Below are 55,733 nucleotides of genomic sequence, written 5' to 3'. Positions count from 1 at the left end.
ATCGACCCGGACGACCCCCCGGGCGAGCCGGTGATCTCCACGTACCACGCCTTCGCCGGCCGTCTGCTCACCGACCACGGGCTGCGCATCGGCCTCGAACCGACCTCCCGGCTGCTCGCCGACGCCACCCGCTACCAGCTCGCCGCACGCGTGCTGCGCGAGGCGCCCGGCCTCTACCCGGCCCTCACCCGCTCCTTCCCCGACCTGGTGGGCGACCTCCTCGCCCTCGACGCGGAGCTCTCCGAGCACCTGGTGCGCCCCGAGGACCTGCGCGCCCACGACGCCGGACTGCTGCGCGCCCTGGAGAACGCCAAGCTCAGCAACGCCGACCTGCGCAAGGTCCCCGAGGCCGCCGCCGCCCGCCGGGAACTGGCCGAGCTGGTGCTGCGCTACCGGGCCGCCAAGCGCGAGCGCGACCTGCTCGACTTCGGCGACCAGATCGCGCTGTCCGCCCGGCTCGCCACCCTGCCCGAAGTGGGCCGCCTGCTGCGCGACGAGTTCCGGGTGGTCCTCCTCGACGAGTACCAGGACACCTCCGTCGCCCAGCGCGTCCTCCTGGCCGGCCTCTTCGGCGGCGGCACCGGCCACCCGGTGACCGCCGTCGGCGACCCCTGCCAGGCCATCTACGGCTGGCGCGGCGCCTCCGTCGCCAACCTCGACGACTTCCCCGAGCACTTCCCGCACGCCGACGGCCGCCCCGCCACCCGCCAGTCGCTCAGCGAGAACCGCCGCAGCGGCGGCCGGCTGCTCGACCTCGCCAACGGCCTCGCCGAGCCGCTGCGCGCCATGCACGCGGGCGTGGAGGCCCTCCGCCCGGCCCCGGGCGCCGAGCGTGACGGCCTCGTCCGCTGTGCCCTGCTGCGCACCCACACCGAGGAGATCGACTGGATCGCCGACTCGATCGCGCACCTGGTGAACACCGGGAAGGCCCCGGGCGAGATCGCCGTCCTGTGCCGCACGGCCACGGACTTCGCCGAGATCCAGGCCGCCCTGGTCGCCCGTGACGTGCCCGTCGAGGTCGTCGGCCTGTCCGGGCTGCTGCACCTGCCGGAGATCGCCGACCTCGTCGCCGTCTGCGAAGTCCTCCAGGACCCCGGCGCCAACGCCTCCCTCGTCCGGCTGCTGACCGGCCCGCGCTGGCGGATCGGCCCCCGCGACCTCGCCCTGCTCGGCCGCCGCGCGCGCCTGCTGGTGTCCCACGCGCGCGTGGACGGCGACGACGACCCCGACCGGCGGCTCGCCGAGGCCGTCGAGGGCGTCGACCCGGCCGAGGTCGTCTCGCTCGCCGACGCCCTCGACACATTCCTGGAGACCCCGCTGGAGGGCGGCGGGGACGACGACGGGCTGCCCTTCTCGCCGGACGCGCGCGTGCGCTTCGCCCGCCTCGCCGCCGAACTGCGCGACCTGCGCCGCTCCCTCGCCGACCCGCTGATGGACGTACTGCACCGGGTGCTCGCCGTCACCGGACTCGAGGTCGAGCTGTCCGCGTCCCCGCACGCGCTGGCCGCCCGGCGCCGGGAGACCCTGTCCAACTTCCTCGACATCGCCGCGTCCTTCGCCGCCGGCGACAACGAGGCCACCCTGCTCGCCTTCCTCGGCTTCCTGCGCACCGCCGCCCAGTACGAGAAGGGCCTGGACAACGCGCTCCCGGGAGGCGAGAACACCGTCAAGGTGCTCACCGCCCACAAGTCCAAGGGCCTGGAGTGGGACGTCGTCGCCGTCCCCGGCCTGGTCACCGGCGCCTTCCCCAGCGACCGGGGCCGCGACAAGTGGACGGCCCAGGGCAAGGTGCTGCCGCACCGGCTGCGCGGCGACGCCGACACCCTCCCCGACGTGCCGTCCTGGGACTCCCGTGGCCTGAAGGCCTTCCACGAGGCCATGAAGGAGCACCAGCACACCGAGGAGCTGCGCCTCGGCTACGTCACCTTCACCCGGCCCCGCTCCCTGCTGCTCGGCTCCGGCCACTGGTGGGGGCCGAGCCAGAAGAAGCCGCGCGGTCCCTCCGCGTTCCTGCTCGCTCTCCACGACCACTGCGCCGCCGGACACGGCGAGACCGAGGTGTGGGCGGACGAGCCCGCCGAGGACGAGGAGAACCCGGCGCTGCGGCAGGCCGGCGACGTCCAGGCGTGGCCGCTGCCCCTGGACGACGCCGCCCTCGCCCGGCGCCGCGCCGCCGCCGCGATCGTCCTCGCCCACCTCGACCGCCTCGCCGCCCACCCGCACGGCACGGCGGCCGTCCACGACCCGGACGCCCACGACGACCCGGAGTGGCCGCCCCCGCCGGACGACGAGGAGCCGTTCCCGGAGGACCTCCTCGACGACCCGTACCCGGAGGAGCCGTATCCCGACGAGCCCGGCGCGGTGGACGCCGGCCCCGGCGACTGGGACTCCTGGGCCACCGAACGCCCGGTCGTCCCGCACCAGGCGACCGCCCCGGACGCGCCCCGCGCGCAGCTGCCGCGCGTGCCCGGCGGCGGCCCGGACCTGCCGGCGCCCGCCCCCGCCCCTGCTTTCGCGCCCGCGGAGTCCCGCCTCGCCCCTGAGGAGGCACGTACCGTCGCCTCCTGGGACCGCGACCTGGACGCCCTCACCGGGGAGCTGCTGCGCGCCCGCGAGACCGTCACCGAGGTCCGGCTGCCCGCCTCCCTCACCGCGTCCCAGCTGCTCCGGCTCGCCGCCGACCCCGACGGCTTCGCCCGGGAGCTGGTCCGCCCCATGCCGCGCCCGCCGCAGCCCGCCGCGTGCCGGGGCACCCGCTTCCACGCGTGGGTCGAGGCGCGCTTCGAAGAGCTGACCCTGCCCATGCTCGACCCCGACGAGCTGCCCGGCGGCGATGCCGAGATCGCCGACGAGCGTGACCTGGAAGAGCTCAAGGAGGCTTTCGAGCGCACCAAGTACGCCCACCGCACGCCCTACCGCGTGGAGGCGCCCTTCCAGCTGTCGATCGCCGGCCGTGTCGTCCGGGGCCGCATCGACGCCGTGTACCGGCACGAGGACGGCGACGTGGCCACGTACGAGATCGTCGACTGGAAGACCGGCCGGGGGCGCACCGCCGACCCGCTGCAGCTCGCCGTCTACCGGCTCGCCTGGGCCGAGCAGCAGGGCGTCCCGCCGGAATCCGTCACCGCCGCGTTCCTGTACGTGCGCACCGGCGAGGTGGTCCGCCCCGAGCGCCTCCCCGGCCGCGCCGAACTGGAGCGACTGCTGCTCGACGAGCCGCACGGTGAGATACCGCACTCCGAGGACACCTCCGCGGGCCGATAGGCTCATAGGCATGAGCCAGCCCGTTGACAGTGCCGTCGACGCCGTCCGTACGTACATCGCAGACCACCGCACGGCGTTCCTCGACGACCTCACCGCGTGGCTGCGCATCCCGTCCGTCTCGGCCCAGCCCGATCACGCCCCCGACGTGCGCCGCAGCGCCGACTGGCTCGTCGCCGCCCTGAAGGACACCGGTTTCCCCACCGCCGAGGTCTGGGACACCCCCGGCGCCCCGGCGGTCTACGCCGAGTGGCCCAGCGACGACCCCGGAGCGCCGGCCGTCCTGGTGTACGGCCACCACGACGTGCAGCCCGCCGCGCGCGAGGACGGCTGGACCAGCGACCCGTTCGAGCCCGTCGTCCGCGGCGACCGCCTCTACGCGCGCGGTGCGGCCGACGACAAGGGCCAGGTCTTCTTCCACACCCTGGGCGTGCGCGCCCATCTCGCCGCCACCGGCCGCACCAGCCCCGCCGTCCACCTCAAGCTGCTGATCGAGGGAGAGGAGGAGTCCGGCTCCCCGCACTTCCGGGCACTCGTCGAACAGCACGCGGACCGGCTCGCCGCCGACGCCGTGATCGTCTCCGACACCGGCATGTGGTCCGAGGACACCCCGACCGTGTGCACCGGCATGCGCGGCCTCGCCGAGTGCGAGATCCGCCTGTACGGACCCGACCAGGACATCCACTCCGGCTCCTTCGGCGGCGCCGTGCCCAACCCGGCCACCGCCGCCGCCCGGCTGGTCGCCGCCCTGCACGACGAGCAGGGCCGGGTGGCGATCCCCGGCTTCTACGACGGCGTCGTCGCGCTCACCGACCGTGAGCGCGACCTCTTCGCCCGGCTGCCCTTCGACGAGGAGCGGTGGCTGCGCACCGCCAAGTCGCACGGCACGGGTGGCGAGGCCGGCTACAGCACCCTGGAGCGCGTCTGGGCGCGCCCCACCGCCGAGGTCAACGGCATCGGCGGCGGCTACCAGGGCCCCGGCAGCAAGACGATCATCCCCTCCTCCGCGATGGTGAAGCTTTCCTTCCGGCTGGTCGCCGGCCAGGACCCCGCACACATCCGGGACGCGGTCGGCGCCTGGGTGCCCACCCGGCTGCCCGAGGGCGTCCGGCACGAGATCACCTTCAGCCCCGCCACCCGCCCCTGCCTCACCCCGCTCGACCACCCCGCCCTGCAGTCGGTGGTCCGCGCCATGGGCCGCGCCTTCGACAAGCCCGTGCTGTTCACGCGCGAGGGCGGATCCGGCCCGGCCGCCGACCTCCAGGACGTCCTCGGCGCGCCGGTGCTCTTCCTCGGCATCTCCGTCCCGTCCGACGGCTGGCACGCCCCCGACGAGAAGGTCGAGCTGGACCTGCTGCTCAAAGGCGCCGAGACCAGCGCCCACCTCTGGGGCGACCTCGCCGAGCACTGGCGGCACGCCCCCTGACCACCCACGCCGTCCGAAGCGGGCGCCCGCGCGCGGCACACTGGAAGAGCCGCGCCGTCGCCGCGTCCGCGGACCCGGTCCCTCCCGTTCTCGTCCGCCAGACCGCCCGCGACCCGATCCCCCGGGGGAGTTGGAAGCACCCGTGACCACCAGGACCGACCACACCGCCGACCGGCCCATCTCGCTCACCGCCCCGAGCGGCATCGACCGCGCCGCCCACCACCGGCTCGACGAGGCATGGCTCGCGGCGGCGTGGAGCCACCCCTCGACCCGCTGCTTCGTGGTCTCCGGCGGCCAGGTCCTCATCGACGAGACCCCCGACGGGCGCACCGAACTCGTCATGACCCCGTCCTTCGAGGCCCCGCTCACCGAGGCCCACCGCTACTTCCTCGGCATCGACGAGGACGGCGTCAGCTACTTCGCGCTGCAGAAGGACTCCCTGCCCGGCCGCATGGACGACTCCGCCCGCCCCGCGGGCCTGCGCGAGGCCGGGCTGCTGCTGTCACCCCGCGAGGCGGGCCTGATGGTGCACGCCGTCGCCCTGGAGAACTGGCAGCGGCTGCACCGCTTCTGCTCCCGCTGCGGCGAGCGCACCGTCATCGCCGCCGCCGGCCACATCCGCCGCTGCCCCGCCTGCGGAGCCGAGCATTACCCGCGCACCGACCCCGCGGTGATCATGGCGGTGATCGACGACCGGGACCGCATCCTCCTCGGCCGCCAGGTCCACTGGCCCGAGGGCCGCTTCTCCACCCTCGCCGGGTTCGTCGAGCCGGGAGAGGCCATCGAGCAGTCGGTGCGCCGCGAGGTGCACGAGGAGGCCGGCATCACCATCGGCGAGGTCGAGTACGTCGCCAGCCAGCCCTGGCCGTTCCCCTCCAGCCTCATGCTCGGCTTCTTCGCCCGCGCCACCTCCTCCGAGATCACCGTGGACGGCGACGAGATCCACGAGGCCCGCTGGTTCTCCCGCGACGAACTCCGCGCCGCCTTCGAGTCCGGCGAGGTGCTCCCGCCCTACGGCATCTCGATCGCGGCCCGGCTGATCGAGCGCTGGTACGGCGAGGACCTGCCGACCCGCAGCGCCTTCTGACCCGGGGCATCACACGACGAAGCGGGGCGGCCGGTCCCGTGAGGGACGGCCGCCCCGCCTCGTGACGCGCGGGCCGCTCAGGCGCCGATCTTCTGCTTCACCTGCGCGAGCGAGGGGTTGGTGAGCGTCGAACCGTCGGGGAACAGCACGGTGGGCACCGTCTGGTTGCCGCCGTTCGCCTTCTCCACGAAGGCCGCCGACTCGGGGTCCTGCTCGATGTTGATCTCGGTGTACGCGATGCCCTCGCGGTCCATCTGGCTCTTCAGCCGACGGCAGTAGCCGCACCACGTGGTGCTGTACATCGTCACAGTGCCCTGCATGCCTCTCGCGCTCCTTCGGCGGCTCGGGGAAGTTCTCGGTCTCGGGGGAAACGTACGGGAAAGCGCAGGCATTCCCGCCGCCCCGCCCCGCAGCCGGTGACGTGACGCCTGTCGCATTCGTACGACTGCGAGGCCTCCCCTGTGGACAACCGGCTCACCTGTCCCGGGCGACCTGGCAGCATGGCGGTGTGACAGCAGCAACGCACTCCACCCTCTTCCCGCGGGTACCGGACTCGGCCGACGCGGTGCTCGAAGGTCTCGACCCCGAGCAGCGCGCCGTGGCGACCGCGCTGCACGGGCCGGTGTGCGTGCTGGCGGGCGCCGGCACCGGCAAGACCAGGGCGATCACCCACCGCATCGCCTACGGGGTGCGCGCCGGGATCCTCCAGCCCTCCAGCGTCCTCGCCGTCACCTTCACCAACCGCGCGGCGGGGGAGATGCGCGGACGGCTGCGCCAGCTCGGCGCCGTGGGCGTCCAGGCGCGCACGTTCCACTCCGCGGCCCTGCGCCAGCTCCAGTACTTCTGGCCGAAGGCGGTCGGCGGACCCCTGCCCCGGCTCGTCGACCGCAAGATCCAGCTGGTCGCCGACGCGGCCGCCGCCTGCCGGATCCGCCTCGACCGGGGCGAGCTGCGGGACGTCACCGCCGAGATCGAGTGGTCCAAGGTCACCCAGACCGTCCCCGCCGACTACACGGCCGCGGCCGACAAGGCCGGCCGGGACGCGCCCCGCGACCCCGCCGAGATCGCCCAGCTCTACGCCGCCTACGAGGACCTCAAGCGCGAGCGCTCCGTCATCGACTTCGAGGACGTGCTCCTGCTGACCGTCGCCGTCCTCCAGGACCGGCACGACATCGCCGAGCAGGTGAGGGCCCAGTACCAGCACTTCGTCGTCGACGAGTACCAGGACGTCAGCCCTCTCCAGCAGCGCCTGCTGGAGCTGTGGCTCGGCGACCGGGAGAACCTGTGCGTGGTCGGCGACGCCAGCCAGACCATCTACTCCTTCACGGGCGCGACCCCGGACCACCTGCTCGACTTCCGCGCCCGCCACCCGGGCGCCACCGTCGTCAAGCTCGTCCGCGACTACCGCTCGACCCCCCAGGTGGTCCGCCTGGCCAACGGGCTGCTCGCCCAGGCGAAGGGCCGCGCCGCCGACCACCGGCTGGAGCTGGTCTCCCAGCGCCCCGCGGGACCCGACCCGGTCTTCACCGAGTACACCGACGAGCCCGCCGAGGCCGAGGGCGCCGCCCGGCGTATCCGCGAACTGATCGACTCGGGCGTCCCGGCGAGCGAGATCGCCGTCCTGTTCCGCACGAACTCCCAGTCCGAGACCTACGAGCAGGCCCTCGCCGACGCGGGCGTGCCCTACCAGCTGCGTGGGGCCGAGCGGTTCTTCGACCGTCCCGAGGTGCGCAACGCGATCACCGCCCTGCGCGCCGCGGCCCGCTTCGGCGGCAACGACGCGCTGCTCGACGACGCCCCCGACCTGCCCTCCCAGGTGCGTGCCGTGCTCTCGGGCAAGGGCTGGACGCCCCAGCCGCCCGCCGGGTCGGGTGCGGTCCGGGAGAGCTGGGAGTCCCTGGCCGCCCTGGTCCACCTCGCCCAGGACTTCGCCGCCGCCCGGGCCGGCGCCACGCTCGCCGACCTCGTCGTCGAACTGGACGAACGGGCCGGCGCCCAGCACGCCCCCACGGTCCAGGGCGTCACCCTCGCCTCGCTGCACGCGGCCAAGGGCCTGGAGTGGGACGTCGTCTTCCTGGTCGGCGTCGCCGAGGGCATGATGCCGATCACCTACGCGAAGACCGACGAACAGATCGAGGAGGAGCGCCGCCTCCTCTATGTGGGCGTCACCCGCGCCCGCGAGCATCTCCACCTCTCCTGGGCGCTCTCCCGCTCGCCGGGCGGCCGCCCGAACCGGCGACCCAGCCGATTCCTCACCGGACTGCGCCCCGGCTCGCACGCCGTCGCGGGCCGTGCGGGCGCGGCAGGCGCGGGAGGAGTGGAGCGCGGCTCCTACACGGCCGCCACCCTCCCCGAGCAGGCCCCGCGCCGCCGGCAGCGCACCCCCGCCCGCTGCCGGGTCTGCGGCCGCACGCTGACCGACGGCGGTGAGATGAAACTGATGCGCTGCGAGGACTGCCCCTCCGACATGGACGAGGGCCTGTACGAGCGGCTGCGCGAATGGCGCGGCGAGCAGGCGCGGCGCAGCGGCCAGCCGGCCTTCTGCGTCTTCACCGACAAGACGCTGATCGCCATCGCGGAAGCGGTCCCCGAGGACGAGCACGGACTGGCCCGCATCCCCGGGGTGGGCATGCGTAAGCTGCGCCGTTACGGCGCCGACGTGCTGGCCCTCTGCGCGGGCCGGGACCCCGCCGAGAGGCAAGATCAGGACTGACGCGAACTCGTCGGAAAAATAGTTTGCGCATGCCCCGGGAATCCCCATAGGTTCTTAGCCACGGGGACAGCGGCCTTCTCGGAGGCCCTGATTCCGTGTTGTACTTGCATATCCGCGGACCGGTTCGCCCGGTCCCTGAGACGCCGAGAGGAGGCGAGTCCAGTGATCAGCATCAACATCAGCACCAGCGTCAAACTGACCGATCGCTCGGCCGTCTCCCTGTGCATGCTCGGCGCCTCGAACCAGGGCACCGGTCTGTCCGGCATCCGTGCCGTGCGTCCGGCGTCCTCCGTCGCTCCCGCGGGCCTTGTCGTCCGTGAGCGCGATGAGCGACCGACCGAGGCACTGGAAGCAGCAGTAGTGGCACAGGCGCAGGCCTATGCCTTTGCGGCGACCGGTGCCGGATTCCGGAAGCAGACGACGCAGCACCACCTGATGTGGGCCTTCCGTGGGCCAGAACCCTGGAGTGATCCAGCCTGATTCGCTCAGGCCGGCGCCTTCAGGGCCGCGGAACCCCATCCGGGATCCGCGGCCCTTCTGTTTGCCCGAACGGGAAAACAGGACAAGGCGCCTCGGGACAAGAAAAGAACCCGGTACCAGCCGCACATCCGGCCGACCGGCCGGAAACGACCAGACGAGGAAGACCAGCCGTGCAACTCGAAGCGCACGCCCCGTCCGTACCGCCTTCCGACACGATCCCCAAGCCCGGCTCCACGGAGGACCCGACCTTGACTCCGCTCACCGCGCTCACCGCGCTCGACGACGCCATCGAGAACCTCGGCGTACCCGTCCCGTGCCGCTCCTACGACCCGGAGGTCTTCTTCGCCGAGTCGCCCGCGGACGTCGAGTACGCCAAGTCCCTCTGCCGCACCTGCCCGCTGGTCGAGGCCTGCCTCGCCGGTGCCAAGGAGCGGCGTGAGCCCTGGGGCGTCTGGGGTGGCGAGCTGTTCGTCCAGGGAGTTGTCGTCGCCCGGAAGCGGCCGCGCGGCCGCCCGCGCAAGAACCCGGTCTCGGCATGAACACCCCCGGAACGATCGACCGCCCCCTCACGCACGACCCCCAGAAGCAGGCCCCGATGACGCCGTCCACCCACGAGCCCGCAGGCTCCGCGACCGAAGACTTCACCACCAGCGGTGCGAACGACTCGCGCCAGAACAGGACCCGAGAGATGCAACTCATCCCAGAAGCCCTGGCTCGTGCGCATATGCACGACCGACTGCAGGAGGCGCACCGGGAGCGGCAGGCCAACGGTCTGATCACCGCGCGCCGGATGCAGCGCCGGGCCGAGCGCGCCTCGCGGCGCGCCCGCCGGGCGCTCGCCATGGCGGTCATGCAGTAGGGCACGCCGCCTGAGGCGACGGCCTCCCCAGCCGGAGGCCCCGATCTCCCCGCGGGGGCCGGTCCGTGTGAACGGACCGGCCCCCGCGGTGCGTTGCGGGAGCGGCGCGCTCGGCGCGGGGTCGTCGTCACCGCGTGACCAGTCCTCACGACGGCGACGGCGACGAGGGCTCCGCCGGGGAGCCGGAGCCGCCGGTGCGCGCCCGCTGCGGCGTCCGCGCCGACGGGCCCCGGCCGGCCTGGACCCTTTCCGCGGAGAACGGCGTCCGCCTGCACTGCTGCGAGCGCTGCTCCCGCGAGGACCTGCGCGCGATCGAGGGACGCCTCGACAGCCAGTGGCGGTGAGACCCGCCGTGCCTCACGCGCGCCCGACGGCCCCGCGCGGTCAGGCCGGTGCCGCTTCCTCCTCCTCGCCCGGCTGCCCGGGGACGAACTCCGGCAGCCAGTCCTCCAGTTCCTCCCGCAGCCGCACCGTCGCCCCGAGCTGGCACAGCACACCGATCGTGCTCAACGTGACCCGGTGGATCAGCAGATAGGCCGGCGGAAGGTTGAGCTGCTTGGCCAACTGGTAGGCCGGGGACCGGACGTCCGCTATCCGGGCCGCCTGACCGCGCATCCAGCCACGGGTGAAGGTGAACGCCTCGACCCGCGCCGGCTCGATGATCGGCGAGAGATAGTCGAGGACCGCGTCGGGGTCCAGCTCGACGGATTCCTTGACGAAGCCCTCCGCGCAGAGCATGTCGTAGACGGCCTCCGCCTCGCCGTCCAGGGTCATCCGCAGCGCCTCGCCGATGGGGGCGGGCAGCCCGCCGGGGAGCCGGTCGACGGTGCCGAAGTCCAGAACCCCCAGACGCCAGTCGTCCTCGCCACCGGGACCTCCGGGCAACAGACGGAAGTTGCCCGGGTGCGGGTCGGCGTGCAGCAGGCCGGTCCGGGCGGGACCGGAGAACAGGAAGCGGGCCAGGAGCTGTCCGGCCCGGTCGCGCTGCTGCTCGGTGCCGTCCGCGATGATCTCCGACAGTGGTGTGCCGTCGATCCATTCGGTGACCAGCACCTGCTCGCACTGGTGCACCACGTCCGGCACCACCACGTCGGGGTCGCCGGCGAACTCCTCGGCGTGCGCCCGCTGCGCCTGCGCCTCCAGACCGTAGTCCAGTTCCTCGGAGACCCGGTCCTTGAGCTCCGTGATCAGGGGCTTGACGTCCATGCCGGGGACCAGCGGACCCAGCAGCCGGGCGAAACGGCTCAGCTGGTTGAGGTCGGACAGCAACGCCTCGCCGGCGCCCGGGTACTGCACCTTGACCGCGACCTCACGGCCGTCGTGCCACACCGCCCGGTGGACCTGGCCGATGGAGGCGGCCGCGGCCGGCTTGTCGTCGAACTCCTGGAACAGCTCCTGCCAGTCCTCGCCCAGCCGCTCCTCCAGCACCCCGTGCACCGCGCGGGTCGGCATGGGCGGGGCGGCCTCCTGAAGCTTGGTGAGGGCGGCACGGTAGGGACCGGCGACCTCCTCGGGCAGGGCCGACTCGAAGACCGACAGGGCCTGGCCGAACTTCATGGCACCGCCCTTGAGCTCGCCGAGCACCTTGAACAACTGCTCGGCGGTGCGCTGCTGGAGTTCCCGGCCGACCAGCTCCGCGGACTCGCCCACGATCCGCTTGCCGAGTCCCCAGGTGGCCCGCCCGGCGAAGCCGAGCGGGAGCGCGGCCAGCTTGGCGGTGCGGGTGACCGCCTTGCGGGGAAGATCAGACATGCGCCCTCCAGGTACTTGCCGGCCGCTCCGCGTCCGCCTGACGGCGCGACTCCTTCGACGGCCCGTGCCCAGCCATTGTCTCGTGCGACCCCCCGTCGGCGGAGGTGTGTTCTCCCTTACCTTCGCCCGGGCCGCTGACACCCGGATCCGGACCGCCGGCGGCCCCGCACGGACAGCGGCGGTGCGGCACGACCGGCCGCGGCTGCCAGTGCACCTGAGGCAGGGACACCTCCCAGCGGACGCCCGCGCTGGACGGGAGGCGCCCGTCCAGGAAGGCCAGCGCGTGCGCGGCGGCCAGCCCCGCCACGGTCGAGGCCAGCGCCAGATCGCAGGCCCCCACCCTGCGCTGCCGGCCGGAGCGCCACTGGGCCACCAGCCGGGGCCACACCGGGTCACGGTCGATCCGGTCCTCCTGGAGACAGCCGGCACACCCGGTCTCGCCGGGCAGGACGAGAGGGCCGACCACGCCGGTGCCTTCGACGACCCCGGCGTGGAGGTGAGGAGTTCCCGACGCCATGAGGGGCTCGGCGGACACCGGATCCGGAGCGTGCACCGCGACGTCGTCGCGCGGGGCGAGCACCACCAGGGAGTGGCCGGTCTCCTCCGCGAGGGGCGAGAGGGCCGTGCGGCGCGACGAGGGGTCCGGAGCGCACCGGCGCACGACGCGGCGGGCCGCCTCCTCCCTGCGCTCGCCGACCGCCTCGGCGGGCAGCCCGCCCGGCGCCACGTCCCACGGCTCCACCCGCCCCACGTCCCGCACCTCGACCTCGCCGACGCCCGCCCCCGACAGCAGCGCCGCCACCGCCGCCCCCACCCGGCCCGCGCCTCTGACCTGCACCCGCATGCTCTGCCGCGCCGCCAGCGCCTGGAGCGGGCCGCCCGGCCCGGCGGCGGTCAGGCCGAGCGAGGCCCAGTCCGGGCGCAGCCGGTCCAGCACACCGGGACTCCCGCGCAGGGCGTCGGCGGCCGGCCCGCCGCCCCGGGAGTCGTCCAGCAGTCCCGCCCGAGACAGCCGCCGCACCAGCCGGTCGACGTGACCGTCGGGCAGTTCCATGCGCCGGCCCTCCTCGCGCAGCAGCTCCAGTCCCCGGGTGCCGTCGAGCAGCTCCAGCAGGCTGCCCGTGGCGGTGTCCACCGGACCCAGGGTCAGCGCCTGGGCCGGCGTCATCCCGAACTGCACGGTGTCGCGGTCGCGCCAGCCGCGCCTGAGGGCGGGTTTGAGCACCGGATGCATGACTGACCCCCGTCTGTTCTGATACGTGCCGATGGCCGGGCCGGGTCCGTCGCGGGTCCCGGCCGGCGCTGCCAGCATGCCCGGAACCGCCGAGGGGCCGTCGAGAATTGTCCACAGGCGCCCGAATTCATCGTACAAATCCGGCGACAGGTGGCGGGATCGCCGGAGAAGCGTCCCGGAGCCGGGACTTCCCCCGGTCCACCGGGTACCGTCGGGGCGTGCCCGCCGACCCACTGCACCGCGCCGGAACGTCTCAGCGCAGCGCGAAGAGCCAGCCGACGGACGGCTCACGGGCGAGCGCGATCGAGGTCCGCAGGAGTGCCCGCCGACGCCGGACGGTCTCCGCGTACCGCGAGGGCGATCGCACCGTCGTGCTCATCCCCGCCCGGATGTCCGAGGCGGAGGAGCAGCGCTGGGTGCGCGTCATGCTCGACAAGCTCGCCGCGCAGGAGAGCAGACGGACCCTCGGGGACGCCGAGCTGGCCGAGCGCGCCCAGCGGCTGTCGGAGCAGTACTTCGGCGGACGGGCCCGCCCCCGCTCGGTGCGCTGGGTGACCAACCAGAACACCCGCTGGGGTTCGTGCACCCCGTCCGACGGCAGCATCCGGTTGTCCCACCGGCTCCAGGGCATGCCGGAGTACGTGGTCGACTACGTGCTCTGCCACGAGCTGGCCCATCTCCTGGTGCCCGGTCACGGCCCCCGGTTCTGGCGGCTGCTCGAGACGTACCCGCGGACCGAACGGGCCCGCGGGTACCTCGAGGGCGTGGTCGCGGCCGACCGGCTGCCGCACGTCCCCGGCGCCCGGGACGAGTGACCGCCGCCCCGAGCCGCCCGGAGCGGACGCGGAGCGAGGGCGCCTGCGCGCTGTGTACCGGGTCTGTACCGACTTCTTCCGGTGTCGGGGATTGCGGTTAGCCTGGCGCGACGCACTCACATACGGGATGGGGGACGGTCGTACGCATGGCCAGGGAATTCCAACGCGGCCACAAGGCCAGGATCAGTGACCTCACCGCGGGCACGGACCTGTACGTAGGGGTACAGATCTCCGGCCCGGGGCTCGGCTTCGACATCAGCTGCTTCGGACTCGACGCCGACGAGCGGCTCTCCGACGACCGGTACTTCGTCTTCTACAACCAGCCGAAGTCCCCCGAGGGGTCCATCCAGCTGCTGGGCGCCCAGGCCGGCGACACGGAGTCCTTCCGCGTGACGCTGGACCGGATCCCGCAGCAGATCAGGAAGCTGTCCTTCACGGCGACCATCGACGGCGCCGGGCAGATGTCGCAGATCGGTCCCGGGTACATCCGTATCGTCGCCGGCGGTGAGGAAGTGGCGCGGTACCCGTTCAGCGGCTCGGAGTTCTCCACCGAGCGGGCCGTGATGCTCGGCGACTTCTACTTCAAGGACGTGTGGCGGTTCGCCGCCGTCGGACAGGGCTTCGACGGCGGGCTGGACGCGCTGCTGCGGAACTTCGGCGGCGAGGTGGCCGAGGACGAGCCCGCGGCCGAACCGCAGCAGCCGCAGCAGCCGCAAGCCCTGCAGGCCGCGCCCGGTTTCGCGCCGCCCGCGCAGGCCGCCGCCCCGCCCGCGTTCGGCGTCCCCGCAGGCGGCGCACCCACCCCCGCCCCCGTGCCCGCCCCTGCCCCCGCGCCGCAGCCCGCCGCCCAGGGGTTCGCGCCCCCGCCGCCTTCCGCGCCCGCCCCGCCGCCGGTGCACGCCGCGCCGACCATCGTGGCGCCCCTGCAGACACCGCCCGGCGGCTCGCCGGTGCCGCCCCCTGCGCCCGCGCCCGCTCCCTACGGCGGCCAGACGCCCCCGCCGCCTCCGGGCTACGGGCAGCCGCCCGCCCCGCCGCAGGCCCCCGCCCCGCCGCCCGGTTACAGCCAGCAGCCCGCCCCGCCCCCCGGTTACGGGCAGCCGCCCGCCGCGCCTCAGGCGCCTGCCCCGCCGCCCGGCTACGGCCAGCAGCCGCCGTCCGGACAGGTACCGCCCGGTCAGGCGCCCCACCAGCAGGCCCCCTACGGCGTGCCGCAGGGGATGCCGCAGGGCGCCCCGCAGGCGGCCGGCGTCCTCGGTGCGCTCCAGCAGTTCAAGGAGACGCCCACCGGACAGCGCTGGACCCAGCAGAACAAGAAGCTGGTCCGCGCCGACCTGGGCATCGGCGGTACGGCCGTGCTGGCCCGGCAGGGCAGCATGGTGCTCTACCAGGGCAAGGTCGACTTCAGCTACAAGGGCGCCGGATTCACCGGCCGCATCGTCGGCAACGCCACCGGCCAGGAGATGCAGCTGATGCGCTGCACCGGCCAGGGACAGGTGTTCTTCGCCGAGAACTCCACGATGCTGCACCCGATCGAGCTCCAGGGCGACGCCGTGTGCGTCTCCGCGGAGAACGTCCTCGCCTTCGACGAGGGCCTCCAGTACGAGGTCCGCCGCATCGAGGGGCACGGCATCCCCGGCGGAGCGCTGTTCACGATGCAGTTCCAGGGCACCGGCACGATCGTCGTCAAGACGCACGGCACGCCCGTGGTGCTGCCGGTCACGCCCACCACGTTCGCCGACGCCAACGCCGTCGTCGCGTGGTCGGCCGCCGCCCAGGTGGTCGTCTCCAGCCAGGTCCGGATGCGCCGCAACTCCTACCCCGGCGCCACGGGGGAGAGCGTCAACCTGCAGTTCCGGGGAGCGCCCGGCAACTTCATCGTCGTCCAGCCGTACGAGATCTGAGGGAGCCCGTCATGAACCAGCCACTCGCGGGCTACGCCCCCGCCCCCGTCACCGCCCGCATGGAGAACCACGGCAACCACATGCTGAAGGTCGCCATGCAGACCGGGCACGACCTCTTCGCGCGCGTCGGCTCGATGGTCGCCTACGAGGGCTTCGTCCAGTACGAGCCCAACCCGCCGGCCGTCCGCCAGATCGCCAAGGACTGGCTCACCGGTGAGGGCGCGCCCCTGATGAAGTGCTCCGGCGACGGCCTGCTCTACCTGGCCGACTACGGGGCCAACGTCGTCGTGATCAACCTCAACGGCGAGGGCATCTCCGTCAACGCCACCAACCTGCTCGCCTTCGACGCGCACCTCACCTGGGGCGTGGAGCGGGTCAAGGGCCTGGCGAAGTTCGCCGGGCAGGGCCTGTGGAACACCAGGATCTCCGGGCAGGGCTGGGTCGCGCTCACCTCGCGCGGCAAGCCGATCGTCGTCGACTGCGGAGGCGGCGAGGACGAGACGTACGTCGACCCCGACGCGCTGGTCGCCTGGTCCCCGAACCTCAAGGTGAAGGGCAAGCGCAGCTTCCGCGCCCAGTCGCTGATCGGCCGGGGCAGCGGCGAGGCCTACCAGATGGCCTTCTCCGGTCAGGGCATCGTCGTCGTCCAGCCCAGTGAGGACAGCACCGACCGTCTCCGGATCCGGGGCTGAGGGGGAGCGAGCACACCATGCAGAGTCCGCTTTTCGCGTACAACGAGCAGCAGACCCAGGACCGCTGGAGCCTGCAGAACCAGCAGATGCTCCGGGTGGCCCTCGACGGCCACGAGGACGTCCTCGCCCGCAAGGGCGCCATGGTCGCCTACCAGGGACTCGTCGAGTTCGACGCCGAGTACCAGAGCAACAGCGGGGCACGCGCGCGGGCGCACACCGGCGAGGGCCTCGACCTGATGCGCTGCCACGGGCAGGGCACCGTCTACCTCGCCAACCTCGCCCAGCGCATCCACATCATGGACGTGGAGCCGGACGGCCTGACGGTCGACAGCAGCTACGTCCTCGCGATGGACTCCTCGCTGCACCACGAGGTCATCGCCGTGGACAGCCTCTACGGCATCTCCGGCTCGGGGAAGTACCAGCTCAACATCACCGGCCGGGGCAAGGTCGCGCTGATGACCTCGGGCATGCCGCTGCTGCTCCAGGTGACGCCGGACAAGTACGTCAACTGCGACGCCGACGCGATCGTCGCCTGGTCCACCTCGCTGCGCGTGCAGATGCAGGCCCAGACGCACTCCTCGGGGGTGTGGCGGCGCCGCGGCAACACCGGCGAGGGCTGGGAGCTCAGCTTCATGGGCAACGGCTTCGCGCTGGTCCAGCCGAGTGAACTGCTGCCGCCGCAGAACGCCCAGGCCGGCTCCGGCCTCGCCGCGCAGTACGGCATGGGCCAGCAGGGCGCCCGCGGCCAGAACCAGGGCAACGTCTGGAGCTGAGCGCGTACCGGTGCGCCGGGGCCGCACCCTCCCGAGGGTGCGGCCCCGGCGTACTTCTCAGGTCCCGAGCCTCGCGCGCGTCGCGTCGAGCAGCCGTACCACGGAGTCGTCCGCCACGTCCGGCACCTCGTCGTACGGGAACCAGCGCAGGTCCAGGGACTCGTCGCTGACCGAGTGGACGGCGTCCGGCGTGGCCAGGGCCGCGTACTGCACGTCGAAGTGGCAGCGGCAGGGCGGCGGGACGGGATGCCGGTCCAGCCGCACGGGACCGCCCGGGAGGAGCGTCAGACCCGCGACACCGGACTCCTCGGTCGCCTCCCGCAGCGCCGCCGCGGCGAGTGTGGCGTCACCGGGCTCGCAGTGGCCGCCCGTCTGGAGCCACATCCGCAGCTTCCGGTGCAGCGTCAGCAGCACCCGGCCATGCTCGGGGTCGACCACCAGCGCGCTCGCCGTGAGGTGGCCGGCCCCGCAGGCCTTCCACAGGCCGTCCTGATGCGCGGCCAGGTGCTCCAGATAGGCGTCCCTCAGCCCGGGCTGGTCCTGGTACGCCTTGAGGACCAGCACCGCGTCGTCGCGCAGGCTCACTCGGCGCCGTCGCCCTTGCGCTCGTCGCCCTTGCCGCCTTCGCCGTCGCCCTGGCCGGCGGCGTCCGTGTCCTTGGCGTCCTGGGTGTCCTGGGTGTCCTTCTTGCGCAGGCCGGGCTTGCCGGCGGCCTCGCCGAGCATCTTGTCCAGCTCCGAGAAGTCGATCTGCTCCCGGTGCACGAAGCCGTCCGGGTCGTCCAGGTCGGTCGCCGTCGGCAGCATGTCCGGGTGGTGCCACAGGGCGTCCCGGCCGTCGACCCCGCGCGCGTCGGTGAGCGAGGCCCACAGACGCGAGGCGTCACGCAACCGGCGCGGACGCAGCTCCAGACCGATCAGCGTGGCGAACGTCTGCTCGGCCGGGCCGCCCGAGGCGCGGCGGCGCCGCAGCGTCTCCCGCAGGGCGTCGGCCGACGACAGCCGCGGCTTGGCCGCCGCGTGCACGACCGCGTCCACCCAGCCCTCGACGAGCGCCAGCGCCGTCTCCAGCCGGGCCAGGGCCGCCTTCTGCTCGGGCGTGTCCTCCGGCTGGAACATGCCCTGCTGAAGCGCCTCCTGCAGCTGCTCGGGGTTCTGCGGGTCGAACTGGCCGACCACGTCCTCCAGCTTGCCGGTGTCGACCTTGATGCCGCGGGCGTAGCCGTCGACCGCGCCGAACAGGTGCGACCGCAGCCACGGCACGTGCGCGAAGAGCCGCTGGTGGGCGGCCTCACGCAGGGCGAGGTACAGCCGCACCTCCTCCTGCGGGACGCCCAGGTCCTTGCCGAAGGTCCCGACGTTCAGCGGCAGCAGCGCGGCCTTGCCGGCCGGGCCCAGCGGCAGGCCGATGTCGGACGAACCGACGACCTCGCCGGCCAGCACGCCGACGGCCTGGCCGATCTGCGTGCCGAACATGGCGCCGCCCATGGAGCGCATCATGCCGATCAGCGGGCCGGCCATGGCCTGCATCTCCTCCGGCAGGACGTCGCCCATCGCGTTGCCGACGCGCTCGGCGACCGGGTCGACCAGCTCCCGCCACGCGGGCAGGGTCGCCTCGACCCACTCCGCGCGGCTCCAGGCCACCGCGGAGTGCGAGCCGGACGGCAGGGAGGTGGCGTCGTCCAGCCAGAGGTCGGCCAGCCGGACGGCCTCCTCCACGGCCCTGCGCTCGGCGGGGCCGACACTGGCGTCCTTGGAACCCTGCGCGGTTCCCTGGGCGACCGTCTGGCGGGCGATCTGCTTGGCCATGTCCCAGTTCACCGGCCCGCCCTCGTAGGAGAGCATCTGGCCGAGCTGCTGGAACGCGGCGCCCAGGTCGCCCGGGTTCATCGACCCGAACATCGCGGCGAACGGATTGTCCGCGCCGGGTCCGCCAAATCCGCCCGCCCCGGGCATGCCGAAGCCGAACGGGTTGGCCGGGCCCTGACCACCGCCGCCCTGCGGGTCCTTCTTCTTGCCTTCGTCGCCGTCGTCCGGCTCCTCCGGCGGAAGGCCGAATCCGAATGGGGTGTCACTCACGGGTTTCCTCGGCTTGTAGGGCCACCGGTTCTTTCCGGCGGCACGGCTGCCCGACAACACCACCCAGCGTAGACACCTGAGACGGTTCGGGCCTCGGTGCTTCGCCGACAGGGAGCCTGCGGCAGGATGGATGCCACCTGGTACGCACGCGTCGCTCGCGCTCGTACTGAAGACAACCGCTGGAGACGCCCGGTGAGTTCCCCAGATCCGCAGGTTCGCGCAGCGCGAAACAAGTCAACCAGTCCTCCGCCCCGCGGGCCCGTCGTGGCGGTCACCGGTGCCGCCTCCGGCGTCGGGGCCCTGCTGGCCGAGCGGCTCGCGGCGTCGGAGGAGGTCAAGCAGGTCGTCGCCATCGACGAGCGGCGCGGCGAGTGCGCCGAGGCCGAGTGGCACATCCTGGACGTCCGGGACCCCGCGATCGCGGACCGGCTGCGCGGGGCCGACGTGGTCGTCCACCTGGCCCTCGACCTGGACCTGGAGACCGACGCGGCCGCCCGGACGGCCTACAACGTCCGCGGCACGCAGACGGTGCTGACCGCGGCCGCGGCCGCCGGGGTGCACCGGGTGGTGCTGTGCACCTCGACCATGGTCTACGGGGCGCTGCCCGACAACGAGCTGCCGCTGGCCGAGGACGCGGAGCTGCGCGCCACCGCCGAGGCCACGGGCGTCGGCGACCTGCTGGAGATCGAGCGGCTGGGCCGCCGGGCGCCCCGCGCGCACCCCGGGCTCAACGTCACCGTGGTGCGCCCCGCCGTGCTGGTCGGCGGCACCGACACCGCGCTGACCAGGTACTTCGAGTCGCCCCGGCTGCTGGTGGTGGCCGGTTCCCGGCCCGCGTGGCAGTTCTGCCACGTCGACGACCTGTGCAGCGCGCTGGAGTACGCCGTGCTGGAGAAGGTCGACGGCGAGCTGGCCGTGGGCTGCGACGGGTGGCTGGAGCAGGAGGAGATCGAGGAGCTCAGCGGCATCCGGCGGATGGAGCTGCCGTCGGCGGTGGCGCTCGGCGCGGCGGCCCGGCTGCACCGGATCGGGCTCACCCCGTCCCCGGCCGGGGACCTGGCGTACACGATGTACCCCTGGGTGGTCAGCGGAAGCAGGCTGCACGACGCCGGGTGGCGTCCCGCGTACACGAATGAGGAGGTGCTCGAGCAGCTCCTGGAGGAGGTGTCCGGCAGGCACACGGTCGCGGGCCGCCGTCTGGGCCGCAAGGACGCGACGGCCGCCGGCGCGGCGGGCGCGACGGTGGCGCTGCTCGGCGCCGCGGCGGTGGTGCGCCGGGCCCGGAAGGCGCGCCGGCGGATCTGACGCGGACGGACCCCCTCGGAGGGGCTGCCGCGGCACCACGCGCGCGTACCGGGCGATGACGCTGTTCCGCCCGGTCGGCGGGGTGGGGCACGATGGGGCCCATGGCACCTACGACGGACCACCCCGGTGAGCAGCCCGCCCAGGACCCGATCAAGCTGATCGCGATCCGCGACACCCCGCTGTCGGTGGACGAGATCCTGCGCGCGGTCGGCGACGACGCGGCCGGCGGGACGGCGCTCTTCGTGGGGACCGTGCGCAACCACGACGGGGGCGCCGACGTGGACGAACTGGGCTACTCCTGTCATCCGAGCGCCGAGGACGAGATGCGGCGGATCGCGGAGAAGGTCGCCGCGGACTTCCCCGTCCGGGCGCTGGCCGCGGCCCACCGGGTGGGGGACCTGCGGGTCGGGGACCTCGCCGTGGTCGTCGGCGTGTCGTGCGCGCACCGGGGCGAGGCCTTCGAGGCCTGCCGCAAGCTCATCGACGACATCAAGCACGAGGTGCCCATCTGGAAGCACCAGCGCTTCTCCGACGGCACGCAGGAGTGGGTCGGCGCCTAGGGTCCGGCCGGCGGCAACGCCGCAGACGGGCGTGCCCGGCCCCGCGTCCCCGGCAGGATGCGCCGGACAGGCCGGAGCGCGCCCGTCCTGTGCGGTTGCGTAACCGCACCCCTGAGGTGAGCGTTGTCACTGCGGACGGTTAATCTGCTGATCAGTCAGTGTGGCAGACGCTCATGGGGTTGGGAGGTCGGCATGGCGGCTCTTGCCTGGTTGCTGATTCCGCTGATGGCCGTGATCGGAGCGGGACTGTGGGGCAGTTGGGCCAACCGGACCCGCAAGGTGCGCAGCGACGGTCCCGAACTCATCGGCTACGCCCGTTTCCGTGAGGCGATGGAGAAGGAGCGGGCGGGCAGCTGAGCCCGGAAAGCGCAGGCCAGGACGGCAGCGGGGCCGGGGCCGCTCGACCGGGCGGCCCTGACGGTGCGCTGACAGGTCCGTCCCGTACTGTCGTTGCATGCCACGCCGTACGGTGACGATGCTCGCCTCCACCCTGATGCTGATCGCGCTCCTGTGCGCGGGAGTCTTCATCCCCGTGCCCTATGCGGAGATGTCGCCGGGGCCGACGGTGAACACGCTGGGTGAGCACGAGGGCGAGCCGGTCCTCCGGATCGCCGGACGCAAGACCTATCCGGCGGACGGCAACCTCAACATGACCACCGTGCGGGTCACCAGCGCCGACTACCGCATGAACCTCGTCGAGGCCGTGTACGGCTGGCTCGCGCACGACACCAAGGTCGTCCCGCACGACACCCTCTACCCGGACGGCAAGACGGAGGAGGAGTCGACCCAGGAGAACGCCGAGGAGTTCAGCCAGTCCCAGGAGAGCGCCAAGGTGGCGGCCCTGAAGCAGCTGGGCATCCCGGTGAAGTCCTGGGTGATCGTCTCCACGGTCGTCAAGGACGCGCCCGCCGAGGGCAAGCTGCACGCCGGAGACGTGATCAAGGCCGTCGACGGCAAGGCCGTGAAGGAGCCCTCCGACGTCGCCGAGCTGGTGACCGAGCACGCGCCGGGCGAGGACGTCGTCTTCACCGTCGTGCCCGCCAAGGAGCAGGCGGCCGCCGAGAAGGAGAAGCGGACGGCGGTGCGGACCGAGCAGGTCACCGTCACCACCCGGGCCTCCGACGACGCCGGCGAGGAGCGCGCCGTCGTCGGCATCTCGGCGGGGACCGACCACACCTTCCCGTTCGCCATCGACATCAAGCTCGCCGACGTGGGCGGCCCGAGCGCCGGACTGATGTTCGCCCTCGGCATCTACGACAAGCTCACTCCGGGCGCTCTGACCGGCGGCGCGTTCGTCGCGGGCACCGGCACCATCGACGACGAGGGCAGAGTCGGGCCGATCGGCGGCATCGAGATGAAGACGGTCGGCGCGCGCGACAAGGGCGCCGAGTACTTCCTCACGCCCGCCGACAACTGCGCCGCCGCCGCCAAGGACACCCCCGACGGCCTCACCCTGGTCAAGGTCGGCACCATGGACGACGCCCTGGACGCCCTGAAGGACATCCGCGCGGGCGACACCGCCGGCCTGCCGACGTGCACCGCGTCCTGACCGGAGCGGCTACTCCTCGAACGTCGCGGTCAGCGCCCGGGCCAGACCCGGCACCAGATCCGAGCCCGTGAGCACCTCGGTCGGGGAGTCCTTCTCCCGCAGCCGGATCGCCGACTCACGGGAGCCGTCGCGCAGCACCGCGACCGTCATCCGGACCTCCTGACGCTCCGGGTGCTCCGCCACCCATGTGGTGAGGGCGGCCTCGTCCAGGTCCTTCGGGACCTCGGCCTCCGCGGACGGCGGCAGCATCAGCCGCTCCACGGTGAGGGCGCAGCCGGTGACCGCGTCGGGCCAGGCGATGGTGCCGAGGAACTCGTCGAGCGGCTTGCCGGCGGGGATCTCCTCCTGCTCGATCGGGGTGAGGGCGGCGGACTCCTCCCCGCCGTCCAGGCCGAGGCGGTCCGCGAGGGAGGGCTGTTCCGCCCGAAGCCGGGCAGTGTCTACGAGGGCGAACAGTCGGGCGGGCTGGTCCCAGCCCAGTCCGGACACGTACTCGTCGATCTCGAGCACGGCCCGGGTGAGGGGGTTCGCGGCCATGGGTGTGTTGGACATGGTCACAATCCTCTCTCGTTCCCGGCCCGAATCGGGAACCGAGTAAAGGGTGAGTAAGTTGCATAGGTGTGGGCCCGCGATCACGGGGGACCACGACGGTCCGTGAAGACGCGGGCTCGACGAATCGACAGCGAACTTCGAGGTGCCTACCTTGGCTTTCCAGATGCCGGACCGCGGCGGAGGCCCGACGGGGCCACGGATCAGAGTGGGCCGGCCGTCCCGACGGGTCCGGACCCTGCTCATGACACTGGGCGTCCTTGCCGTCCTCGGCATGGTGTTCACCATGTTCGCGGGGTTCTGGACCGACTGGCTGTGGTACCGATCGGTCAACTACTCGTCGGTGTTCACGACGACCCTGTGGACCAAGATCGGGCTGTTCTTCGTCTTCGGCCTGCTCATGGCCGTCTCGGTCGGCTTCAACGTCTGGCTGGCCCACCGCCTGCGGCCGCCGCTGAGCGCCATGTCGATGGAGCAGCAGAACCTCGACCGGTACCGGATGGGGATCGCGCCCTACAAGAAGTGGCTGCTGCTCGGCATCACCGCGCTGGTGGGCCTGATCGCGGGCGCCTCGGCGTCCAGCCAGTGGCGCACCTGGCTGATGTGGGTCAACGGCGTGCCGTTCGGCCAGAAGGACCCCCAGTTCAACCTGGACGTCTCCTTCTACGCCTTCGACCTGCCCTGGTACCGGTTCCTGCTGGGCTTCGGCTTCGCCGCCGCCGTCCTGGGACTGATCGCCGCCGCGCTCACCCACTACCTGTACGGCGGGCTGCGCATCACCAGCCCGGGCGCGCGCGCCACGGCCGCCGCCACCGGGCACCTGTCGGTGCTGCTCGGCATCTTCGTCGCCCTGAAGGCGGTCGCGTACTGGCTCGACCGGTACGGACTGGCCGTGAAGTCCAGCGACTTCAAGGCCACCGACAGCTGGACCGGTCTGCGGTACGTCGACGCGAACGCCTACCTGCCCGCGAAGACGATCCTGTTCTGCATCGCCGTGATCTGCGCGCTGCTGTTCTTCGCCACCCTGTGGCGGCGCACCTGGCAGCTTCCGGTGATCGGCTTCGGCCTCATGGTGCTGTCGGCGATCCTGATCGGCGGCCTCTACCCGGCGATCGTGCAGAAGTTCCAGGTCCAGCCGAACGAGCAGGCCAAGGAAGCGCCGTACGTCGAGAAGAACCTCAAGGCCACGCGTGAGGCCTACGGGATCGACGACTCGCAGGTGACCGACTACCCGGGCGTCGCCCAGACCAAGGACCAGGCGCAGCTGCGGGACGACGTCACCGACGCGGCCAGCATCCGGATCATGGACCCGAACGTCGTCTCCCCGACGTTCCAGCAGCTCCAGCAGATCAGGAACTACTACGCCTTCCCGACCAACCTGGACGTCGACCGGTACACCAAGGACGGCAAGGAGCAGGACACCGTCATCGGCCTGCGCGAACTGAACTACGCGGGCATCCCGAAGCGGAACTGGATCAACGACCACTTCCGCTACACCCACGGGTACGGTGTCGTCGCCGCCGAGGGCACCAGCGCCGACGCCGGCGGCCGCCCGGCGTTCACCGAGTCCGACCTGCCGTCCAAGGGCGACCTCGGTACGTACGAGCAGCGCGTCTACTACGGCGAGCGGACGACCACGTACTCGATCGTCGGCGGTCCCCAGAAGGAGATCGACTACTCCGACGACAACGGTGAGAAGACGTACAGCTACAAGGGCGACAGCGGCGTCAACCTGGACAACCCGGTGAACCGCGCCGCCTACGCGGTCGCGTTCGGCGAGCCGCAGATCCTGTACTCCGGCGCCATCGGCGAGGGTTCGCGGATCCTGTACAACCGCACGCCCAAGGAGCGCGTCGAGGCGATCGCGCCCTGGCTGACCATCGACGGCGACGCCTACCCGGCGGTCGTCGAGGGCCGGATCCAGTGGATCGTCGACGCCTACACGACGACCAACGGCTACCCGTACGCGTCCCGGACGACGCTCGGCGACACCACGGCCGACTCGCTGACCGCCACCAACGACCAGCGCGCGGTGGTGGCCCAGCAGAACCAGGTCAACTACATCCGCAACTCGGTGAAGGCGACCGTCGACGCGTACAGCGGCGAGGTCAAGCTCTACCAGTGGGACACCCAGGACCCCGTCCTGAAGACGTGGATGAAGGCGTTCCCGGACACCGTGGAGCCGCGGAGCGAGATCTCCAAGGATCTGATGGACCACCTGCGGTACCCGCAGGACCTGTTCAAGGTCCAGCGCGAGCTGCTCACCCGCTACCACGTGAAGGACGCCAACACGTTCCTCTCGGGCAGCGAGGTCTGGCAGGTGCCGGACGACCCGACGAACAAGACGGGCGAGACGGTCCCGCCGTACTACCTGAGCATGCGGATGCCGGACCAGCAGGAGCAGGTGTTCTCGCTCACCACGACGTTCACGCCGAACGGACGTGACAACCTGAGCGCGTTCATGGCGGTCAACGCCGATCCGGGCACCAAGGACTACGGCAAGATCAGAATCCTGAAACTGCCGACCAGCACCACGGTCTCCGGACCCAAGCAGGTGCAGAGCCAGTTCAACTCCCAGCAGGACATCGCCGAGACGATCAGGCTGCTGCGGGGCGGCGACTCCGAGGTCGAGTACGGCAACCTGCTGACGGTCCCGCTGGACGGCGGACTGCTCTACGTGGAGCCGGTCTACGTACGCGGTGGTGGACTGAAGTACCCGCTGCTGCGCAAGGTGCTGGTTACCTACGGCGGCCAGACGGCGTTCGAGGACACGTTGGAGCAGGCGCTCGACAAGGTCTTCGGCGGCGAGGGCACACCCGTCGACCCGCCGGCCGACGAAGGAACCGGCGAGGACGAGGGCACCGGCGAGGACGAGGGCACCACGCCCCCGCCGAGCACGGAGCGGCCCTCGACGGCCCAGGAAGCCCTGAACGACGCGCAGGAGGCCTTCGAGGCCGGCCAGGAAGCCCTGAAGAACAACGACTGGGAGGCCTACGGCCGGGCGCAGGAGGACCTCGAGGACGCGTTGCGCAGGGCCGAGGAGGCGCAGTCCGGCGGGGCCGGCGGCGCGCGGAGCAGTCCGAGCGCCGACCCGAGCACGAGTTCGCGCTCGAACAGCTGACCAGGAGGCCTGGTCACAGGCCCACCCCGCGCCGTGCTACGGTTGCAGCACAACGGCGCGGGGTGGAGCAGCTCGGTAGCTCGCTGGGCTCATAACCCAGAGGTCGCAGGTTCAAATCCTGTCCCCGCTACTGACGTCGCACGACAGCGACACCAAAGGCCCGGATTCCCCAGGGAATCCGGGCCTTTGTGGTGGGCGAACGCATGTACCCGCTCTCCCGACGGCCGTGCCGCCGACGGGAGTTGGGCGGTTTGTGTTTGACTTGTCTCTCTGTGGGCATGTCGACAAAACGCTGAAGTGACCTCACTGGCTGCGGTATACCAGGTGTACCCAGGTTGCAGGTGGTGCGACGATGGATGTTATGGGGGACAAGGCAACTCTGTTCGGGTCAGGGCGTTTTGTGCAGTCCTCCCCCTGGGAGGAACCCCCCCACGACGCGGGGGAGGCGGCCGACGAGGCGGCGGAGGAGCTGCGCCGGCGGCTCGCCGCCGAGGCCGGTGACGTCGAGGCGATGAGCGTCCTCGGCGCCATGCTGCTGCGCCGTGGTGACCTCGACGGTGCCGAACCCCATCTGCGCGCCGCCACCGCCGCGGGCGACCGCGCCGCCGCCAACAACCTGGGCGTCCTGCTGCACCAGCGGGGCTACTCCGACGAGGCCGCCGGATGGTGGCGGATCGCGGCCGTCGCCGGTTCCACGGCCGCGGCCCACGCGCTCGGCCGCCACCACCGTGAGCGCGGCGACGAACCCGCCGCCGAGTACTGGCTGCGCCAGTCCGCCGAACAGGGCCACACCCTCGGCGCGTACGCCCTCGCCGACCTCCTGGAGCACCGGGGGGACACCGAGGGCAGCGAGCGCTGGATGCGGGCCGCCGCCGAACGCGGGCACCGCGAGGGCGCCTACCGGCTCGCCCGCGCCCTGGACCGCAAGGCCGCTCGGGTCTCCGGCGACGACGGCGCGGCGCTCGTCGAGGAGGCCGAGCAGTGGTACCGGCAGGCCGCCGCGCGCGGACACCGCCGGGCCGCCCTGCACCTGGGCACGATCCTGGAGAAGCGCGGCGAGCTGAAGGAGGCGGGCCGCTGGTACCTGACCTCCGCCAAGGACGGCGAGCCGCGCGCCGCGTGCGCGCTCGGCTTCCTGCTGCGCGACGCCGGGGACACCGAGAACGCCGCCGTGTGGTGGCTGCGCGCCGCCCAGAACGGCGACGGCAACGCCGCGAACGCGCTGGGCGCCCTGCACGCCGAGCGCGGCGAGACGCAGACCGCCGAGCGGTGGTACCGGGCCGCCATGGACGCCGGCGACATCAACGGCGCGTACAACCTCGGTCTGCTCTGCGCCGACCAGGGGCGCACCACCCAGGCCGAGCAGTGGTACCGCCGGGCCGCCTACGCCGGACACCGCGAGGCCGCGAACGCGCTGGCGATCCTGCTGCTGCGGGCGGGGGACGAGACCGGCGCGGAGCCGTGGTTCTCCAAGGCCGCGGAGGCGGGCAGCGTGGACGCCGCCTTCAACCTGGGCATCCTGCACGCCGGGCGGGGCGAGGAGCGGGCCGCGCTGCGCTGGTACGAGCGGGCGGCGGCCGCCGGGCACACCGAGGCGGCGCTCCAGGTCGGCATGGCCCGGCTGCGGGACGGCGAGGAGGGCGAGGCCGAGCGGTTCCTGCGGTGCGCGGCGGGTGGCGGCAGCGCGGAGGCGGCGTACCGGCTGGCGACCGTGCTGGACGCCCGGCGCCCGCCGGAGCCCGCGCACGAGCTGGGGGAGCCGGTGCACCGGCGCAGCGAGTGCGAGGAGTGGTACGAGCGGGCGGCCTCGCAGGGGCACCGGCGGGCGCAGGTGCGGGTCGGCATGCTGGCCGCGGCCCGCGGCGACGTGATGGAGGCGGCCCGGTGGTACCGGGAGGCCGCGGAGGCCGGCTCGCGCAACGGCGCGTTCAATCTGGGGCTGCTGCTGGCGCGGGAGGGCAGCGAGCCGGAGGCGGTGGTGTGGTGGACCCGCGCCGCCGACGCCGGCCACGGCCGCGCGGCCCTGCGCCTCGCCCTGGTCCACGCCCGCCGGGGCGAACTCGCGGAGGGCCAGCGCTGGGCCGACCGCGCGGCGGAACTGGGCCCCCAGGCGGTCAAGGAGCGGGCCACCCGCCTCCGCGACGCCCTTCGGGAGGAGCTCTCCGCGTAGCCCGGGCGGGCCGGGGTCCGGGACGGGACCTGCTGGGACGCACCCCTGGGCCCGGGCAGGCCCCGGTGTCTCCGGGCCGGACGGCTGACGTGAGCCCGGAGGGACGGCTCGGGCGGAGCCGGGAGGGAGCCGGAGGCAGGCGCCCGCTGGGGCGCGCCCCAGCGGGCGGCAACGGCCCCGGTGCCTTGAGGACGACCCCCGCTCGGGCGGGCCCGGGGAAGGAATTTGCTTCCGTCGGGCGTCTTGACGTAGCGTTGGGGACATCGCCGCGGGGTGGAGCAGCTCGGTAGCTCGCTGGGCTCATAACCCAGAGGTCGCAGGTTCAAATCCTGTCCCCGCTACTGATGGCCGAGGGCCGGAATCCGAAAGGGTTCCGGCCCTCGGTCGTTCCCTGGGCAGAGGCGTCCAGCGTTCAGGCGTGACGAAGAGCCCCGGTCACTCGGAAGTGGCCGGGGCTTCGTGACGGTGCTGGGTGCCGGCTACGCCGCCGCGCAGGTGGGGCACAGGCCGCGGTACGTCACCTCGACGTCGGACACCGTGAAACCGAACCGCTCCGTGTCGGGGAGGTCGGCCAGCGGGTTGCCGGTCGGGTGGACGTCGCGGATCGACCCGCACTGCGCGCACACCAGATGGTGGTGCGGGCGGTGCGCGTTCGGGTCGTAGCGCTTGGCCCGCTGGTCCGTCGCGACCTCCAGCACCTCACCGAGCGAGACCAGCTCGCCCAGGGTGTTGTAGACGGTCGCCCGGGAGATCTCGGGCAGCTTGACGACAGCTCTGGCGTGCACCTCGTCGGCCGTCAGGTGGACGTGTTCGCCGTCGAGGACCTCGGCCACCACACGGCGCTGCGCGGTCATCCGCCAGCCGCGTCCGCGAAGTCGTTCCAGAAGGTCACTCATAGGCACCAGCCTAACAGCAGGGGGGAGTCGAGCCCCCGAACGGATGCGATTTTGGAGCTTTACTTGACTTAGACATTGTCCATTGTAGGATCGAGCTCGGCTTTGGCCAAGAGACCAGTTGGTCAGTAATGGACGCAGGAGGCGCACGTGACGCAGGGACCGCTTACTACGGAGGCCGGTGCCCCGGTTGCCGACAACCAGAACAGCGAGACCGCGGGCGTCGGCGGCCCGGTCCTCGTGCAGGACCAGCTCCTGCTCGAGAAGCTGGCCCACTTCAACCGCGAGCGCATCCCGGAGCGCGTGGTGCACGCCCGCGGCGCCGGTGCGTACGGCACCTTCAAGGTGACCGCCGACGTCACGAAGTACACCCGGGCGAAGTTCCTGTCCGAGGTCGGCAAGGAGACCGAGGTCTTCCTGCGCTTCTCCACGGTCGCGGGCAACCTGGGCGCCGCCGACGCGGTGCGTGACCCGCGCGGTTTCGCGGTGAAGTTCTACACCGAGGAGGGCAACTACGACCTCGTCGGCAACAACACCCCGGTGTTCTTCATCCGGGACGCCATCAAGTTCCCCGACTTCATCCACACCCAGAAGCGCGACCCGTACACCGGTTCGCAGGAGGCGGACAACGTCTTCGACTTCTGGGGTCTGTCGCCCGAGTCCACGCACCAGGTGACCTGGCTGTTCGGTGACCGCGGCATCCCGGCGTCCTACCGCCACATGGACGGCTTCGGCTCCCACACCTACCAGTGGAACAACGAGGCCGGCGAGGTCTTCTGGGTCAAGTACCACTTCAAGACGGACCAGGGCATCAAGAACCTGACCGCCGAAGAGGCCGAGATCCTCGCGGGCAAGGACCCCGACTCGCACCAGCGCGACCTGCGCGAGGCCATCGAGCGCGGCGAGTACCCGTCCTGGACCGTCTACGTCCAGATCATGCCGGCGGCCGAGGCGCCGACCTACCGCTTCAACCCGTTCGACCTGACCAAGGTCTGGCCGCACGCGGACTACCCGCTGATCGAGTTCGGCAAGCTGGAGCTCAACCGCAACCCGGAGAACATCTTCGCCGAGGTCGAGCAGTCGATCTTCAGCCCCGCCCACTTCGTGCCGGGCATCGGTCCCTCCCCGGACAAGATGCTCCAGGGCCGTCTCTTCGCGTACGGCGACGCCCACCGCTACCGCGTCGGCATCAACGCCGACCACCTGCCGGTGAACCGCCCGCACGCCACCGAGGCGCGCACCCACTCCCGTGACGGCTACCTGTACGACGGCCGCCACAAGGGCGCGAAGAACTACGAGCCGAACAGCTTCGGCGGCCCCTTCCAGACGGACCGCCCGCTGTGGCAGCCCGTCCCGGTCACCGGGGTCACCGGCGAGTCGGTCACGCCCGTCCACGCCGAGGACAACGACTTCGTCCAGGCGGGCAACCTCTACCGGCTGATGTCGGAGGACGAGAAGGAGCGCCTGGTCAAGAACCTGGCGAACGCCATCTCGGGTGTGACGCGCGACGACATCGCCGAGCGCGCGATCAACAACTTCCGCCAGGCCGACGAGGACTTCGGCAAGCGGCTGGAGGCCGCGGTGCAGGCCCTGCGCGGCTGATTCCAGCGCTGGACCGCTTGTCGATCGACGGGCCGGACTCCCTCACGGGGGTCCGGCCCGTTCCCGTGCCGTCAGGCGGGCACCTGCGGGGCGCACTGCCGCGCGGGCGCCCAGCAGCGGATGATGTCGCGGACCGAGACGATGCCCGCGGGCTCGTCCCGGTCGAGGACGATCAGATGCCGGAAGCCCCCGTGGGCCATGGCGGCCGCCGCCTCCTCGACGGTCCAGGAGGGGGTGGCGAAGACGACGTCGGTGGTGGTGTGGGCGTGGGCGCGCTCCGCGTCAGGGTCCTGGCCGAGACCCACGGAGTTGAGGACGTCCCGTTCGGTGAGGATGCCGATGCCGGTGCCGTCGGGGTCGAGGACCACGGCCGCGCCCACCCGGCGCGCGGACATCAGGGCGGCGGCCTGGCGGAGCGTGTGGGCGGGGCCGATGGTGAGGACCACGGTGCTCATGGCGTCACGGACGAGCATGGGTGGAGCCACCTCCTACCAGAAAGCGCGAGGTCACGGGCGCGCGGGCCCGCTCGTGCGCGCTTTCACAAGTTCACAAGTGGGGGAGGCTCTCAGAGTGGCAGGCAAAGCGGGGGTCAACAAGGGGGCGCACGCGGCCGGCGGGGGGCGCGGGGACCGGCCGCGGCCGGTTCAGTAGCGCTGGTTGAGATACCCCAGCAGTTCGTCGTGCAGCAGACCGTTCGACGCGGCGGCGTTGCCGCTGTGCGGGCCCGGGCGGCCGTCGAGCCCGGTGAAGGCGCCGCCGGCCTCCGTCACCACGATCGCCGTGGCCGCCATGTCCCACAGCGACAGCTCCGGCTCCGCGCACAGGTCGACCGACCCCTCGGCGACCATCATGTACGGCCAGAAGTCGCCGTACGCGCGCGTGCGCCACACCTCGCGGGTGAGGTCGAGGAAGCCGTCCAGCCGCCCCTGCTCCTCCCAGCCGGTGAGTGAGGAGTACGCGAAGGAGGCGTCGGAGATCCGCGAGACGCGGGAGACCTGGAGCCGGGTGGCTGAGGACAGGCTGCGCCCGGCGTAGGCGCCGTGGCCCCGCGCCGCCCACCAGCGGCGGCCCAGGGCGGGGGCGGACACCACGCCGACGACCGGCTGGAAGCCTCCCCCGGCGTCGGCCTCCATGAGCGCGATCAGCGTGGCCCAGACGGGCACGCCGCGCACGTAGTTCTTGGTGCCGTCGATCGGGTCGATCACCCAGCGGCGCGGGCCGGTGCCCTCGACGCCGTACTCCTCGCCCAGGACGGCGTCGCGCGGGCGGGCGCGCTGGAGGTGGCCGCGGATGAGCTCCTCGGCGGCCTTGTCCGCCTCGCTCACCGGCGTCATGTCGGGTTTGGTCTCCACCTTGAGGTCGAGAGCCTTGAACCGGTCCATGGTCGCGGCGTCGGCGGCGTCCGCGAGGACATGGGCGAGACGCAGGTCGTCGAGGTAGTCGGGCATGCGACGAACGGTATCGGCCGAGATCGGTTCCCGGCCACCGGGGGCCGGTTCCGCGACCCCTTGACAGCGCCCGGGGGTCCGTCAAACCTGACCGCAGGGTCGGCCGCTCGCCCCGAGGGAGGCGATGATGCCTGCAGCGCGGGAATCTCTGCTGGACGCCGCTTACACCGCCCTGGCCCGCCGTCCGTGGTCCGCCGTGCGCATGGTGGACGTGGCCGCCGCGGCCGGGGTCTCCCGCCAGACGCTCTACAACGAGTTCGGCAGCAAGGACGGTCTCGCCCGTGCCCTGGTCCGCCGGGAGGCCGACGGCTACCTGGCCGGCGTCGACCGGGCCCTCACCGCCCACGCCGACCCCCGCGACCGCCTCACCGCGACCGCCGAGTGGACCACGCTGAGCGCCCGCGAGAACGCCCTGGTGCGGGCCGTGCTCACCGGCTGCTGGAGCGAGCGTCTGCCCGCGCCCGCCGCCGGGGCCGTCCCGTCCGGCTCCCCGGTGCCCGCGCAGCGTCGCGCCGACGGGCCGCTGCCCTCGCCCGCCGACTTCGTGCACCTGGTCCGCGACCGGGCCGTCGCCGTGCTCGCCGGGCCGGGGCACGTGCGGGGCGACACCGCCGACCTGGCCCGCTCCTGCGAGCTGGTGATCCGCCTCGCCCTGTCCTGCGTGGTCGCGCCCCCGCCCGGCGACGACGGCGTGGCCGAACTGGTCAGGGGCGCCCTGCACCGACAACCGGTGCCGTAGCGGGCAGCCGAAAGGGAGCGGCTCAGTGGGCCGAGCCCGAGAGCTGGAGCCCGATCACCCCGAGGATCACCAGGGTGATGGAGACGATCTTCAGGGTGGACACCAGGTCCCCGAGGAACACCATCCCGTAGATGGCCGTCCCCGCCGCCCCGATGCCCGTCCACACCGCGTACGCCGGCCCCACGTCCAGCTTCTTCAGCGCCAGCGTCAGCAAGCCGAAGCTGCCGAGGGCGAACGCGCAGAAGGCGATGGTCGGCCACAGCCGGGTGAACCCGTGCGACAGCTTCAGGCACACGGCGAAACCGGTCTCGAGCAACCCGGCGACGATGACCAGCAGCCACGCCATGTGTGTCCTCCCGCATGCCCCGCGTACAGTGACCGCTTCGTCCGGTTCGTGTCCGACTCGGTGTGATTATGCACTTACCGGCCGCAGGTCGGGGCGAACACGACGCGGGTCAGTCCCCGTCGGTGCGTTCCCGCGAGGCGAGCAGCCGCCGCAGCGAGTACAGCCGCGCCGGGTCCGCGTGGCCCTCCGCCACCCAGGCGTCCAGCGCGCAGTCCGGTTCGTCGTGGCTGCACGCGCGCGGACAGCCCTCCGTGCCCGGCTCCAGGTCGGGGAAGGCGTGGATGACCCGCGACGGGTCGACGTGGGCCAGCCCGAACGACCGCACGCCCGGCGTGTCGATCACCCAGCCCCCGGCGCCCGCGAGCGGCAGCGCCAGCGCGGACGTCGTGGTGTGGCGTCCCCGCCCGGTCACCGCGTTGACGTGGCCGGTGGAGCGCCGCCGCTCCTCCGGGACCAGCGCGTTCACCAGGGTCGTCTTGCCGACCCCCGAGTGGCCCACGAACGCCGTGATCCGGCCGTCGAGCTGCTCGCGCACCCGCTCCACCGCCGCGCCGCTCTCCAGCTCCGCGCGGCTGGTGACGACGTAGGGGATGTCCAGGTCGCCGTAGAGCTCCAGCAGCTTGTCGGGCGGGGCGAGATCGGACTTGGTGAGCACCAGCAGCGGTTCCAGGCCGCCGTCGTAGGCGGCGACCAGGCAGCGGTCGATCAGCCGCGGCCGGGGCTCGGGGTCGGCGAGGGCGGTGACCACGGCGAGCCGGTCGGCGTTGGCGACGACCACCCGCTCGTAGGGGTCGTCGTCGTCGGCGGTGCGGCGCAGCACCGACGAGCGCTCCCCGATCCGCACGATCCGGGCGAGGGTGTCCTTCCTCCCGGACAGATCGCCCACCAGGGCCACCCGGTCGCCCACCACGGCGGCCTTGCGGCCCAGCTCGCGGGCCTTCATCGCGGTCACGACGCGGTCCTCGACGAGGCAGGTCAGCCGGCCCCGGTCGACCGTGAGGACCATGCCCTCGGCGGCGTCCTCGTGCTTGGGCCTGATGTGGGTGCGCGGCCGGTTGCCCCTGCGGTTGGGGCGGGAGCGGATGTCGTCCTCGTCGGTGTGCTTGCCGTAGCGGCGCATCGTGAACCCCTACGCCCCGAGCATCCCGGTCCACAGCTCGGGGAAGTCCGGCAGGGTCTTCGCCGTGGTCGCCACGTTCTCGATCTGCACGCCCTCGACCGCCAGACCGATGATCGCACCGGCCGTGGCCATGCGGTGGTCCTCGTAGGTGTGGAAGACCCCGCCGTGCAGCCGCCGCGGGCGGATGTGCAGGCCGTCGGCCGTCTCGGTGACGTCACCGCCCAGCTCGTTGATCTCCTTGGTGAGCGCGGCCAGCCGGTCCGTCTCGTGCAGCCGCAGATGCGCCACGCCCCGCAGCGTCGACGGGGAGTCCGCGAGGGCCGCGACGGCCGCGACGCCCGGCGTCAGCTCGCCCACCTCGCCGAGGTCCACGTCGATGCCGTGCACCGCGCCGGAGCCGGTGAAGACCAGCCCGTACTCGGTCAGCTCGCAGGAACCGCCCATCTCGGTGAAGATCTCCCGCAGCCGGTCGCCGGGCTGGGTGGTCCGCGCGGGCCAGTCGGGGATCACCACCTTGCCGCCGGTGACCAGCGCGGCCGCCAGGAACGGCTGCGCGTTGGACAGGTCGGGCTCGATCGTCAGGTCCCGGCCGAGCAGGGCGCCCGGGGTGACCCGCCAGACGTTCGGCTCGCCGCCCGACTCGGGGGTGTCGACCTGGGCCCCGACCGCGCGGAGCATGTCGACGGTCATCCGGATGTGCGGCATCGACGGCAGCGTCGCGCCGGTGTGCCGCAGCTCCACGCCCTGGTTGAACCGCGGCGCCGACAGCAGCAGTGCGCTGACGAACTGCGACGAGGACGACGCGTCCACCTCGACCGTGCCGCCGTCCAGCGCGCCCCCGCCGTGCACCGTCATCGGCAGCGCGCCCCGGTCGTCGTCGTCGATCCGGGCGCCCAGCTGACGGAGCGCGTCGATGACGCCGTTCAGGGGACGCTCGTGGGACCGCGGGTCGCCGTCGAAGCGCACGGGGCCGTCCGCGAGGGCGGCCACCGGCGGCAGGAACCGCATCACCGTGCCCGCGTTGCCCACGTCCACGGTGGCCGGGCCGTGCGGACCGGCCGGCACCACCCGCCAGGCCTCGCCCGTCCCGTCGGGACCGATCCCCTCCTCGATCTCCACGCCCATGGCGCGCAGCGCGCCCGCCATCAGCAGCGTGTCGCGCGAGCGCAGCGGGCGGCGCAGCCAGCCCGGCTCGGAGGCGAGGGCGGCGAGCACGAGGGCGCGGTTGGTGACCGATTTGGACCCGGGCACGTGGACCGTCGCGTCGACGGCTCCGCTCGCGTGCGGGGCGGGCCAGAGGGCGGTGTGCATGGGGTTCGGGGCCATGGGGCCACTTTATAAGGAGGCGAGGGGACAGGCTGCTCCGTGCCCGCCAGGCGGAACACGCCGGCCGGTGACTCCCGCCGCCCGGCCACGCGCTCCGGCGCGATCACGGGACTTCAGCACGCCCCGGCCCGGCGAAGGGTTCCAGCCGGCGGTGCGGCCGGGTGCTCTGCCCGGCCGGGGCCCGGCGTGATCGCGGGCTTCCGCGCGCTTCCGTGCCCGGCGGAGGGTTCCGGTCGCCGGCCGGGTCAGGTGCCCCGCCCGGCCGGGGGCCTCGCCGCCCGGCCGGTCACAGCCCCAGCAGCCAGCGCCCCCCGCCGAGCAGGGAGCACAGCGACACCGCGTGGAACAGGAACAGCCACAGCCCCGCCGGCACCTGCGTCAGCCGGGAGAGCTGGTCCGCGTCCGAGTCGCCGGCGCCCCCGCGGCGCCGCTTGGCCTGCAGCTCGAACGCCGGGCGCACCCCGCCCAGCAGCAGGAACCACACCACGGCGTACGCGAACGCCGCCTGCACCTGCGGGCCCGTCAGCCACGACACCAGCACGAACGTGCTCCCGGTGACCAGCACCGACACCGCCCCGTAGGCGTTGCGGATCATCACCAGCACCGCCAGCAGCAGCGCGGTGGCCAGCCACAGCAGCAGCGTGATGCGTCCGGTGCCGAGCAGCGCGGCGCCGCCCAGGCCCAGCAGCGGGGGAGCGGTGTAACCGGCGGCGGCCGTGAGGATCATGCCGATGCCGGTCGGCTTGCCCCGGCTCACGGTCAGGCCGCTGGTGTCCGAGTGCAGGCGTATCCCCGTCAGCGTGCGGCCGGTGAGCAGCGCCACCAGGCCGTGCCCGCCCTCGTGGGCGATGGTGACGGCATTGCGCGCCACCCGCCAGGGCGCCTGCGGCACGACCACGGCGGCGGCCGTCACCAGCGTCGCGACGACCACCCACAGGTCGGGGTCGGGCTGGGTGCCCGAGACCTCGTCCCAGAGGGAGGCGAGGGAGGCGGACGCGGTGCTGACCATGCTCGTCATGTGTTTCGGATCGCTCCCTGTGCGCGTGCGGAGTCTGGCAGTGTTGCATGTATGTGCGGACGGTATGCAGCGAGTCGCAGGCCCGAGGATCTCGCCGGGATCTTCGAGATCGAGAAGTGGGAGACCGAGGAGACCCTGGAGCCCGATTACAACGTGGCGCCGACCAAGAAGGTCCACGCCGTCCTCGACCGCCCTCTGAAGGACGCGGACGACCCCCGCCCGGTTCGCCAGCTCCGTACCCTCAAGTGGGGACTGGTGCCCTCGTGGTCCAAGACCCCCGAGGGCGGCGCCCGGATGATCAACGCCCGTGCGGAGACCGTCCACGAGAAGCCCTCCTACCGCCGCGCCTTCGCCTCCCGCCGCTGCATCCTCCCCGCCGACGGTTACTACGAGTGGGTCACCGGCAAGCAGGAGCGCGAGCTGGAGGTCGAGGGGAAGAAGAAGCGGCCCCGCAAGCAGCCCTACTTCGTGACCCCGGCCGACGGCTCGGTCTTCGCGATGGCCGGACTGTACGAGTTCTGGCGCGACCGCACGCTGCCCGACGACCACCCGCAGGCCTGGTGGGCGACCTGCACCGTGATCACCACCGAGGCGGAGACGAGCCCGCTGGCCGCGGCCCCGGCGGAGGGCCCGCGCTCCCTGGCCGAGATCCACCCGCGCATGCCGCTGATGCTCACCCCGGACCGCTGGGACGCCTGGCTGGACCCGTCCCGGACCGACCCCGAGGAGCTGCGCGCGCTGCTCGCCCCGCCGCTGCCCGGCCTGATGCGCGCCTACCCGGTCGCCACCGCCGTCAGCAACGTCCGCAACAACGGCCCGGAGCTGCTGGAGGAGCTGGCCGCCCCGGAAGAGGGCACACTCTTCTGACGTGACCACCGACACCACCCCGCACACCGAGGATGTCCTCACCGACGCCGGCGCCGCCCGCATCACCTGGCACCACGCCCCCGGCCGCGCCCGCCTCGTCCTCGCGGCGAGCCACGGCGCGGGCGGCGGCATCGAGGCCCGCGACCTCGCCGCGCTCGCCGCCGTCCTGCCCGCGCACGGCGTCACCGTCGCCCTCGTCGAACAGCCCTGGCGGGTGGCCGGCAGGAAGGTCGCCCCGGCGCCGAAGACCCTGGACACCGGCTGGCGCGGCGTCTGGCCCGCGCTGGCGGAGCCGGGCCTGCCGGTGATCTCCGGCGGACGCAGCGCCGGCGCCCGCGTCGCCTGCCGCACCGCGGCGGACCTGGGCGCCCGTGCCGTGCTCGCGCTGAGCTTCCCGCTGCACCCGCCGGGCAAGCCGGAGAAGTCCCGCGCGGAGGAGCTGCTGGGCGCGGGCGTCCCCACGCTCGTCGTCCAGGGCGGCAACGACCCCTTCGGGAAACCGGCCGAGTTCCCCGAAGGCGACCACGAACTGGTCGAGGTGGCGCGGGCCGACCACGGCTTCGCGGTGCCCGGGCGGGCGGACCTCACCCAGGAGGAGGCGTTGCGGGTGATCACGGACGCGGTCGTGCGGTGGACCGCGGCCCTCGGCTGAGCAGTGCCGGGAATGCGTGGACCGTCCCCACTGTTGTGGGGGGCGTACGTGCCGGTCGCACGGCACCGCCGTCGTAGGAGAGGAAGTCCACCGCATGGGTTCCACGTTCTGCCCGAGCCGCAGTGCCCGCGCCGACCTCGACTGGACGGTGCTGCACGCGGCCAGGACCGTCCCGATCCGGGCGGCGGGCGGACCGGATCGTCGTCTATCCTCCGATTCGGGTGAGGCCGGTCTCGGTCTCACGACGACACTTGAGGAGGTGGGTCCGGTTCCCGGTACCGACGCAGGGACCGAACACGGCCAGGCGGAGCAGCCCCAGGGCCGGGGCGGCACGGGCGCGGAATCGGCCGCGGAGCGCAGCGCGCGCTTCGAACGGGACGCGCTCGAATTCCTCGACCAGATGTACTCGGCCGCCCTGCGCATGACGCGCAACCCGGCCGACGCCGAGGACCTGGTGCAGGAGACGTACGCCAAGGCGTACGGGTCCTTCCACCAGTTCCGTGAGGGCACCAACCTCAAGGCATGGCTCTACCGGATCCTCACCAACACCTTCATCAACTCGTACCGCAAGAAGCAGCGCGAACCCCAGCGCAGCGGTGCCGAGGAGATCGAGGACTGGCAGCTCGCGCGCGCCGAGTCCCACATGTCCACGGGTCTGCGCTCCGCCGAGTCGCAGGCGCTGGACCACCTGCCGGACTCGGACGTGAAGGAAGCCCTGCAGGCGATCCCGGAGGAGTTCCGCATCGCGGTGTATCTCGCCGATGTGGAGGGCTTTGCCTACAAGGAGATCGCCGACATCATGGGGACACCCATCGGTACGGTGATGTCCCGTCTTCACCGGGGACGTCGTCAGCTGCGCGGCATGCTCGAGGACTACGCGCGTGAGCGCGGACTGGTCCCGGCCGGTGCCGGAGAGTCGAACGAAGCGAAAGGCTCGGGGTCATGAGCTGCGGAGAGCCGCACGAGACGGATTGCAGCGAAATCCTCGATCATCTCTACGAATTCCTCGACCGTGAGATGCCGGATGCCGACTGCCGGAAGTTCGAGCACCACTTCGAGGAGTGCTCGCCCTGCCTGGAGAAGTACGGGCTGGAGCAGGCGGTCAAGAAGCTCGTCAAGCGGTGCTGCGGGCAGGACGACGTGCCGGGCGACCTGCGGTCGAAGGTCATGGGCCGGATCGAGCTGATCCGCTCCGGCCAGGACGTGCCCGAGCAGGAGGTCACGGCCGCTCCGCAGGAGTCCTGACCCTCCCCTCCCCCAGGGCCGCGTCACCCGATGGTGCTAATCCGCGGGCGGTCCCCCCGCGGCGCCCCGGCCCGTCCTAGGCTCCAGAAGCCGGCGGGCGACGTGAAGGACGCGCGCGGCACGGTCGGGGGAGGGGCTCATGGAGGCGTTACCGGCGCGGGCCCGGGTGCATCTCGTCGGCATCACCCTGCTCGCCCTGCTCTGTCTGCTCCCCCTGCCGGGCGTGTCCCGGCCGGGGGTGCTGTCGTCCCTGCCGGACCCGCGCTTCCCCTGGTGGCCGGTCGTCCTGCTCGCCGCCCTGTACGCGGGATGCGAGCGGCTCGCCCGGTCCCGCCTCGTCGCCGGCCCGCACCCCGGCGGCGCCTTCCACCCGGTGCTGCTCGCCGGGGCCTTCCTGCTGCCGCCCGCCGCCGCCGCCCTCGTCGCGCTGCCCGGGGCGCTGCTGCTCCCCGTCGAGCACCGCCCCCGCCTCGCGCGCCGGCTGTGGCGCACCGGCCGGCTCGTCGTCGCCGTGTGGACCGCGAGCCTGGTCCACCTGAGGACCGGGGGCCGGGACGCGGTGGCGCGGTGCGACATGCCCGGCGCCCTCGCCACGGCGGGCGCCGCGGTGCTCGCGTTCTGCCTCGTCCTCACCCTGCTCGACGGCGGCGTCCCGGCGCCCGCGCCCGGCGGCCTCCCGCGCCGCCGTCCCGCGGCCGCCTGGTGGCGGCTGTTCCTCGGCTCCCTGGCGCCGCTCACCGTGCACGGCCTCGCCGGACTGATGATGGCCCTGCTGTGGCGCAGCCCGTACGGTCCGGTGGCGGCGCTGCTGGTGCTGCTGCCGATGGGCGTCTCCTGGTGGGCGTTCGCCCAGTACCACCGGGAGCGCGCCGCCCACCAGGCCACGATCCGCGCGCTGGTGCAGGCCGTCGACATCAAGGACGGCTACACGCGCGGGCACAGCGAGCGCGTCGGCCGCGCCTCCATGCTCATCGCGCGCGAACTCGGCATGGACGACGAGCGGGTCGAGACGCTGCGGTTCGCGGGCATCCTGCACGACGTCGGCAAGCTCGGGGTGCCCACCCGGCTGCTCACCAAGAACGGCCCGCTCACCCCCGAGGAACGCCGGGTCATCGAACTGCACCCCGAGTACGGGCACGAGATGGTGCGCGGCATCTCCTTCCTCGGCGAGGCCCGCGCGGCCGTGCTGCACCACCACGAGCGGATCGACGGCACCGGTTACCCGTACGGACTGGCGGGCGGTCAGATCCCGGAGTCCGCGCGGGTGGTCGCGGTCGCCGACGCCTTCGACGCGATGACCTCCACCCGCAGCTACAGCAGGGCGCGCCCGGTGCCCGTGGCGCTGGAGGAGCTCCAGCGGTGCGCGGGAACGCACTTCGACCCGCGGATGGTGAAGGCGCTGGTCCGTGCGATCGGCCGCACCGGCTGGCACCCGGCGGTGACCGCCGACGAACCCCGGCAGGCGGCCGCCCCCGGTCCCGCCGCGCCCGTCACCGGCCGTCCCGGGGCACGCCGGTGAGGCCCCGGCTGCACACCGTCGTGCATCTGTGCGCCGCCGTCCTCGCGGCCGGGGCGCTGGGCGCGACGCTGTACCACGGCGTCGAGGACCGCTCCACCGCGCTGGCCTTCGGCACGCTCGTCGCGGTCGGCGAACTCACCCGGAGGGGCGGCCGGGGGATCCGCGAGGCCGCGCCGCTCGCCGCGGCCGGCTCCCTGGCGTACGCGCTGCTCGGCGGGGTCGCGGGGCGGCCCGCCCACCACGGCGCCGCCCAGGTCGTCACCGTGGTGCTCGCTGCGTCGCTGCTCGGCAGCGTCCCGCACGTCGGACGCGGCGACGGACCCGCCCTCGACCCGGTGACCCGCCGGGTGCTGACCGTCGGCTTCGTCGCCGTGTGCTTTCACCCGCTGCACGCCCGGGGCACGTTCGACGACCTCGGCGGGCCGGGACACGCGCTGCTGCTGCTCGTGCTGCTGACCCTGACCGCGTTGTGCGACGCCGTGCTCGCCGCCGCGCTGGCCCGCTCCCGCACCGGCTGGCCCTTCCCGCCGCTGCTGCGCGACGAGCTGCGGGCCGTGCCCGGCATCGGGGCCGCCGTCGTCGCCACCGGCGCCGTGATGGCGCTGGGCGTGGCGGTCGTGGGTCTGTGGGCGCTGCCGGTGTTCTCCGTGCCGCTGCTGCTCGCGCAGCTCTCCCACCGGCGGTACACGGCGGTGCGCGCCACCTACCGGCAGACCATCGCGTCCCTCGCGCGGGCCACCGAGATCGCCGGGTGCACCCCGCCCGGGCACTCGCGCAGGGTCGCCGCGCTCAGCCAGGCGGTGGGCCGTGACCTCGGTCTGACCGAGCCGGAGCTGACCGTGCTGGAGTACGCGGCGCTGATGCACGACATCGGACAGCTCAGCCTCGTCGACCCGGTGCCCGCGGGCGCCACGGCGGGGCTGCCGCCCGACGAGCAGCGGCGGATCGCGCTCCTCGGCGGCGCGGTGGTGCGGCAGACCGGGGTGGACCCCCGGGTGGCCGGGATCGTCGAACGCCAGGCCGACCCGTACACCGAGCAGCCGCCGGCCGCCCGGATCGTCCGGGTGGTGAACGCGTACGACGAGAAGTCCCGGGAAGGAGGGCCCACAGGGCCGCTGACCGCGCTGGAGGAACTGCGGCTCGGGACCGCCGGGGAGTACGCGCCGGAGGTCGTCGAGGCCCTGGCCAGGGTGCTGTCCCGGGACACGGAGGGGACGCGTGAGCAGGTGGACCGGTCGTGGTGAGAAGCCGCAGCAGGCGGTCTGGTCCCCGCCCGTGCCGGGTAACCCATGGGTAATGAGCGCCCTCGCGGCCGTACGTGGTTGGATGCGAAGGAGAGGGTGTCCGGGGGCGCCGACCGCTGCGGCCGGCCCACCGAACGGAACGGGCAGGCGGGAATCGTGAGGATCTTCGGCAAGGGACGTCACCGGCCCTCCGCCTCCTGGCGGCAGGCCACGGACCGCGCGTTCACGCTCATCGGCGACGGCCGGTACGAGGACGCGGGCGCGCTGCTGACACGCGCCGCCGATCTGGAACCCTGGCTGTCGGAGTCCTGGTTCAACCTCGCGCTGCTGCACAAGTTCCGGCACGACTGGGAGCAGGCGCGCGCGGCGGGACTGCGTGCCGTCGCGCTGCTCGACCGCGACACCGGGGCGCCGGACTGGTGGAACGTGGGCATCGCCGCCACCGCCCTCCAGGACTGGCCGCTGGCCCGCCGCGCCTGGCAGGCGTACGGGCTGAAGGTGCCCGGCCCCGCGACCGACTCCGGCGAGCCCCTCGGCATGGACCTGGGCAGCGCGGCCGTACGGCTGTCCCCGGAGGGGGAGGCCGAAGTGGTGTGGGGGCGGCGGCTCGACCCCGCCCGCATCGAGGTGCTGTCCATCCCCCTGCCGTCCTCCGGGCGGCGCTGGGGCGAGGTCGTGCTGCACGACGGGGTGCCGCACGGCGAGCGGAGCACCGCCGCCGGGCACACCTACCCGGTGTTCGACGAGATCGAGTTGTGGGCGCCCTCGCCGGTGCCGACCTGGGTGGTGCTGCTGGAGGCCGCGTCCGAGGCCGACCGGGACGCGCTGGAACAGCTCGCCTCCGACGCCGGGTTCGCGGCCGAGGACTGGTCGTCGTCGGTGCGGCTGCTGTGCCGCATGTGCTCGGAGTCGCGGATGCCGTCCGACGAGGGCGACGGGGAGCACCTCGACCCGCACGACCACAGCGAGCCGGGGCACCCCGGGCCGCTCGGGCACCGTACCGACGGGCAGTTGTGGGTGCCGGAGCGCGAGTGCGGTCTCGCTGCGCCGGCTTCGTTGGTGCGGGGGCTGCTGGACGGGTGGGTCGCGGACAGCCCGGACTCCCGGGACTGGCGTGATCTCGAAGAGGTCTGTTAGGACCAGGGCCGCGGACCGTTCGCCGTACCCTGTATCAGCAGCACACTCCGGTTCCACCCAGGAAGGCACACGTCGGTCATGGCTCAGCAGGACACCGATCAGCAGCACGCGGGCGTGCTCCCCGTCGACGACGAGGGGTACGTCATCGACACGGAGGACTGCGAGGAGCGCGAGGCGGCCTGGCGGGAGCGCGGCACGTCGCGTCCGATCACCGTGGTCGGCAACCCGGTGCTGCACAGGGAGTGCAAGGACGTCACGGACTTCGGCGAGGAGTTCCAGCAGCTGGTCGCCGACATGTTCGCCAGCCAGCGCACCGCCGAGGGCGTGGGCCTGGCCGCCAACCAGATCGGTGTCGACCTGAAGGTCTTCGTCTACGACTGCCCGGACGACGAGGGCGTGCGTCACGTCGGCGTGGTCTGCAACCCCAAGCTCGTCGAACTGCCCGCCGAGCGGCGCCGGCTGGACGACAGCAGCGAGGGCTGCCTGTCGGTGCCCACCGCGTACGCGCCGCTGGCCCGCCCCGACTACGCCGAGGTGACCGGCCAGGACGAGAAGGGCAACCCGATCCGGGTACGCGGTACGGGCTACTTCGCGCGCTGCCTCCAGCACGAGACGGACCACCTGTACGGCTACCTCTACATCGACCGGCTGTCGAAGCGGGAGCGCAAGGCCGCGCTCAAGCAGATGGCCGAGAACGAGCCGCGCTACCCCGTGGTCGCCAACGACTGACCGCCGTCACGGCTCCCTTCCTCCCGCGCGCACGGCGCCCGTCCGGCACCTCCCGGACGGGCGCCGTTCCGCTGTGCGCGTCCCTCTGTGCGCGTCTGTGCGCGTCTGCGCGTGCTCGAAGGTAGCGAAAGAAGCAAATCCGTTCCCAGAACGGTCGCTTGTGGTGCTGAATGGAGGTGCGGGGATACGCACGGCGTACGCCCGGCTCAGGGGCGGGCGCTCAACTGGCGGCTGAGAGGGGATTGTTCGTGCATGCTTTGTCACACGGCACCACATCGACACCGACCACCATCGCGGTTCCACCGGCGCTGTCTCTCCCGGTGATCGAAACGGCGTTTCCCCGGCGACTCCACCCGTATTGGCCGAAGCTCCAGAGGGAGACCCGGGCATGGCTGCTCGAAAAGCGGCTCATGACACCGGAGAAGGTGGAGGAATATGCCGACGGCCTGTGCTACACGGACCTCATGGCGGGCTACTACATCGGCGCCCCCGACGAGGTCCTCCAGGCGATAGCGGACTACAGCGCCTGGTTCTTCGTCTGGGACGACCGGCACGACCGCGACATCGTGCACGGCCGTCCCGCAGCCTGGCGCCGGCTGAAGGACCTGCTGCACAGCGCCCTCGACCGCCCCGGCGACCACCTCGGTCACCAGGACCCCGTGGTCGCGGGCCTCGCCGACAGCGTGCAGCGGCTCTACGCCTTCCTGCCGGGCGGCTGGAACGCCCGCTTCGCGCGCCACTTCCACGCCGTGATCGACGCGTACGACCGGGAGTTCCACAACCGCACCGAGGGCATCGTCCCGACCGTCGAGGAATATCTGGAACTGCGCCGCCTCACCTTCGCGCACTGGATCTGGACCGACCTCCTGGAACCGAGCGCGGGTCTCGAACTCCCGCACGAGGTGCGGAAGAACCCGGCGTACCGGAAAGCGGCGCTGCTCAGCCAGGAATTCGCCGCCTGGTACAACGACCTCTGCTCGCTGCCGAAGGAAATCGCCGGAAACGAGGTGCACAATCTCGGCATCAGTCTCGTCACCCACGAGGGAATGACCCTCGAAGAGGCGATCGCCGAGGTACGGCGCCGCGTGGAGGAATGCATCAGCGAATTCCTGGACGCGGAACAGGAGGCATTACGGTTCGCCGACCGGCTCGACGACGGAACGGTGGGCGGAAAGGAGACGAGCGCCGCCGTGCGCGCCTGCGTCGGCAACATGCGGAACTGGTTCAGTTCCGTCTACTGGTTCCACCACGAGTCCGGCCGGTACCGGGTCGACAGCTGGGACGACCGGTCCACGCCCCCGTACGTCAGCAGCGCAACGGAAGGTGAGAAATGACCGTCGAGTCGGTACGCCCGAGGGGCGCCACCGCACCGGTCGAGCCGCCCGTGGCGGGCGGCGCCGTCCCGCTCCTCGGCCACGGCTGGCGCCTGGTGCGCGACCCCCTGGCCTTCCTGTGCCAGCTCCGCGACCACGGCGACGTGGTGCGCCTCAAACTGGGACCCAAGACCGTCTACGCCGTCACCACCCCCGCCCTCACCGGCGCGGTGGCGCTCAGCCCGGACTACATCATCGCCGGACCCCTGTGGGAGTCGCTGGAGAGCCTGCTCGGCAAGGAGGGCGTGGCCACCGCCAACGGCAAGCTGCACCGCCGCCAGCGGCGCACCATCCAGCCGGCGTTCCGGCTCGACGCGATCCCCGCCTACGGCCCGATCATGGCCGGGGAGGCCCACGCGCTGGTGGAGCGCTGGCGGACCGCGGGCGGGGCGCTGGACACCACGGCGGAGTCCTTCCGCGTGGCCGTGCGGATCGCCGCCCGCTGCCTCATGCGCGGCAGCTACATGGACGCCCGCGCCGAGCGCATATGCGCCGACCTCACCACCCTGTTCGCCGGAATGTACCAGCGTATGGTGGTGCCGCTCGGACCGCTCTACAAGGTTCCGCTCCCGGCCAATCGGGAATTCAACCGCGCACTGGCCGATCTGCACGTCCTGGTCGACGAGATCATCGCCGACCGACGGGCAAGCAGTCAAAAACCGAACGATTTGCTGACGGCTTTGCTGGAGGCGGAGGACGACAATGGCGACCCCATCGGGGAACAGGAGATCCACGATCAGGTTCTCGCCATCCTGACCGCCGGCGCCGAAACCGTCGGGTCCACGATCATGTCGCTGCTCCTGGTTCTCACCGAGCACCCGGAACTCGGCGACAAGATCCGCGACGAGGTGAAATCCGTCGTCGGCGACCGGCCGGTCGCATTCGAGGACGTGCGGAAGCTGACGTACACCGCGAATGTCGTCACGGAGACCCTGCGGCTGTATCCGGCCGTATGGATATTGACCCGCCGTGCGGTCGCCGACACGGAACTCGGCGGTTACCGCATTCCGAAGGGCGCGGACCTGATCTACAGCCCGTACGCGATCCAGCGCGACCGGCGGTCGTACGAGCGGAACGAGGACTTCGACCCGGACCGCTGGCTCCCGGAGCGGTCCAAGGACGTGCCCAAGTACGCGATGAGCCCGTTCAGCGTGGGCAACCGCAAGTGCCCCAGCGACCACTTCTCCATGGCGGAGCTCACGCTCATCACCGCCGTGGTCGCCGACGCGTGCCGCTTCGAGCACGCCGCCGGCTCCGACGCCCGGCCGCGCATCGGCATCACGCTGCGGCCCCGCCGGCTGATGCTGCGGGTGCTGCCCCGCTGACCGGCCGTGCGGCGCGCGTTCAGGCGGCCTCCGGGCCCCTGAACGCGCGCCGGTAGGACTGCGGCGTGGTTCCCACCACGCGCACGAAGTGGTGGCGCAGGGCGGCCGCGTTGCCGAAGCCGGTACGGCCGGCGATCGCGTCCACCGTCTCGTCCGTCCGCTCCAGCAGGTGCTGGGCCAGCAGCACCCGCTGGCCCAGGATCCAGCGGTAGGGCGTGGTGCCGGTCTCCTGCTGGAAGCGGCGGGCGAAGGTGCGCGGGGACATGTGGGCGCGGGCGGCGAGCTGCTCGACGGTGACCTCCTCGTCGAGGTGCCGCTCCATCCACCCCAGCACCCCGGCGACGGAGTCGCCCCCGGACTGCGGCAGCGGGCGCTCGATGTACTGGGCCTGCCCGCCGTCGCGGTGCGGGGGCACCACCATCCGCCGGGCGATCCGGTTGGCCACCTCGGGCCCCTGCTCCTTGCGCACCAGGTGCAGGCAGGCGTCGATGCCCGCGGCGGTGCCCGCCGAGGTGAACACCGGGTCCTCGTCGACGTAGAGCACGTCGGGCTCCGCCGTCAGATGGGGGTGCCTGCGGCTCAGCTCCTCCGCGTGCTTCCAGTGCACGGCGGCGCGGCGGCCCTCCAGCAGCCCGGCGGCGGCCAGTACGAACACCCCCGAGCACACGCTGAGCACCCGCGCGCCCCGGTCGACGCCCCGGCGCAGGGCGTCCAGCAGCTCGGGCGGGAACTCCCGCGTCACGTAGGAGGCGCCGGCCGGCACGGTGATCAGGTCCGCCGTCTCCAGGCGCTCCAGACCGTGCTCGACCTGGAGGGAGAAGCCCGTACTGGCGCGCACCGACGGCCCGTCCGCCGAGGCGACGGCGAAGTCGTAGACCGGCAGCCCGTCGTCGCTGCGGTCGATGCCGAACACCTCGCAGACCACGCCGAGTTCGAAGGGGTTCACGCCGTCGAGGAGGACGGCCGCCACATTCCGGAGCATGCCTCCAGTGTGCCGCACGACTGGCAGTAAATCGAGGGTGTACGGCAGTCCTGCCACTCCCGGTCAGGAGTGTCCGGCGCGACAGTGGTGTCCATGAACACGACGCAGAGGGAAGCACTGATCTCGATGGTGGCCGTTCTCGGCCTGTTCGTCCTCATGACCGCGCCCGCCGTGATCGGCATCCTGCGCGACCGCCGCCTGGACCGGCAGATCCGCCGGGCCGCGGCCACGGCGGCCGCCGAGATCCCCGCCCCGCCGGCCGCCGCCCGTCCGGCGCACGGGACCTCCTCCCGCCGCACCGCTCGGGCGGCGTGAGGAGACACCCGGCCCGGTCCCCGGGCCCCGGAAGTCCCCGGGCCCGGCGCCAGGGCCCTAGAAGTCCTCGTCCAGGTCGACCGTGCCCTCCACGGCGACCTGGTACGCGGACGGACGGCGCTCGAAGAAGTTGGTCAGCTCCTGGACGCCCTGCAGCTCCATGAAGGAGAACGGGTTCTCCGAGCCGTACACCGGAGCGAAGCCCAGCCGCACCAGCCGCTGGTCGGCGACGCACTCCAGGTACTGCCGCATCGACTCGGTGTTCATGCCGGGCAGGCCGTCGCCGCACAGGTCCCGCGCGAACTGCAGTTCCGCCTCGACCGCCTCGCGCAGCATGTCGGTGACCTGCCGGCCGAGCTCCTCGTCGAACAGCTCCGGCTCCTCCTTGCGCACGGTGTCCACCACGTCGAACGCGAACGACATGTGCATCGTCTCGTCGCGGAACACCCAGTTGGTGCCGGTCGCCAGGCCGTGCAGCAGACCCCGGCTGCGGAACCAGTAGACGTAGGCGAAGGCGCCGTAGAAGAACAGGCCCTCGATGCACGCGGCGAAGCAGATCAGGTTGAGCAGGAAGCGGCGCCGGTCGGCCCGCGTCTCCAGCCGGTCGATCTCCTCCACCGAGTCCATCCACCTGAAGCAGAACTGGGCCTTCTCCCGGATGGACGGGATGTTCTCCACGGCCGCGAAGGCCGCCGCCCGGTCGTCCGGATCGGGCAGGTAGGTGTCCAGCAGCGTCAGGTAGAACTGGACGTGCACGGCCTCCTCGAACAGCTGCCGCGACAGGTACAGCCGCGCCTCGGGCGAGTTGATGTGCTTGTACAGCGTCAGCACCAGGTTGTTCGCCACGATCGAGTCGCCGGTCGCGAAGAACGCCACGAGCCGGCCGATCAGGTGCTGCTCCTCCGGTGTCAGCTTCGCCAGGTCGGCGACGTCCGAGTGCAGGTCCACCTCCTCGACGTGCCAGGTGTTCTTGATCGCGTCCCGGTAGCGCTCGTAGAAGTCGGGGTAGCGCATGGGGCGCAGGGTCAGCTCGAAGCCGGGGTCGAGCAGGTTCTTGGTCGCGCTGGTGGTCACTGGCAGGCCTCGCAGGATTCGGGGTTCTCGAGGGAGCAGGCGACGGCCTCGGGGCCGGCCGGCTGCTGGACGGGGACGGCGGCGCGGGCCGCGCGGGCGATCCGGGTCGCCGGGCGGGAGCGCAGGTAGTAGGTGGTCTTCAGCCCCTGCTTCCAGGCGTAGGCGTACATCGAGGAGAGCTTCCCGATGGTCGGCGTCTCCAGGAACAGGTTGAGCGACTGCGCCTGGTCGAGGAACGGGGTGCGGGCGGCGGCCATGTCGATCAGGCCGCGCTGCGGGATCTCCCACGCCGTGCGGTACAGCCGCCGCACGTCCTCGGGGATCCACCCGAAGTCCTGCACCGAGCCGTTCGCCTCGCGCAGCGCCTCCCGGGTGCGCGCGTCCCACACGCCGAGCCGCTTGAGGTCCTCCACCAGGTACGAGTTGACCTGGAGGAACTCCCCGGACAGCGTCTCGCGCTTGAACAGGTTGGACACCTGCGGCTCGATGCACTCGTACACGCCGGCGATGGACGCGATGGTCGCGGTGGGCGCGATCGCCAGCAGCAGCGCGTTGCGCATGCCCGTCGTGGCGATCCGGCTCCGCAGCGCCTCCCAGCGCTCCGGCCAGGCCAGGGCGACGTCGTAGTGGTCGGGGTGCAGCACGCCCCGGGCGGTACGGGTCTTCTCCCAGGCGGGCAGCGGGCCGTGCCGCTCGGCCAGCTCGGCGGACGTCTCGTACGCGGCGAGCATGATCCGCTCGGCGATCCTCGTGGAGAGCGCCTTCGCCTCGGGGGAGTCGAAGGGCATCCGCAGCCGGAAGAACACGTCCTGCAGCCCCATCACGCCCAGACCCACCGGGCGCCAGCGGCTGTTGGACCGGGACGCCTGCTCGGTCGGGTAGAAGTTGATGTCGACCACCCGGTCCAGGAACGTCACGGCGGTGCGGACCGCGGCGTCCAGGCGCTCCCAGTCCATGCCGTCCCCGTCGGCGAAGGCCGCGAGGTTGACCGAGCCCAGGTTGCAGACCGCCGTCTCCCCGTCGTCGGTGACCTCCAGGATCTCCGTGCACAGATTCGAGGAGTGGACGACGTGGCCCGGCTCGGCGGTCTGGTTGGCGGTGCGGTTGGCGGTGTCCTTGAAGGTCATCCAGCCGTTGCCGGTCTGCGCGAGGGTGCGCATCATCCGGCCGTACAGCTCGCGGGCCGGGAGCGTCCTGCGGGCCAGGCCCTCGGCCTCGGCGGCGCGGTAGGCCGTGTCGAACTCCTCGCCCCACAGGTCGGCCAGCTCGGGCACGTCGGCCGGGGAGAACAGCGACCACGCCGCGTCGTCGGCGACCCGGCGCATGAACTCGTCCGGCACCCAGTGCGCCAGGTTCAGGTTGTGCGTACGGCGGGCGTCCTCACCGGTGTTGTCGCGCAGCTCCAGGAACTCCTCGATGTCCGCGTGCCAGGTCTCCAGGTAGACCGCGGCGGCGCCCTTGCGCCGGCCGCCCTGGTTCACGGCGGCGACGGAGGCGTCCAGCGTCTTCAGGAACGGCACGATGCCGTTGGAGTGCCCGTTGGTGCCGCGGATCAGCGAACCCCGGGCGCGGACGCGGGAGAAGGACAGGCCGATGCCGCCGGCGTGCTTCGAGAGGCGGGCGACCTGGTGGTAGCGCTCGTAGAGGGAGTCCAGCTCGTCCTTGGGGGAGTCGAGGAGGTAGCAGGACGACATCTGCGGGTGGCGGGTGCCGGAGTTGAACAGCGTGGGGGAGGAGGGCAGGTAGTCCAGCCGGCTCATCAGCCCGTACAGCGCGGCGACCTCCTCCAGCGCCCGCACGCCGTCGTCCTCGGCGAGACCGCAGGCGACCCGCAGCAGGAAGTGCTGGGGCGTCTCGACGACCTTGCGGGTGACCGGGTGGCGCAGCAGGTAGCGGCTGTGCAGGGTGCGCAGCCCGAAGTAGCCGAAGCGGTCGTCGGCGCCGGCGTCGATCAGCGCGTCCAGACGGGCCGCGTGCAGCCGGACGAAGGCGGCGGTCCGGTCGCTGATCAGGCCCTCCCGGTGCCCGGCGGCCACCGACCCGGTGAACGAGGTGACGCCCTGCGAGGCGGCCTCGGCGCGGATGCCGAGGGTCAGCAGCCGGGCGGCGAGCCGGGAGTAGGCGGGGTCCTCGGAGATCAGTCCGGCCGCCGCCTCGGTGGCCAGGTCCCGCAGCTCCGTCTCGTCGGCGGCGGCGGACCGGCCGCGCAGCGCGGCGGCGGCCACCCGGCCGGGGTCGGCGTCGGGCAGGTCGGCGGTCAGCTCCGTCAGGGTCCGCAGCAGCGCGGCCCCGGGGCCGTCGCTCTTCTCGGTCACGCCGGTCGCTGAAGCCGGATCGGCTGGCGCGATGGTCACGTGGGGCTCTCCCTCGCTCGGCACGGGGCCTCGAAAGGAGCAGGGGGCAGCACACGAGCGCACGCGGCGTCGCGTCCACCGGCCCATTCCACGAGGCCCGGACGTCAGGGCACCCGGACCGGAAGGGCCGGGCGCACTGTCGGCAGGTCCTCGGACTTGACTCCCGTGCGCGCCCGTGGGCAGGCATGGGTACACCGTTGCGGGACAGTTCCGGATTCGCACCGGATTCCCCTGCGGCGACAGCGAGCATGAGCATACATCTTGTGCCGGGCGTCGCCGGCGGACCCATATGTTGTGTCGCGCAGGGGTTATGGTGGTGCCGGGCGGAAGGGCCGGGCGGAGCCGTCAGAGCGTCAGCTCGTGGACGAGCAGCATGATGTCGTCCAGCTCCGGCAGCGGGTTCCAGTCCCGCCGGGGGGCGCGCGTGAAGCCCAGCCGTTCGTACACCCGGTGCGCGGCGTGCATGGTGTGCTGGGTGGACAGCACCATCCGCGCGCACCCGAGCGCCCGCGCCCGGTCGACGCAGGCCCGCACCAGGGCCTCGCCGGCGCCCCGGCCGCGGTGGGCGCGGGACACCGCCAGCATCCGTATCTCCGCCTCGCCGGGCTCCGCGGTGTCGGCCATCGGTCCGGGGCCCGGCACGAAGGTCACCCCGCCCAGCAGCGTGCCGTGCTCCACGGCGACCAGCACCTCGGCGGCCGCCGCGCGCTTCGCCACGTCCCGCAGCTCGCCGAGGTAGGCGTCGCTCTCCCCGAAGTCCAGCAGGCCGTCGCCGAGATGGGCCTGCGCGGTGATCTCACCGAGTTCCGCGTGCTCGCCGGGCGCCACCGGCCGGGTGACGATGTCCATGCGGGGGAGTCTGCCGCACGGGGACGACAGCGGGCCGCCGGTTCTCCACCGGCGGCCCGCTGCCCTCTGCCCTGCCGCGTCAGTGCGCGCTGCCCGCCGTGGCCGGCGGGAGCTCCACCTTCACGCCCGGGTCGCCGGCGTCCGCCGTGTAGTCCTGCGGCTGGGTCTCGTCGACGCCCTCGGGCGCCTTGACCGCCCGCATGACGAAGGTCAGGACGACCGTGACCAGCACGTTGATCACGAAGGCGGTGAGACCGATGTAGCCGATCTCCCCGATGCCCGGGATCTCCTTGGCGGAGCCGCCGAAGTGCTTCTGCGTCGGCGACGCCACCCCGTACGCGGCGACCGTGCCGTAGATCATGCCGACCGCCCAGCCGCCGATCAGCGCCCAGCGGTGGAACCACCGGGTGAACAGGCCGCCCACCAGCGCCGGGAAGGTCTGCAGGATCCAGATCCCGCCCAGCAGCTGGAAGTTGATGGCGACCGTCTTGTCCATGGTCAGCACGAAGGCCAGCGCGCCCACCTTCACCAGCAGCGACACGACCTTGGAGACGGCGGTCTCCTGCCTGGGCGTCGCGTCCGGCTTGATGAAGTCCTTGTAGATGTTGCGGGTGAACAGGTTCGCCGCCGCGATCGACATGATCGCCGCCGGCACCAGCGCGCCGATGCCGATCGCCGCGAAGGCCACACCGGCGAACCAGTCCGGGAACATGGTCTCGAACAGCTGCGGGATGGCCAGCTGGCCGTTCTGCACCTTCACCCCGGCCGCGATCGCCATGAAGCCGAGCAGCGCCAGCAGGCCCAGCATCAGCGAGTACAGCGGCAGGATCGTGGTGTTGCGGCGGATCACCTCACGGCTCTTGGAGGACAGCGTCGCGGTGATCGAGTGCGGGTACATGAACAGCGCGAGCGCCGAGCCCAGCGCCAGCGTGGCGTACGTCCACTGGCCGGCCTCGCCCGGCACCAGCGAGCCGCGCGGCGCGCCCGTGGCCGGGTTGGTCTCGCTGTACGCCTCCTGCGCGGAGGCGAAGATCTCGTCGAACCCGCCCAGCTTGATCGGGATGTAGATGATCGCCACCGCGATGACCAGGTAGATCAGCGTGTCCTTGACGAACGCGATCAGCGCGGGCGCCCGCAGCCCGGACGAGTAGGTGTACGCGGCGAGCACACCGAACGCGATGAGCAGCGGCAGGTCCTTGACGAACCAGTTGGTGTGCTCGCCGCCGCCGACGCCCATCACGTCCAGGACGGCCTGGATGCCCACCAGTTGCAGCGCGATGTACGGCATCGTCGCCAGGATGCCGGTCAGCGCGACGGCCAGCGACAGCCCCTTCGAGCCGAACCGCCCGCGCACGAAGTCGGACGTCGTCACATAGCCGTGCTTGTGCGACACCGACCACAGCCGGGGCAGGAAGGTGAAGATCAGCGGGTACACCAGGATCGTGTACGGCACCGCGAAGAAGCCGGCCGCGCCCGCCGCGTAGATCGCCGCCGGGACGGCCACGAAGGTGTACGCGGTGTACAGGTCGCCGCCCAGCAGGAACCAGGTGACCCAGGTGCCGAACGAGCGCCCGCCCAGGCCCCATTCGTCGAGGGTGTGCTCGTTCGCGGCCTTGCGCCAGCGCGCGGCCAGGAAGCCCATCACGGTGACGAGCACGAAGAAGAAGACGAAGACCGCGAGTGCCACGCCGTTCACGCCGTCGTTCACTGCTCCGCACCCCCCTTCCCGGCCGAGCGGGCGCGCTGGTCACGCTGGTCACGCTGCCACAGCTTGTACGCGACCATCGTCAGCGCGGTCGAGATCAGCACCCAGGCCATCTGGTACCAGTAGAAGAACGGGATGCCGATGAACACCGGGTCGGTCTTGGCGTAGGACCCGACCCACAGCATGGCCACGAACGGTGCGACAAGACAGAGACCGATGACGACGCGCACGGGCGTCACCACCGGCTCTCGTGGTGTTTCCGGGGCTTGTGACATCAGACGGCTCCCGTCCCCTCAGTGATCGCCGACGTTGGCTCGCGGCAATGTAGATGAGGGTCCGGGGTGGTCGTAACCCCCCGTAAGAGGAGAGGTGTGCGGCAGCGGCGCAACCGCGAGGCGACAGCGGCGAAAATCCCTGTCAGCCGCCCGGTCCGCCGGGTCGTGCGGGACGGCGGAGGGCCGCCCGGAGGCGTCCGGTCTCAGTCCTGCGGGCGCTTGAGACGCGCGACGAACTTGTACCGGTCGCCCCGGTACACCGACCGCACCCACTCCACGGGCTGCCCCTCACGGTCGAGCGAGTGCCGGGACAGCATCAGCATCGGCAGGCCGACGTCGGTGCCGAGCAGGCCCGCCTCGCGCGGCGTGGCCAGGGACGTCTCGATGGTCTCCTCGGCCTCCGCGAGATGGACGTCGTACACCTCGGCGAGGGCGGTGTAGAGGGAGGTGTACTTGGCCAGGCTGCGGCGCAGCGCCGGGAAGCGCTTGGCGCTGAGGTGGGTGGTCTCGATGGCCATCGGCTCGCCGTTCGCCATGCGCAGCCGCTCGATGCGCAGCACCCGGCCGCCGGCGGCGATGTCGAGCAGGCCGGCCAGCCGGTCGTCGGCCGTGATGTACCCGAGGTCGAGGAGCTGCGAGGTCGGCTCCAGGCCCTGGGCGCGCATGTCCTCGGTGTACGAGGTGAGCTGGAGCGCCTGGGACACCTTGGGCTTGGCGACGAAGGTGCCCTTGCCCTGGATCCGCTCCAGACGGCCCTCGACCACCAGTTCCTGCAACGCCTGGCGCACGGTGGTGCGCGAGGTGTCGAACTCGGCCGCCAGCGTGCGCTCGGGCGGGACCGGCGTGCCGGGAGGCGCGGTCTCGGTCATGTCGAGCAGGTGCTTCTTCAGCCGGTAGTACTTGGGCACGCGCGCCGTACGGACAACGGTCCCGCCCTCGTTCTCCGCACTGCTGACGTCGGTGCTCATGCTCTGCCTTCCCGGCTCCGGCTGCCGAAGCGGCCGACAGACCGTCGGCCACGGCTGACATCGTGGCACGGCTCCGGGCGGGGGCGGGCCCCTCGCACGCTCCGTGATCCCTTTTGTATACCCCTGTGACCGTGATGGTCCAGACCACGGGCGAGGGTCAGATGCCCTGCCACTCCGGCTTGCCGGCGTAGGTGTGCCGGAAGTAGTCGGCGAGCTTCAGCTTGGAGGCGGCGGCCTCGTCGGCCACCACGGTGGCGTGCGGGTGCAGCTGCAGCGCGGACGCCGGGCACACCGCCGCGA

52 protein-coding genes, 2 tRNA genes and 1 riboswitch (2 of these 55 only partly in view) are annotated in these 55,733 nt (G+C 72.5%); of the genes, 33 read left to right on the top strand and 21 right to left on the bottom strand.

Going from position 1 to position 55,733, the window contains the following annotated elements; all coding sequences use genetic code 11:
• From ACIQ8B_RS06535 to nudC, 3 genes are all read left to right on the top strand, one after another.
• On the top strand, positions 1–3,264 hold the 3' portion of the coding sequence (locus tag ACIQ8B_RS06535) for a UvrD-helicase domain-containing protein (protein ID WP_403545726.1). 291 nt of this gene lie to the left of the window's left edge; the window shows 3,264 of its 3,555 coding nt (coding positions 292–3,555); its start codon lies off the left edge, out of view; the stop codon is at positions 3,262–3,264.
• Between the two features lie 10 nt (positions 3,265–3,274).
• Positions 3,275–4,687, top strand: a complete 1,413-nt coding sequence (locus tag ACIQ8B_RS06530) for a dipeptidase (RefSeq protein WP_403545724.1) — start codon at positions 3,275–3,277, stop codon at positions 4,685–4,687.
• A 130-nt stretch (positions 4,688–4,817) separates the two neighbouring features.
• On the top strand, positions 4,818–5,774 hold the full coding sequence (gene nudC / locus ACIQ8B_RS06525) for an NAD(+) diphosphatase (RefSeq protein WP_290011024.1): 957 nt from the start codon (positions 4,818–4,820) through the stop codon (positions 5,772–5,774).
• A gap of 77 nt (positions 5,775–5,851) precedes the next feature.
• Here nudC and ACIQ8B_RS06520 read toward each other — a convergent pair whose 3' ends face one another.
• Positions 5,852–6,094, bottom strand: coding sequence for a mycoredoxin (locus ACIQ8B_RS06520; RefSeq protein ID WP_106412558.1), 243 nt, complete (start codon positions 6,092–6,094; stop codon positions 5,852–5,854).
• A gap of 101 nt (positions 6,095–6,195) precedes the next feature.
• Between ACIQ8B_RS06520 and ACIQ8B_RS06515 the strand changes: the two genes are divergently transcribed.
• The 5 genes from ACIQ8B_RS06515 (at position 6,196) to ACIQ8B_RS06495 (ending at position 10,170) form a co-directional block, all read left to right on the top strand.
• Positions 6,196–8,487 carry an ATP-dependent DNA helicase UvrD2 gene (locus tag ACIQ8B_RS06515; protein WP_403545721.1) on the top strand — a complete coding sequence of 764 codons (2,292 nt, stop codon included), beginning with the start codon at positions 6,196–6,198 and terminating at the stop codon, positions 8,485–8,487.
• Between the two features lie 162 nt (positions 8,488–8,649).
• Positions 8,650–8,967, top strand: a complete 318-nt coding sequence (locus ACIQ8B_RS06510; RefSeq protein ID WP_106412556.1) for a hypothetical protein — start codon at positions 8,650–8,652, stop codon at positions 8,965–8,967.
• Positions 8,968–9,137: 170 nt separating this feature from the next.
• Positions 9,138–9,506 carry a WhiB family transcriptional regulator gene (locus ACIQ8B_RS06505; RefSeq protein WP_006134966.1) on the top strand — a complete coding sequence of 123 codons (369 nt, stop codon included), beginning with the start codon at positions 9,138–9,140 and terminating at the stop codon, positions 9,504–9,506.
• Positions 9,503–9,826 (top strand): hypothetical protein, encoded by a 324-nt coding sequence (locus ACIQ8B_RS06500; RefSeq protein ID WP_290011022.1) that lies wholly within the window; start codon positions 9,503–9,505, stop codon positions 9,824–9,826. Before ACIQ8B_RS06505 ends, ACIQ8B_RS06500 begins: the two co-directional genes overlap by 4 nt.
• A 134-nt stretch (positions 9,827–9,960) precedes the next feature.
• On the top strand, positions 9,961–10,170 hold the full coding sequence (locus tag ACIQ8B_RS06495; protein WP_403545716.1) for a hypothetical protein: 210 nt from the start codon (positions 9,961–9,963) through the stop codon (positions 10,168–10,170).
• Between the two features lie 40 nt (positions 10,171–10,210).
• Here the strand turns inward: ACIQ8B_RS06495 and ACIQ8B_RS06490 are convergent, their stop codons facing one another.
• Together ACIQ8B_RS06490 and ACIQ8B_RS06485 are read right to left on the bottom strand one after the other, a co-directional pair.
• Positions 10,211–11,578 (bottom strand): AarF/ABC1/UbiB kinase family protein, encoded by a 1,368-nt coding sequence (locus ACIQ8B_RS06490; protein ID WP_290005875.1) that lies wholly within the window; start codon positions 11,576–11,578, stop codon positions 10,211–10,213.
• Positions 11,571–12,812, bottom strand: a complete 1,242-nt coding sequence (locus tag ACIQ8B_RS06485) for a ThiF family adenylyltransferase (protein ID WP_403545713.1) — start codon at positions 12,810–12,812, stop codon at positions 11,571–11,573. The genes ACIQ8B_RS06490 and ACIQ8B_RS06485 overlap by 8 nt, the downstream gene beginning before the upstream one ends.
• Before the next feature lie 218 nt (positions 12,813–13,030).
• Between ACIQ8B_RS06485 and ACIQ8B_RS06480 the strand changes: the two genes are divergently transcribed.
• From ACIQ8B_RS06480 to ACIQ8B_RS06465, 4 genes are all read left to right on the top strand, one after another.
• Complete coding sequence (locus ACIQ8B_RS06480) at positions 13,031–13,627, top strand: M48 family metallopeptidase (protein WP_391662838.1); 597 nt, start codon at positions 13,031–13,033, stop codon at positions 13,625–13,627.
• Between the two features lie 146 nt (positions 13,628–13,773).
• Positions 13,774–15,531, top strand: coding sequence for a TerD family protein (locus ACIQ8B_RS06475; protein ID WP_403545711.1), 1,758 nt, complete (start codon positions 13,774–13,776; stop codon positions 15,529–15,531).
• A gap of 11 nt (positions 15,532–15,542) precedes the next feature.
• Positions 15,543–16,223, top strand: a complete 681-nt coding sequence (locus ACIQ8B_RS06470; RefSeq protein WP_290005880.1) for an AIM24 family protein — start codon at positions 15,543–15,545, stop codon at positions 16,221–16,223.
• Positions 16,224–16,240: 17 nt separating this feature from the next.
• Positions 16,241–16,996, top strand: a complete 756-nt coding sequence (locus ACIQ8B_RS06465; protein WP_290005882.1) for an AIM24 family protein — start codon at positions 16,241–16,243, stop codon at positions 16,994–16,996.
• 57 nt (positions 16,997–17,053) lie between these two features.
• On the opposite strand, the gene ACIQ8B_RS06460 is transcribed toward ACIQ8B_RS06465, so the two are convergent.
• Both ACIQ8B_RS06460 and ACIQ8B_RS06455 read right to left on the bottom strand, forming a co-directional pair.
• Positions 17,054–17,581, bottom strand: coding sequence for an NUDIX hydrolase (locus tag ACIQ8B_RS06460; protein WP_403545709.1), 528 nt, complete (start codon positions 17,579–17,581; stop codon positions 17,054–17,056).
• Positions 17,578–19,074, bottom strand: a complete 1,497-nt coding sequence (locus tag ACIQ8B_RS06455) for a zinc-dependent metalloprotease (RefSeq protein ID WP_403545707.1) — start codon at positions 19,072–19,074, stop codon at positions 17,578–17,580. The genes ACIQ8B_RS06460 and ACIQ8B_RS06455 overlap by 4 nt, the downstream gene beginning before the upstream one ends.
• Before the next feature lie 192 nt (positions 19,075–19,266).
• Here ACIQ8B_RS06455 and ACIQ8B_RS06450 point away from each other — a divergent pair, with 192 nt between their 5' ends.
• From ACIQ8B_RS06450 to ACIQ8B_RS06435, 4 genes are all read left to right on the top strand, one after another.
• Positions 19,267–20,379, top strand: a complete 1,113-nt coding sequence (locus ACIQ8B_RS06450; protein ID WP_403545705.1) for an SDR family oxidoreductase — start codon at positions 19,267–19,269, stop codon at positions 20,377–20,379.
• A gap of 101 nt (positions 20,380–20,480) precedes the next feature.
• Complete coding sequence (locus ACIQ8B_RS06445; protein WP_290005887.1) at positions 20,481–20,939, top strand: molybdenum cofactor biosynthesis protein MoaE; 459 nt, start codon at positions 20,481–20,483, stop codon at positions 20,937–20,939.
• A 192-nt stretch (positions 20,940–21,131) separates the two neighbouring features.
• Complete coding sequence (locus ACIQ8B_RS06440) at positions 21,132–21,296, top strand: hypothetical protein (protein WP_198602464.1); 165 nt, start codon at positions 21,132–21,134, stop codon at positions 21,294–21,296.
• A gap of 97 nt (positions 21,297–21,393) precedes the next feature.
• A complete protein-coding gene (locus ACIQ8B_RS06435; RefSeq protein ID WP_403545702.1) occupies positions 21,394–22,488 on the top strand; it encodes a PDZ domain-containing protein in 1,095 nt (364 codons plus the stop codon).
• A 9-nt stretch (positions 22,489–22,497) separates the two neighbouring features.
• Here ACIQ8B_RS06435 and ACIQ8B_RS06430 read toward each other — a convergent pair whose 3' ends face one another.
• A complete protein-coding gene (locus tag ACIQ8B_RS06430) occupies positions 22,498–23,040 on the bottom strand; it encodes a PPA1309 family protein (protein WP_403545700.1) in 543 nt (180 codons plus the stop codon).
• A 163-nt stretch (positions 23,041–23,203) separates the two neighbouring features.
• Here ACIQ8B_RS06430 and ACIQ8B_RS06425 point away from each other — a divergent pair, with 163 nt between their 5' ends.
• From ACIQ8B_RS06425 to ACIQ8B_RS06410, 4 genes are all read left to right on the top strand, one after another.
• A complete protein-coding gene (locus ACIQ8B_RS06425) occupies positions 23,204–26,158 on the top strand; it encodes a UPF0182 family protein (protein ID WP_403546028.1) in 2,955 nt (984 codons plus the stop codon).
• 56 nt (positions 26,159–26,214) lie between these two features.
• A tRNA-Met gene (locus tag ACIQ8B_RS06420) sits at positions 26,215–26,288 on the top strand.
• Positions 26,289–26,510: 222 nt separating this feature from the next.
• Positions 26,511–28,328, top strand: a complete 1,818-nt coding sequence (locus ACIQ8B_RS06415) for a tetratricopeptide repeat protein (protein ID WP_290005893.1) — start codon at positions 26,511–26,513, stop codon at positions 28,326–28,328.
• A gap of 267 nt (positions 28,329–28,595) precedes the next feature.
• A tRNA-Met gene (locus ACIQ8B_RS06410) sits at positions 28,596–28,669 on the top strand.
• 138 nt (positions 28,670–28,807) lie between these two features.
• Here the strand turns inward: ACIQ8B_RS06410 and ACIQ8B_RS06405 are convergent.
• Complete coding sequence (locus tag ACIQ8B_RS06405; RefSeq protein WP_106412539.1) at positions 28,808–29,224, bottom strand: Fur family transcriptional regulator; 417 nt, start codon at positions 29,222–29,224, stop codon at positions 28,808–28,810.
• Positions 29,225–29,371: 147 nt separating this feature from the next.
• Between ACIQ8B_RS06405 and ACIQ8B_RS06400 the strand changes: the two genes are divergently transcribed.
• Complete coding sequence (locus tag ACIQ8B_RS06400) at positions 29,372–30,823, top strand: catalase (RefSeq protein WP_106412538.1); 1,452 nt, start codon at positions 29,372–29,374, stop codon at positions 30,821–30,823.
• A 71-nt stretch (positions 30,824–30,894) separates the two neighbouring features.
• Here ACIQ8B_RS06400 and ACIQ8B_RS06395 read toward each other — a convergent pair whose 3' ends face one another.
• Positions 30,895–31,296, bottom strand: coding sequence for a cyclic nucleotide-binding/CBS domain-containing protein (locus ACIQ8B_RS06395; protein ID WP_290005897.1), 402 nt, complete (start codon positions 31,294–31,296; stop codon positions 30,895–30,897).
• A 171-nt stretch (positions 31,297–31,467) separates the two neighbouring features.
• Positions 31,468–32,271: a histidinol-phosphatase gene (gene hisN / locus ACIQ8B_RS06390; RefSeq protein ID WP_106412536.1), complete on the bottom strand. Its 804-nt coding sequence runs from the start codon at positions 32,269–32,271 to the stop codon at positions 31,468–31,470.
• Positions 32,272–32,395: 124 nt separating this feature from the next.
• On the opposite strand from hisN, the gene ACIQ8B_RS06385 reads away from it, so the two are divergent.
• Positions 32,396–33,010 carry a TetR/AcrR family transcriptional regulator gene (locus ACIQ8B_RS06385; RefSeq protein ID WP_403545697.1) on the top strand — a complete coding sequence of 205 codons (615 nt, stop codon included), beginning with the start codon at positions 32,396–32,398 and terminating at the stop codon, positions 33,008–33,010.
• 22 nt (positions 33,011–33,032) lie between these two features.
• On the opposite strand, the gene ACIQ8B_RS06380 is transcribed toward ACIQ8B_RS06385, so the two are convergent.
• From ACIQ8B_RS06380 to ACIQ8B_RS06365, 4 genes are all read right to left on the bottom strand, one after another.
• Positions 33,033–33,356: a multidrug efflux SMR transporter gene (locus ACIQ8B_RS06380; protein WP_106412534.1), complete on the bottom strand. Its 324-nt coding sequence runs from the start codon at positions 33,354–33,356 to the stop codon at positions 33,033–33,035.
• Positions 33,357–33,465: 109 nt separating this feature from the next.
• A complete protein-coding gene (rsgA, locus tag ACIQ8B_RS06375; RefSeq protein WP_106412533.1) occupies positions 33,466–34,476 on the bottom strand; it encodes a ribosome small subunit-dependent GTPase A in 1,011 nt (336 codons plus the stop codon).
• Between the two features lie 9 nt (positions 34,477–34,485).
• Positions 34,486–35,802, bottom strand: coding sequence for a 3-phosphoshikimate 1-carboxyvinyltransferase (gene aroA / locus ACIQ8B_RS06370; RefSeq protein WP_403545694.1), 1,317 nt, complete (start codon positions 35,800–35,802; stop codon positions 34,486–34,488).
• 286 nt (positions 35,803–36,088) lie between these two features.
• A complete protein-coding gene (locus ACIQ8B_RS06365) occupies positions 36,089–36,811 on the bottom strand; it encodes a M50 family metallopeptidase (protein ID WP_106416249.1) in 723 nt (240 codons plus the stop codon).
• A gap of 60 nt (positions 36,812–36,871) precedes the next feature.
• On the opposite strand from ACIQ8B_RS06365, the gene ACIQ8B_RS06360 reads away from it, so the two are divergent.
• The 10 genes from ACIQ8B_RS06360 to ACIQ8B_RS06315 all read left to right on the top strand — a co-directional run bounded on the left by ACIQ8B_RS06360 (position 36,872) and on the right by ACIQ8B_RS06315 (position 46,911).
• Entirely contained in the window at positions 36,872–37,687 is an 816-nt protein-coding gene (locus ACIQ8B_RS06360; RefSeq protein WP_403545692.1) for an SOS response-associated peptidase, read from the top strand.
• Position 37,688: 1 nt separating this feature from the next.
• Positions 37,689–38,339 carry an alpha/beta family hydrolase gene (locus ACIQ8B_RS06355; protein ID WP_403545690.1) on the top strand — a complete coding sequence of 217 codons (651 nt, stop codon included), beginning with the start codon at positions 37,689–37,691 and terminating at the stop codon, positions 38,337–38,339.
• A 259-nt stretch (positions 38,340–38,598) separates the two neighbouring features.
• Positions 38,599–39,285: an RNA polymerase sigma factor SigR gene (gene sigR, locus ACIQ8B_RS06350; protein ID WP_198602713.1), complete on the top strand. Its 687-nt coding sequence runs from the start codon at positions 38,599–38,601 to the stop codon at positions 39,283–39,285.
• Positions 39,282–39,584: a mycothiol system anti-sigma-R factor gene (rsrA, locus tag ACIQ8B_RS06345; RefSeq protein ID WP_106412528.1), complete on the top strand. Its 303-nt coding sequence runs from the start codon at positions 39,282–39,284 to the stop codon at positions 39,582–39,584. Before sigR ends, rsrA begins: the two co-directional genes overlap by 4 nt.
• A gap of 139 nt (positions 39,585–39,723) precedes the next feature.
• The gene (locus ACIQ8B_RS06340) at positions 39,724–41,103 is read left to right on the top strand and encodes an HD-GYP domain-containing protein (protein WP_403545688.1); all 1,380 of its coding nucleotides are present in this window, start codon (positions 39,724–39,726) and stop codon (positions 41,101–41,103) included.
• Positions 41,100–42,347: an HD-GYP domain-containing protein gene (locus ACIQ8B_RS06335; RefSeq protein WP_290005904.1), complete on the top strand. Its 1,248-nt coding sequence runs from the start codon at positions 41,100–41,102 to the stop codon at positions 42,345–42,347. Before ACIQ8B_RS06340 ends, ACIQ8B_RS06335 begins: the two co-directional genes overlap by 4 nt.
• 156 nt (positions 42,348–42,503) lie before the next feature.
• A complete protein-coding gene (locus ACIQ8B_RS06330) occupies positions 42,504–43,484 on the top strand; it encodes a hypothetical protein (protein WP_106416248.1) in 981 nt (326 codons plus the stop codon).
• 78 nt (positions 43,485–43,562) lie between these two features.
• Complete coding sequence (gene def, locus ACIQ8B_RS06325) at positions 43,563–44,213, top strand: peptide deformylase (RefSeq protein ID WP_290005906.1); 651 nt, start codon at positions 43,563–43,565, stop codon at positions 44,211–44,213.
• Positions 44,214–44,461: 248 nt separating this feature from the next.
• Positions 44,462–45,547, top strand: coding sequence for an epi-isozizaene synthase (gene cyc1 / locus ACIQ8B_RS06320; RefSeq protein ID WP_403545685.1), 1,086 nt, complete (start codon positions 44,462–44,464; stop codon positions 45,545–45,547).
• A complete protein-coding gene (locus ACIQ8B_RS06315; RefSeq protein ID WP_366251977.1) occupies positions 45,544–46,911 on the top strand; it encodes a cytochrome P450 in 1,368 nt (455 codons plus the stop codon). The genes cyc1 and ACIQ8B_RS06315 overlap by 4 nt, the downstream gene beginning before the upstream one ends.
• A gap of 19 nt (positions 46,912–46,930) precedes the next feature.
• Here ACIQ8B_RS06315 and ACIQ8B_RS06310 read toward each other — a convergent pair whose 3' ends face one another.
• A complete protein-coding gene (locus ACIQ8B_RS06310; RefSeq protein WP_403545683.1) occupies positions 46,931–47,893 on the bottom strand; it encodes a GlxA family transcriptional regulator in 963 nt (320 codons plus the stop codon).
• 93 nt (positions 47,894–47,986) lie between these two features.
• Here ACIQ8B_RS06310 and ACIQ8B_RS06305 point away from each other — a divergent pair, with 93 nt between their 5' ends.
• Complete coding sequence (locus tag ACIQ8B_RS06305) at positions 47,987–48,208, top strand: hypothetical protein (protein ID WP_290005914.1); 222 nt, start codon at positions 47,987–47,989, stop codon at positions 48,206–48,208.
• Between the two features lie 57 nt (positions 48,209–48,265).
• Here the strand turns inward: ACIQ8B_RS06305 and ACIQ8B_RS06300 are convergent, their stop codons facing one another.
• The 7 genes from ACIQ8B_RS06300 to nagB all read right to left on the bottom strand — a co-directional run.
• A complete protein-coding gene (locus ACIQ8B_RS06300) occupies positions 48,266–49,222 on the bottom strand; it encodes a ribonucleotide-diphosphate reductase subunit beta (RefSeq protein ID WP_403546025.1) in 957 nt (318 codons plus the stop codon).
• A 56-nt stretch (positions 49,223–49,278) separates the two neighbouring features.
• Positions 49,279–51,636, bottom strand: a complete 2,358-nt coding sequence (locus ACIQ8B_RS06295) for a ribonucleoside-diphosphate reductase subunit alpha (RefSeq protein ID WP_403545679.1) — start codon at positions 51,634–51,636, stop codon at positions 49,279–49,281.
• A gap of 123 nt (positions 51,637–51,759) precedes the next feature.
• Positions 51,760–51,899, bottom strand: a riboswitch (cobalamin riboswitch).
• An 82-nt stretch (positions 51,900–51,981) separates the two neighbouring features.
• Positions 51,982–52,485: a GNAT family N-acetyltransferase gene (locus ACIQ8B_RS06290; RefSeq protein WP_403545677.1), complete on the bottom strand. Its 504-nt coding sequence runs from the start codon at positions 52,483–52,485 to the stop codon at positions 51,982–51,984.
• Between the two features lie 79 nt (positions 52,486–52,564).
• Positions 52,565–54,193 (bottom strand): monocarboxylate uptake permease MctP, encoded by a 1,629-nt coding sequence (gene mctP / locus ACIQ8B_RS06285; protein WP_403545675.1) that lies wholly within the window; start codon positions 54,191–54,193, stop codon positions 52,565–52,567.
• The gene (locus ACIQ8B_RS06280; RefSeq protein WP_403545673.1) at positions 54,190–54,465 is read right to left on the bottom strand and encodes a DUF3311 domain-containing protein; all 276 of its coding nucleotides are present in this window, start codon (positions 54,463–54,465) and stop codon (positions 54,190–54,192) included. The genes mctP and ACIQ8B_RS06280 overlap by 4 nt, the downstream gene beginning before the upstream one ends.
• Before the next feature lie 203 nt (positions 54,466–54,668).
• Entirely contained in the window at positions 54,669–55,433 is a 765-nt protein-coding gene (locus ACIQ8B_RS06275; RefSeq protein WP_290005918.1) for a GntR family transcriptional regulator, read from the bottom strand.
• A gap of 157 nt (positions 55,434–55,590) precedes the next feature.
• Positions 55,591–55,733, bottom strand: partial view of a glucosamine-6-phosphate deaminase gene (nagB, locus tag ACIQ8B_RS06270; protein WP_403545670.1) — the end only. Its footprint extends 643 nt past the window's final position; 143 of the gene's 786 nt are visible here — the last part of the coding sequence; its start codon lies beyond the right edge, outside the window — the gene reads right to left on this strand; it ends in the stop codon at positions 55,591–55,593.

The sequence above is a fragment of the Streptomyces sp. NPDC096105 genome, assembly GCF_044763335.1.
In the GTDB taxonomy this organism is placed as follows: Bacteria; Actinomycetota; Actinomycetes; order Streptomycetales; family Streptomycetaceae; genus Streptomyces.
This window is presented reverse-complemented; position numbering and strand designations above follow the sequence as displayed.

What these genes read in the sequence shown, in the direction of transcription:
- ACIQ8B_RS06445 (WP_290005887.1), top strand. Translation starts at nt 20,481, where the DNA reads ATGGCACCTACGACGGACCACCCCGGTGAGCAGCCCGCCCAGGACCCG.
- hisN (WP_106412536.1), bottom strand. Translation starts at nt 32,271, where the DNA reads ATGCCCGACTACCTCGACGACCTGCGTCTCGCCCATGTCCTCGCGGAC.
- ACIQ8B_RS06435 (WP_403545702.1), top strand. Translation starts at nt 21,394, where the DNA reads ATGCCACGCCGTACGGTGACGATGCTCGCCTCCACCCTGATGCTGATC.
- ACIQ8B_RS06275 (WP_290005918.1), bottom strand. Translation starts at nt 55,433, where the DNA reads ATGAGCACCGACGTCAGCAGTGCGGAGAACGAGGGCGGGACCGTTGTC.
- ACIQ8B_RS06530 (WP_403545724.1), top strand. Translation starts at nt 3,275, where the DNA reads ATGAGCCAGCCCGTTGACAGTGCCGTCGACGCCGTCCGTACGTACATC.
- ACIQ8B_RS06475 (WP_403545711.1), top strand. Translation starts at nt 13,774, where the DNA reads ATGGCCAGGGAATTCCAACGCGGCCACAAGGCCAGGATCAGTGACCTC.
- ACIQ8B_RS06485 (WP_403545713.1), bottom strand. Translation starts at nt 12,812, where the DNA reads ATGCATCCGGTGCTCAAACCCGCCCTCAGGCGCGGCTGGCGCGACCGC.
- ACIQ8B_RS06300 (WP_403546025.1), bottom strand. Translation starts at nt 49,222, where the DNA reads ATGCGCTACCCCGACTTCTACGAGCGCTACCGGGACGCGATCAAGAAC.
- ACIQ8B_RS06305 (WP_290005914.1), top strand. Translation starts at nt 47,987, where the DNA reads ATGAACACGACGCAGAGGGAAGCACTGATCTCGATGGTGGCCGTTCTC.
- ACIQ8B_RS06430 (WP_403545700.1), bottom strand. Translation starts at nt 23,040, where the DNA reads ATGTCCAACACACCCATGGCCGCGAACCCCCTCACCCGGGCCGTGCTC.
- ACIQ8B_RS06280 (WP_403545673.1), bottom strand. Translation starts at nt 54,465, where the DNA reads ATGTCACAAGCCCCGGAAACACCACGAGAGCCGGTGGTGACGCCCGTG.
- ACIQ8B_RS06490 (WP_290005875.1), bottom strand. Translation starts at nt 11,578, where the DNA reads ATGTCTGATCTTCCCCGCAAGGCGGTCACCCGCACCGCCAAGCTGGCC.
- ACIQ8B_RS06415 (WP_290005893.1), top strand. Translation starts at nt 26,511, where the DNA reads ATGGATGTTATGGGGGACAAGGCAACTCTGTTCGGGTCAGGGCGTTTT.
- def (WP_290005906.1), top strand. Translation starts at nt 43,563, where the DNA reads ATGGCTCAGCAGGACACCGATCAGCAGCACGCGGGCGTGCTCCCCGTC.
- ACIQ8B_RS06470 (WP_290005880.1), top strand. Translation starts at nt 15,543, where the DNA reads ATGAACCAGCCACTCGCGGGCTACGCCCCCGCCCCCGTCACCGCCCGC.
- ACIQ8B_RS06520 (WP_106412558.1), bottom strand. Translation starts at nt 6,094, where the DNA reads ATGCAGGGCACTGTGACGATGTACAGCACCACGTGGTGCGGCTACTGC.
- ACIQ8B_RS06340 (WP_403545688.1), top strand. Translation starts at nt 39,724, where the DNA reads ATGGAGGCGTTACCGGCGCGGGCCCGGGTGCATCTCGTCGGCATCACC.
- aroA (WP_403545694.1), bottom strand. Translation starts at nt 35,802, where the DNA reads ATGGCCCCGAACCCCATGCACACCGCCCTCTGGCCCGCCCCGCACGCG.
- ACIQ8B_RS06310 (WP_403545683.1), bottom strand. Translation starts at nt 47,893, where the DNA reads ATGCTCCGGAATGTGGCGGCCGTCCTCCTCGACGGCGTGAACCCCTTC.
- ACIQ8B_RS06395 (WP_290005897.1), bottom strand. Translation starts at nt 31,296, where the DNA reads ATGCTCGTCCGTGACGCCATGAGCACCGTGGTCCTCACCATCGGCCCC.
- ACIQ8B_RS06380 (WP_106412534.1), bottom strand. Translation starts at nt 33,356, where the DNA reads ATGGCGTGGCTGCTGGTCATCGTCGCCGGGTTGCTCGAGACCGGTTTC.
- ACIQ8B_RS06290 (WP_403545677.1), bottom strand. Translation starts at nt 52,485, where the DNA reads ATGGACATCGTCACCCGGCCGGTGGCGCCCGGCGAGCACGCGGAACTC.
- rsrA (WP_106412528.1), top strand. Translation starts at nt 39,282, where the DNA reads ATGAGCTGCGGAGAGCCGCACGAGACGGATTGCAGCGAAATCCTCGAT.
- ACIQ8B_RS06425 (WP_403546028.1), top strand. Translation starts at nt 23,204, where the DNA reads ATGCCGGACCGCGGCGGAGGCCCGACGGGGCCACGGATCAGAGTGGGC.
- ACIQ8B_RS06440 (WP_198602464.1), top strand. Translation starts at nt 21,132, where the DNA reads ATGGCGGCTCTTGCCTGGTTGCTGATTCCGCTGATGGCCGTGATCGGA.
- ACIQ8B_RS06315 (WP_366251977.1), top strand. Translation starts at nt 45,544, where the DNA reads ATGACCGTCGAGTCGGTACGCCCGAGGGGCGCCACCGCACCGGTCGAG.
- rsgA (WP_106412533.1), bottom strand. Translation starts at nt 34,476, where the DNA reads ATGCGCCGCTACGGCAAGCACACCGACGAGGACGACATCCGCTCCCGC.
- ACIQ8B_RS06365 (WP_106416249.1), bottom strand. Translation starts at nt 36,811, where the DNA reads ATGGTCAGCACCGCGTCCGCCTCCCTCGCCTCCCTCTGGGACGAGGTC.
- ACIQ8B_RS06360 (WP_403545692.1), top strand. Translation starts at nt 36,872, where the DNA reads ATGTGCGGACGGTATGCAGCGAGTCGCAGGCCCGAGGATCTCGCCGGG.
- ACIQ8B_RS06465 (WP_290005882.1), top strand. Translation starts at nt 16,241, where the DNA reads ATGCAGAGTCCGCTTTTCGCGTACAACGAGCAGCAGACCCAGGACCGC.
- ACIQ8B_RS06405 (WP_106412539.1), bottom strand. Translation starts at nt 29,224, where the DNA reads ATGAGTGACCTTCTGGAACGACTTCGCGGACGCGGCTGGCGGATGACC.
- ACIQ8B_RS06385 (WP_403545697.1), top strand. Translation starts at nt 32,396, where the DNA reads ATGATGCCTGCAGCGCGGGAATCTCTGCTGGACGCCGCTTACACCGCC.
- ACIQ8B_RS06500 (WP_290011022.1), top strand. Translation starts at nt 9,503, where the DNA reads ATGAACACCCCCGGAACGATCGACCGCCCCCTCACGCACGACCCCCAG.